At 70.3% G+C, this 54981-nt stretch carries 58 protein-coding genes and 1 pseudogene; 24 read left to right on the top strand and 35 right to left on the bottom strand.

Annotated elements, in window-relative coordinates:
- Positions 1-115: 115 nt before the first annotated feature.
- Complete coding sequence (locus DWB77_RS00290; protein WP_162952292.1) at positions 116-1921, bottom strand: zeta toxin family protein; 1806 nt, start codon at positions 1919-1921, stop codon at positions 116-118.
- 296 nt (positions 1922-2217) lie between these two features.
- On the opposite strand from DWB77_RS00290, the gene DWB77_RS00285 reads away from it, so the two are divergent.
- Both DWB77_RS00285 and DWB77_RS00280 read left to right on the top strand, forming a co-directional pair.
- A complete protein-coding gene (locus DWB77_RS00285) occupies positions 2218-2634 on the top strand; it encodes a DUF4357 domain-containing protein (RefSeq protein WP_120719352.1) in 417 nt (138 codons plus the stop codon).
- 98 nt (positions 2635-2732) lie between these two features.
- Complete coding sequence (locus DWB77_RS00280) at positions 2733-3302, top strand: Uma2 family endonuclease (RefSeq protein ID WP_120719351.1); 570 nt, start codon at positions 2733-2735, stop codon at positions 3300-3302.
- Between the two features lie 147 nt (positions 3303-3449).
- Here the strand turns inward: DWB77_RS00280 and DWB77_RS00275 are convergent, their stop codons facing one another.
- A complete protein-coding gene (locus DWB77_RS00275) occupies positions 3450-4220 on the bottom strand; it encodes a GntR family transcriptional regulator (protein ID WP_120719350.1) in 771 nt (256 codons plus the stop codon).
- Between the two features lie 245 nt (positions 4221-4465).
- Here DWB77_RS00275 and DWB77_RS37400 point away from each other — a divergent pair, with 245 nt between their 5' ends.
- Both DWB77_RS37400 and DWB77_RS37395 read left to right on the top strand, forming a co-directional pair.
- Positions 4466-4606, top strand: coding sequence for a hypothetical protein (locus tag DWB77_RS37400; RefSeq protein ID WP_162952291.1), 141 nt, complete (start codon positions 4466-4468; stop codon positions 4604-4606).
- 77 nt (positions 4607-4683) lie between these two features.
- On the top strand, positions 4684-5082 hold the full coding sequence (locus tag DWB77_RS37395; protein WP_162952290.1) for a DUF6415 family natural product biosynthesis protein: 399 nt from the start codon (positions 4684-4686) through the stop codon (positions 5080-5082).
- 158 nt (positions 5083-5240) lie between these two features.
- On the opposite strand, the gene DWB77_RS00270 is transcribed toward DWB77_RS37395, so the two are convergent.
- On the bottom strand, positions 5241-5438 hold the full coding sequence (locus tag DWB77_RS00270) for a hypothetical protein (protein WP_120719349.1): 198 nt from the start codon (positions 5436-5438) through the stop codon (positions 5241-5243).
- Between the two features lie 768 nt (positions 5439-6206).
- Here DWB77_RS00270 and DWB77_RS39500 point away from each other — a divergent pair.
- Positions 6207-6863 (top strand): annotated as a pseudogene (locus DWB77_RS39500) (hypothetical protein); the annotation flags it as partial.
- Positions 6864-7161: 298 nt separating this feature from the next.
- On the opposite strand, the gene DWB77_RS38525 reads toward DWB77_RS39500, so the two are convergent.
- The 4 genes from DWB77_RS38525 to DWB77_RS00250 all read right to left on the bottom strand — a co-directional run bounded on the left by DWB77_RS38525 (position 7162) and on the right by DWB77_RS00250 (position 9939).
- The gene (locus DWB77_RS38525) at positions 7162-7719 is read right to left on the bottom strand and encodes a hypothetical protein (RefSeq protein WP_246033317.1); all 558 of its coding nucleotides are present in this window, start codon (positions 7717-7719) and stop codon (positions 7162-7164) included.
- Between the two features lie 292 nt (positions 7720-8011).
- The gene (locus DWB77_RS00260; protein ID WP_281280081.1) at positions 8012-8548 is read right to left on the bottom strand and encodes a S1 RNA-binding domain-containing protein; all 537 of its coding nucleotides are present in this window, start codon (positions 8546-8548) and stop codon (positions 8012-8014) included.
- Between the two features lie 279 nt (positions 8549-8827).
- Positions 8828-9058 carry a DUF397 domain-containing protein gene (locus DWB77_RS00255; RefSeq protein ID WP_246033312.1) on the bottom strand — a complete coding sequence of 77 codons (231 nt, stop codon included), beginning with the start codon at positions 9056-9058 and terminating at the stop codon, positions 8828-8830.
- Entirely contained in the window at positions 9055-9939 is an 885-nt protein-coding gene (locus tag DWB77_RS00250; protein WP_246033310.1) for a helix-turn-helix domain-containing protein, read from the bottom strand. The genes DWB77_RS00255 and DWB77_RS00250 overlap by 4 nt, the downstream gene beginning before the upstream one ends.
- A 302-nt stretch (positions 9940-10241) precedes the next feature.
- Between DWB77_RS00250 and DWB77_RS00245 the strand changes: the two genes are divergently transcribed.
- From DWB77_RS00245 to DWB77_RS00190, 12 genes are all read left to right on the top strand, one after another.
- Positions 10242-10730, top strand: coding sequence for a hypothetical protein (locus DWB77_RS00245; RefSeq protein WP_216826800.1), 489 nt, complete (start codon positions 10242-10244; stop codon positions 10728-10730).
- 142 nt (positions 10731-10872) lie between these two features.
- Positions 10873-11061, top strand: a complete 189-nt coding sequence (locus tag DWB77_RS00240) for a hypothetical protein (protein WP_120719345.1) — start codon at positions 10873-10875, stop codon at positions 11059-11061.
- Entirely contained in the window at positions 11058-11711 is a 654-nt protein-coding gene (locus DWB77_RS00235; RefSeq protein ID WP_120719344.1) for a class I SAM-dependent methyltransferase, read from the top strand. Before DWB77_RS00240 ends, DWB77_RS00235 begins: the two co-directional genes overlap by 4 nt.
- 244 nt (positions 11712-11955) lie before the next feature.
- Entirely contained in the window at positions 11956-12141 is a 186-nt protein-coding gene (locus DWB77_RS00230; RefSeq protein ID WP_120719343.1) for a hypothetical protein, read from the top strand.
- 113 nt (positions 12142-12254) lie between these two features.
- Entirely contained in the window at positions 12255-12923 is a 669-nt protein-coding gene (locus tag DWB77_RS00225) for a class I SAM-dependent methyltransferase (RefSeq protein WP_120719342.1), read from the top strand.
- A gap of 367 nt (positions 12924-13290) precedes the next feature.
- A complete protein-coding gene (locus DWB77_RS00220) occupies positions 13291-14211 on the top strand; it encodes a hypothetical protein (RefSeq protein WP_120719341.1) in 921 nt (306 codons plus the stop codon).
- A gap of 5 nt (positions 14212-14216) precedes the next feature.
- On the top strand, positions 14217-14435 hold the full coding sequence (locus DWB77_RS00215) for a hypothetical protein (RefSeq protein ID WP_120719340.1): 219 nt from the start codon (positions 14217-14219) through the stop codon (positions 14433-14435).
- Between the two features lie 76 nt (positions 14436-14511).
- The gene (locus tag DWB77_RS00210; protein ID WP_120719339.1) at positions 14512-15021 is read left to right on the top strand and encodes a DUF6082 family protein; all 510 of its coding nucleotides are present in this window, start codon (positions 14512-14514) and stop codon (positions 15019-15021) included.
- A 225-nt stretch (positions 15022-15246) separates the two neighbouring features.
- Positions 15247-16257 carry a dTDP-glucose 4,6-dehydratase gene (gene rfbB / locus DWB77_RS00205; RefSeq protein WP_120719338.1) on the top strand — a complete coding sequence of 337 codons (1011 nt, stop codon included), beginning with the start codon at positions 15247-15249 and terminating at the stop codon, positions 16255-16257.
- A 4-nt stretch (positions 16258-16261) separates the two neighbouring features.
- The gene (locus DWB77_RS00200) at positions 16262-17275 is read left to right on the top strand and encodes an ATP-grasp domain-containing protein (RefSeq protein WP_120719337.1); all 1014 of its coding nucleotides are present in this window, start codon (positions 16262-16264) and stop codon (positions 17273-17275) included.
- Positions 17272-18414 carry a DegT/DnrJ/EryC1/StrS family aminotransferase gene (locus DWB77_RS00195; protein WP_120719336.1) on the top strand — a complete coding sequence of 381 codons (1143 nt, stop codon included), beginning with the start codon at positions 17272-17274 and terminating at the stop codon, positions 18412-18414. The genes DWB77_RS00200 and DWB77_RS00195 overlap by 4 nt, the downstream gene beginning before the upstream one ends.
- Positions 18411-18851, top strand: coding sequence for a low molecular weight phosphotyrosine protein phosphatase (locus tag DWB77_RS00190; RefSeq protein WP_120719335.1), 441 nt, complete (start codon positions 18411-18413; stop codon positions 18849-18851). Before DWB77_RS00195 ends, DWB77_RS00190 begins: the two co-directional genes overlap by 4 nt.
- A 21-nt stretch (positions 18852-18872) precedes the next feature.
- On the opposite strand, the gene DWB77_RS00185 is transcribed toward DWB77_RS00190, so the two are convergent.
- Together DWB77_RS00185 and DWB77_RS00180 are read right to left on the bottom strand one after the other, a co-directional pair.
- Positions 18873-20060 (bottom strand): UDP-N-acetylglucosamine--N-acetylmuramyl-(pentapeptide) pyrophosphoryl-undecaprenol N-acetylglucosamine transferase, encoded by a 1188-nt coding sequence (locus DWB77_RS00185; protein WP_246033794.1) that lies wholly within the window; start codon positions 20058-20060, stop codon positions 18873-18875.
- 518 nt (positions 20061-20578) lie between these two features.
- Entirely contained in the window at positions 20579-21310 is a 732-nt protein-coding gene (locus DWB77_RS00180) for a hypothetical protein (RefSeq protein ID WP_120719333.1), read from the bottom strand.
- 514 nt (positions 21311-21824) lie between these two features.
- On the opposite strand from DWB77_RS00180, the gene DWB77_RS00175 reads away from it, so the two are divergent.
- Positions 21825-22292, top strand: coding sequence for a hypothetical protein (locus DWB77_RS00175; protein ID WP_120719332.1), 468 nt, complete (start codon positions 21825-21827; stop codon positions 22290-22292).
- 186 nt (positions 22293-22478) lie between these two features.
- Here the strand turns inward: DWB77_RS00175 and DWB77_RS00170 are convergent, their stop codons facing one another.
- The 3 genes from DWB77_RS00170 to DWB77_RS00160 form a co-directional block, all read right to left on the bottom strand.
- Positions 22479-22832 carry a hypothetical protein gene (locus DWB77_RS00170; RefSeq protein ID WP_120719331.1) on the bottom strand — a complete coding sequence of 118 codons (354 nt, stop codon included), beginning with the start codon at positions 22830-22832 and terminating at the stop codon, positions 22479-22481.
- 33 nt (positions 22833-22865) lie between these two features.
- Positions 22866-23858 (bottom strand): phosphoadenosine phosphosulfate reductase, encoded by a 993-nt coding sequence (locus DWB77_RS00165; protein ID WP_246033309.1) that lies wholly within the window; start codon positions 23856-23858, stop codon positions 22866-22868.
- A 107-nt stretch (positions 23859-23965) separates the two neighbouring features.
- Positions 23966-24496, bottom strand: coding sequence for a hypothetical protein (locus DWB77_RS00160; protein ID WP_246033308.1), 531 nt, complete (start codon positions 24494-24496; stop codon positions 23966-23968).
- Positions 24497-25003: 507 nt separating this feature from the next.
- On the opposite strand from DWB77_RS00160, the gene DWB77_RS00155 reads away from it, so the two are divergent.
- The gene (locus DWB77_RS00155) at positions 25004-25297 is read left to right on the top strand and encodes a hypothetical protein (protein ID WP_246033307.1); all 294 of its coding nucleotides are present in this window, start codon (positions 25004-25006) and stop codon (positions 25295-25297) included.
- Between the two features lie 457 nt (positions 25298-25754).
- On the opposite strand, the gene DWB77_RS00150 is transcribed toward DWB77_RS00155, so the two are convergent.
- Positions 25755-26087: an EthD family reductase gene (locus DWB77_RS00150; RefSeq protein WP_174248499.1), complete on the bottom strand. Its 333-nt coding sequence runs from the start codon at positions 26085-26087 to the stop codon at positions 25755-25757.
- A gap of 253 nt (positions 26088-26340) precedes the next feature.
- Entirely contained in the window at positions 26341-27264 is a 924-nt protein-coding gene (locus tag DWB77_RS00145; protein WP_120719330.1) for an alpha/beta hydrolase, read from the bottom strand.
- Between the two features lie 164 nt (positions 27265-27428).
- On the opposite strand from DWB77_RS00145, the gene DWB77_RS00140 reads away from it, so the two are divergent.
- Entirely contained in the window at positions 27429-28331 is a 903-nt protein-coding gene (locus DWB77_RS00140; RefSeq protein ID WP_120719329.1) for a helix-turn-helix transcriptional regulator, read from the top strand.
- Positions 28332-28418: 87 nt separating this feature from the next.
- The gene (locus DWB77_RS00135) at positions 28419-29045 is read left to right on the top strand and encodes a TetR/AcrR family transcriptional regulator (protein ID WP_120719328.1); all 627 of its coding nucleotides are present in this window, start codon (positions 28419-28421) and stop codon (positions 29043-29045) included.
- 275 nt (positions 29046-29320) lie between these two features.
- On the opposite strand, the gene DWB77_RS00130 is transcribed toward DWB77_RS00135, so the two are convergent.
- The 3 genes from DWB77_RS00130 to DWB77_RS00120 are packed head-to-tail and all read right to left on the bottom strand — an operon-like array spanning position 29321 to position 32611.
- Complete coding sequence (locus tag DWB77_RS00130) at positions 29321-29818, bottom strand: VOC family protein (protein ID WP_120719327.1); 498 nt, start codon at positions 29816-29818, stop codon at positions 29321-29323.
- 2 nt (positions 29819-29820) lie between these two features.
- Complete coding sequence (locus DWB77_RS00125; RefSeq protein ID WP_120719326.1) at positions 29821-31098, bottom strand: amidohydrolase family protein; 1278 nt, start codon at positions 31096-31098, stop codon at positions 29821-29823.
- A 28-nt stretch (positions 31099-31126) separates the two neighbouring features.
- Entirely contained in the window at positions 31127-32611 is a 1485-nt protein-coding gene (locus tag DWB77_RS00120; RefSeq protein ID WP_120719325.1) for an FAD-dependent monooxygenase, read from the bottom strand.
- 292 nt (positions 32612-32903) lie between these two features.
- On the opposite strand from DWB77_RS00120, the gene DWB77_RS00115 reads away from it, so the two are divergent.
- Positions 32904-33698, top strand: coding sequence for an SDR family NAD(P)-dependent oxidoreductase (locus tag DWB77_RS00115; RefSeq protein WP_120719324.1), 795 nt, complete (start codon positions 32904-32906; stop codon positions 33696-33698).
- A gap of 50 nt (positions 33699-33748) precedes the next feature.
- Here DWB77_RS00115 and DWB77_RS00110 read toward each other — a convergent pair whose 3' ends face one another.
- From DWB77_RS00110 to DWB77_RS00100, 3 genes are all read right to left on the bottom strand, one after another.
- A complete protein-coding gene (locus DWB77_RS00110) occupies positions 33749-34204 on the bottom strand; it encodes a nuclear transport factor 2 family protein (RefSeq protein WP_120719323.1) in 456 nt (151 codons plus the stop codon).
- Between the two features lie 76 nt (positions 34205-34280).
- On the bottom strand, positions 34281-34637 hold the full coding sequence (locus DWB77_RS00105) for a nuclear transport factor 2 family protein (protein ID WP_120719322.1): 357 nt from the start codon (positions 34635-34637) through the stop codon (positions 34281-34283).
- Between the two features lie 35 nt (positions 34638-34672).
- Entirely contained in the window at positions 34673-36115 is a 1443-nt protein-coding gene (locus DWB77_RS00100; RefSeq protein WP_246033306.1) for an aldehyde dehydrogenase family protein, read from the bottom strand.
- A gap of 312 nt (positions 36116-36427) precedes the next feature.
- On the opposite strand from DWB77_RS00100, the gene DWB77_RS00095 reads away from it, so the two are divergent.
- Positions 36428-37276: a helix-turn-helix domain-containing protein gene (locus DWB77_RS00095; protein WP_120719321.1), complete on the top strand. Its 849-nt coding sequence runs from the start codon at positions 36428-36430 to the stop codon at positions 37274-37276.
- Positions 37277-37827: 551 nt separating this feature from the next.
- Here the strand turns inward: DWB77_RS00095 and DWB77_RS00090 are convergent.
- Genes DWB77_RS00090 through DWB77_RS00080 form a run of 3 tightly spaced genes read right to left on the bottom strand, consistent with a single transcriptional unit; the run spans position 37828 to position 42196 of the window.
- Positions 37828-38448, bottom strand: a complete 621-nt coding sequence (locus DWB77_RS00090; protein ID WP_120719320.1) for a hypothetical protein — start codon at positions 38446-38448, stop codon at positions 37828-37830.
- Entirely contained in the window at positions 38445-41042 is a 2598-nt protein-coding gene (locus tag DWB77_RS00085; RefSeq protein WP_120719319.1) for a site-specific integrase, read from the bottom strand. Before DWB77_RS00085 ends, DWB77_RS00090 begins: the two co-directional genes overlap by 4 nt.
- Positions 41039-42196, bottom strand: coding sequence for a tyrosine-type recombinase/integrase (locus DWB77_RS00080; RefSeq protein WP_162952289.1), 1158 nt, complete (start codon positions 42194-42196; stop codon positions 41039-41041). Before DWB77_RS00080 ends, DWB77_RS00085 begins: the two co-directional genes overlap by 4 nt.
- Before the next feature lie 751 nt (positions 42197-42947).
- On the opposite strand from DWB77_RS00080, the gene DWB77_RS00070 reads away from it, so the two are divergent.
- Positions 42948-44162, top strand: coding sequence for an IS110 family transposase (locus DWB77_RS00070; protein ID WP_120719316.1), 1215 nt, complete (start codon positions 42948-42950; stop codon positions 44160-44162).
- Here the strand turns inward: DWB77_RS00070 and DWB77_RS00065 are convergent.
- The 12 genes from DWB77_RS00065 to DWB77_RS00005 form a co-directional block, all read right to left on the bottom strand.
- Complete coding sequence (locus tag DWB77_RS00065; RefSeq protein WP_120719315.1) at positions 44146-44697, bottom strand: DUF6248 family natural product biosynthesis protein; 552 nt, start codon at positions 44695-44697, stop codon at positions 44146-44148. The two genes, DWB77_RS00070 and DWB77_RS00065, sit on opposite strands and share 17 nt — an antisense overlap.
- The gene (locus tag DWB77_RS00060; RefSeq protein WP_120727179.1) at positions 44694-45257 is read right to left on the bottom strand and encodes a hypothetical protein; all 564 of its coding nucleotides are present in this window, start codon (positions 45255-45257) and stop codon (positions 44694-44696) included. Before DWB77_RS00060 ends, DWB77_RS00065 begins: the two co-directional genes overlap by 4 nt.
- Before the next feature lie 143 nt (positions 45258-45400).
- Positions 45401-46633 carry a hypothetical protein gene (locus tag DWB77_RS00055; protein WP_246033305.1) on the bottom strand — a complete coding sequence of 411 codons (1233 nt, stop codon included), beginning with the start codon at positions 46631-46633 and terminating at the stop codon, positions 45401-45403.
- A 72-nt stretch (positions 46634-46705) separates the two neighbouring features.
- Entirely contained in the window at positions 46706-47251 is a 546-nt protein-coding gene (locus DWB77_RS00050) for a single-stranded DNA-binding protein (RefSeq protein WP_246033304.1), read from the bottom strand.
- Positions 47252-47739: 488 nt separating this feature from the next.
- Positions 47740-48111: a hypothetical protein gene (locus DWB77_RS00045; protein ID WP_120719313.1), complete on the bottom strand. Its 372-nt coding sequence runs from the start codon at positions 48109-48111 to the stop codon at positions 47740-47742.
- Between the two features lie 83 nt (positions 48112-48194).
- Positions 48195-48503, bottom strand: coding sequence for a hypothetical protein (locus DWB77_RS00040; protein WP_120719312.1), 309 nt, complete (start codon positions 48501-48503; stop codon positions 48195-48197).
- 104 nt (positions 48504-48607) lie between these two features.
- Positions 48608-48862, bottom strand: a complete 255-nt coding sequence (locus DWB77_RS00035; RefSeq protein WP_120719311.1) for a hypothetical protein — start codon at positions 48860-48862, stop codon at positions 48608-48610.
- Positions 48863-48929: 67 nt separating this feature from the next.
- Positions 48930-50330, bottom strand: a complete 1401-nt coding sequence (locus tag DWB77_RS00030; RefSeq protein ID WP_120719310.1) for a ParB/RepB/Spo0J family partition protein — start codon at positions 50328-50330, stop codon at positions 48930-48932.
- A gap of 823 nt (positions 50331-51153) precedes the next feature.
- Positions 51154-51462 (bottom strand): hypothetical protein, encoded by a 309-nt coding sequence (locus DWB77_RS00025; protein ID WP_120719309.1) that lies wholly within the window; start codon positions 51460-51462, stop codon positions 51154-51156.
- Positions 51463-52138: 676 nt separating this feature from the next.
- Positions 52139-53701: a DUF3560 domain-containing protein gene (locus DWB77_RS00015; RefSeq protein WP_120719307.1), complete on the bottom strand. Its 1563-nt coding sequence runs from the start codon at positions 53699-53701 to the stop codon at positions 52139-52141.
- Positions 53702-53780: 79 nt separating this feature from the next.
- Positions 53781-54104 (bottom strand): hypothetical protein, encoded by a 324-nt coding sequence (locus DWB77_RS00010; protein ID WP_216826799.1) that lies wholly within the window; start codon positions 54102-54104, stop codon positions 53781-53783.
- 347 nt (positions 54105-54451) lie between these two features.
- Entirely contained in the window at positions 54452-54796 is a 345-nt protein-coding gene (locus DWB77_RS00005; RefSeq protein ID WP_120719306.1) for a hypothetical protein, read from the bottom strand.
- Between the last annotated feature and the right edge of the window lie 185 nt (positions 54797-54981).

Raw genomic sequence — 54981 nt, 5'->3', positions numbered from 1 at the left:
CCGGAAGCGCGAAGGCGCAGGGGCGCCCGGCAGGTCACGTGCTGGCCCTCTCACATGCGTCGCCATGCGGGGAATGCTCGTGCTAGCCGGGTATGCCACGGCTCGGCGTGTCTCCTCACAACCGCTCCGGCAGCGGCACGGGCAGGTAAAGCGCCTGACCTGGGCGGGGAAGGCAGGGTGGGCGAAATACGGCGGGCATCAGCGGGTGCGCGAGTGCGAGGGTGTGGTGGAGGTCGTCGCGATGCTGCGGGAGCGCGGCACGCAGGGCGCGGTGGGTAGTGAGGAAGCAGTGCGCCTCCTTAAGGGTGTAGGGCTGCACCCGCGCCCGGGTCAGCGCCGCTGCCGCGCGGACCGGCCTGGTCAGTGCTCCGCTGGTGGTCCGCTCGTTGCGGTGGACCGCGTTGCCGTCCGGCCCGAGGACGAGCACGGAGGTAAGGGCGGGGTGAGTCTCGGCGGTCCGCGCGAGCTGGGCGACCGTGTGGCGGACCCGGTCGTGGCGAGTCCGCGAGATGTAGCGGCTCGGGACCCCTTGCCGTTGCAGCAGGGCGTGGAGGCGGGCGGTGGCCTGGCGGCTGTCGGCTGCACGCGTGCTGAGCAGGACCATATCGACCCGGAAGCCGGCCGAGACGTACAGCGCGGCCTCACCGAGCATTTCCTGAACGCTGCCCGGGTGGCTCTCCACGATCACGTGAGCGCGCAGGTTGCGGAGAGCCGTGGTGATCCTCGCCATCCACGCCTCGACATCGGAGCGGATCTCTGCTCCGTCGGTGAACGGGTGCTCGGAACACAGTTGCTCGGAGTCCGGGTGGAACGCCTCGAAATCCTGGTACGCCAGCCGGACTGGGGCCCGGCCGGGCATCGCACGCTGCACGAGGTTGGCGGTCCGGCTCACCTCTGCGCCGGGCTCGCCGACCACGATTACCGCTACCGGTGCTTCCTGGGAGGTGACGCTGTCCAGGTATGACGGTGCGATCAGCTCGTCGTAGAGCCACTGGTGTTCGGACCGCGACAACTGGTGGTAGTGGACCCCTGGGGCGTCAGCGCGGACCTGGGCGATCCTGCGGACCGGTTCGGCCAGCGCGCGGGCCCGCTCGATCGGCCCGGCCACCACCAGGCGCTGATCCCGTGTCACCTGCGGCTGGTGGACCTGCTCCTGGGCCTCGTACAGCTCCGTGCTGAACGCGGCTGTCTGCCGTGCCGACCACGGGCGCCCGCGTTCGGTCCGCACGGCCCGCACGGCGGCGCCGTTGCCTCCCGTCCACGCTCCGCTGACCACCTCGCTGCGGTACACGAAGTCGATGCCGGGCCCCACCACGGTGACCTGGTCGGCGAGCTGCTCGGCCTCGATAACCGCGAGCGTCTCCAGCAGGCCACGGGCGCATAGGTCGTGGTTCTCCCACGACACATGGCGGTGTTCCCTCAGATAGCGGCTGACTGCTCGCAGTTGGGTCAGGGCCTCGGCCGCTATGACGACCACGAGCTCGATCCGGTATCCGGATGCCCGGTAGGCGAGCGCGTCGGCACGGAACTGACCGGGATCGGCCGCGGCGCTCTCCACCACGGCGTCGAACCCATGGCGCCGTACGTACTCCTCGACTTCAGCCTGCCACCGGCGGGTGTCGGGCCGCACCCGGACCCCCGCGGTCCGGTCGTTCTCCGCGACCAGCGCGCTGTAGTGGGGGTGACGGTGCTTGTAGAGGTCGGAGCCGATCCGTACCGCGCCGCCACGCTGGCCCAGTCCGGCGTGGATCACGTCCGCGACGGCCGTCTTGCTGCTGCCCGGAGGCCCGGCGACAACGATCAGGACCGGCTGCTCCTGGCGGACCGCGCCGCGCGTCCAGTCCGGCAGGATCAGGTTGTTCAGGATGGCTCGGTGCTCGCCCTCGCCGAGCAGCACCGGCGCGACGTCGCTGTCTCTCACCAAGTCCCCCAACCACTCGAAACATCTTCCAACGTAAGCACCTGAGGAGAACTTACATCACGTCCGCGGTATTCCCGCGCGGTCGACTCGCTCGGCCCCATGGGCCATGCAATGCCCGTGCTAAATAGGGGAGATGGGGGCTGGTCGCCGCAATGGACCCGTAAACCGGCGCCGCCTGCACTGCTCTACCGCTGCATGCTGAAGTAGATGTAAGCTCTTGCTGCCTGGTGTCAGAAGCGAACAGCAGGAGGAGGGGGCCGGCCGACGGCTCCGCGTCGAACCCGGGAGGTCCGCACATGCCCACACTCAGCATCCACTTCGATCCCGCCGTGTTCGCTCACCTCGCCAAGGCCGGCGGAGACGACACCGTCCACGTCACGCTCTCCCTGGGCGGAGGGGAGCAAAACAGCTCTCCTGTGGCGCCCGTGGTTCCCCACGGACCGCTCGCCGAGCTCATGAAGGCGGGGCTGCTCGCAGAGGGCACCATCCTCGCGTTCCATCAGCGACGGGCAGGCCGCCAGGGGCGAGCCGTGGTTACCAGTGATGGCCAACTCATCGTGGATGGCCAGGCCGCCGTCTTCCCCTCCCCGTCCAAGGCCGCCGAGGCCATCACCGGCAACGTCATCAACGGCTGGACCCTGTGGCAGTTGCCGGACGGCCGTACCTTGGACGACCTGCGGCGCGACCTGGCCCAGGGCCGCCACGGCGGCTGAACCGGACACCGTCACCCGGCCGACTGCGGAATCGCCCACGACACCAGCCGCCTGGCAGGCCACACTGGTCAGTGCTACGCGATGAGGAGGTGGAAGGAATGAGCGTTGCCAGCTTCACGCACCACAACGGGCCCTGGACCGTCCCCGACGTCCTGTCTCTGCCCGAAGACCGGACCGTTCGCTACGAACTGCTCGGGGAGTCACTCGTGATGTCTCCCGCCCCTGGGCTGCGCCATCAGCGCGCCAGCTTCCGCCTCCATGTCGCCCTCGACGCCGCAGCACGGGCCGCTGGGACCCCGGTCGAGGTACTCGAAGCCATCAACGTCACGTTGCCCTCCGGTCTGGTCGTGCCGGACATCGTCGTCGCCGACGCGGGCGCGACCGCAGAGGACCAGGCCAGTATCGATGCCGACGCGGTCCAGCTGGTCATCGAGCTGGTCTCGCCCGGCAACAAGACCATGGACCGCAAACTCAAGCCCCTGCTGTATGCCGAAGCCGCGATCCCCCACTACTGGCGTCTGGAATTCGACCCGGCCCCCCGCCTGATCATCAGCGAACTGGACAGCGGCCGGTACACGGAAACCGCTATCGCGCTCCCCGGGACCGCCACCCGGATCGAGACCCCGTTCCCCTTCGAGATCGACCCCGCCGGGCTCGCCCGGCAATAGCACGAACGGCTGCAAGGCACACAGGCGGGCACTTCCCCCGATCCGTGGGCTCGGACCGCCAGTCGAACGCCCTGGTTGCGACACCTCTCGGCAGGAGCCGCTGACACGGGTGACGGTCACATCGCGCAGGCCACCCGCCGAGCGGAACTACTCGGTACGAGGCAGGACGCCGTACTCGTAGGCGACTTCCCACCGGACGTCGGGAACCACGATGTCGGCGGTTTCCACAGGGCGGCCATCAGAGTCGTAGAAGGTGCGCTCAATGACCAGGACGAGGTCGCCGAGGCTGATGCCGAGCAGGTTGGCCTGCGCCTGAGTGGCGCGGGCAGGCCGGGGGACCTCAACCGCTTCATCGACGTCGATCCCGATGGACCGCATCCGCTCGACCACTCCCTTGCCGGCCATCGGCCCCATCTCCGGCAGCAGCACCGGAGTATCGCCGGTGATCGCCATGGGTTCCCAGCTGACGGAGGTCTGCACGGGCTGGCCGTCAGCGAGGAACTCGTACGCGGTGCGCACACAGAGGTCCCCTGGGGCGATGCCGAGCCGCTGCGCGATGCCGTCCGGGGCTGGCGTACGGGCCTGTGAGTGGGCATCCCAACTTCCGCTGACGCCCAACTCGTCCATGGCGGCCTTGAACGGGCTGGTCCCACGCTGCTCCCGGTGACGGGAGCGGACCAGGCGCCGCCGCTCTCGGGGCGCCCGCACGTAAGTGCCAGAACCCGACCGGCCTTCAAGCAGCCCTTCGACGATCAGGCGCTCCTGCGCCTTCTGAAGGACGTTGGGGCCGACCTGGTAGTGGGCGGCGAGCTGGGCGCGGGAGGGCAGCTTATCGCCGACGGTCCATTCCCCACCTGTGAGCCTGCGGCGTAGATCGTCGGCGACCTTCAGATAGGGCGGCGGCTCGTCGGGGACCATCCGGGATCTCCGTAGTGCTCGGACGACAGTGGTGGGACGGCTGCTGGCCTCCGATTGACAAGTTAATGCATTAGGAACAAACTAATGCATCAGCACTACGTTAGGTAATTGATGGTGTGCCGGGGGGACTGTGGAGTCGTCGGGGGCAGCTGCGGCCACAGCGGTCGCTTCGATGCTGAAAGCCGAACTCGGCACGACCCCCCCGCACCGACGAGACCCCCGGCCTGATCCGTATAGAGGCCGACGTGCCCGACGACCTGAGCGAGACAGCCCACACCAGACTCCTCGCCGCCCTCACCAGCGCAGATGTCCGCTTCGGACACGACCTGACCGGAGGCAACAAGAAGTCGGTCTTCTGGGTAGAACTCGATCGGAGGGAGCCGTGACCCTCTCGAGCTCTCCCGCACACAGCCCGCAGCTCGGCTGGCCTGCGGATGGCATCGCGCCCGGGACACCGAGGCCGTTGGACGCCGACGACATCACCGAGACGATCGACAGCATCCTCGACCGCTGCTCGACCGTGCCTTCGCCAGAAACGAGTGCTCGCCGGCAGAAACGTCTGCGCGAGTACCTGCGCCCCCTGGCCTCCACCATGGCCGAACGTATCTCCGTCGAACTCCGCGAGGGCAACCCATCCGCTGAACTACTCGCACTCGCCCTTCTGTTCATCCAGGACAAGGCCACGGCCAGCCTGCCCAGCGACCCGGAACTCGCTCACGACGCTGTACGCGACCTCGCACGCCACTGCCGCGCACTCCTGCGCCTGACTACCGAGGACCCGACAGTCCAGCGGCAGGAGCAACCCGCGGAAAGAGCGCGACTGATACCAGCGAACCGAACGCTCCCGCGAGGGTTGTCATGAGCAGCCAGACAGACCGCACAGTTCCGCTCCGCGCGGAGAGAACCCACGATGGTCCCGTCGGCGCCTCTGATCATTACGTCCACGCACGCCTTTGCCGGGCAAAACCCCCCGGAGTCCTCGACGGCATCTGCCCTGCGGGGCTCGAGGACCTCGGCACGCTAGAACGAAAGATCCTGGAACTCCTCGTCATCGGCAGCACGGACAGGGCCATCGCAGAAGCACTCGCCGTCAGTCCTGACCAAGTGTCGTGGTGCGTCCGGAAACTGATCAAACGTGTCGGCCATCGGACCACCCGCGCCGGCCTGGTCGCCCTCGCGCTGCGCCATCGCCTGGTAGACCACCCACGTCCCCAGCATCCCGGCCACCTCCCGGACGAGAGCATGGCTCTGCTGTGGTCCCTGGCCTGCGGCCAGACCTTCAAGGCCTTCGCGGAGGGGATCGGTACATGGGAGGCAGAGAGAATCCGAACCAACCTACGCATGCGACTCTGCGGCTTGCCCAATCCCGAACGATCGGCGACGGCACCGCTGACCCCCGGCCATGCCGTGTATATGGGGTGGCCCACCCTGGCAGAAGAAGCCGGATGGGGATCAGCCTGACGGTCGTCTGCGGCGCGTACTGACCCCGGCACCGAGGCTTTACCCACTGTGGCTGTCTGGCCATCTAATCCTGGGTCAGGTTTGGTACCGCCGCGACGGTTCGGGTCGCGTACGGCAGGTCATCGTCGCGGACGGCCGACTGGGAGAATGACAGCATCGGACTGTCCATCGGCGACGACCCGCTGGACGCCCTGATGCCGATCTGGAGGGATGACTTGGACCGCCGAGGCTTCCTGTCCGGCGCCGCGTACTCGGTCGACGGCGAACTGGCCGCGCTGAACAAGATCGAGTAGGAACTCGGCACCACGATCAAAGGCGTCGACAACCCGGAAGCTCTCCGCTGACCCGACCGGGACCGTAGCCCCGGCTGCGAACAGGTGAGGCGCTCAGTACGGAGCACTCGCCCGGGTTCTATGCGCCGGTGGCGAGCCCGTGCGCCCTGCTTTCCGACGCCCTGTCGGTATCTACTCGACCCCATGACGCTCACCGCTCAGGGACACCGCTGCCCCTGCCGGGATCAACCCGGTGCGGGCGCGCAGCGCCATCCGCAGTCTGTACCGCGGCCCCGTCCTCACGGCGGCCGACCTCAGCGCGCCGCTCCTCGCACTTCCCGACGATCACCCCGTCACCACCGATCTTCCCGGCGCGTCCCCTGCCGGTGAGATCCCGGAGACCGTCGCGCGCTGGGCCGCCCTCGGCATCGTCGGCGTGAAGGTGTTCGCCTACGGCCACGACCGCGATGCCCACGCCACGGGCGCCCTCGCGCCCGGGAACCGCATGGTCCGGGCGATCGGGTTCGTGAAGGCGACCGCTCCCGGCCTCGCCGTCACCACGAAGGTTTGTGGCTGCTCGTGGACCGACCACGGCGAATGCGTGCTGCGCACCGCCGACGGGGACTTCGACCTGCCTGCGACGTACGGGCTGATGGCCGCGATGGCGGTGCAGCACGCGGACGCCGGGGCGGACGCCGTCTCGCCGACCGCCATGCTCGACGGCTCCATCCGTGCGGTCCGCACCGCGTTGGACGAAGCCGGGCACCGCGACGTCGCCGTGAACCCGAACGTGGCCGTACACACCAGCCTGTACGACCCGTTCAAAGCTCTTATGGCGACCGATCCGCGGGCCGGTCACCGGCGCGGTCTCCAGCTCGAACCCGGCCGTGCGGACCGTGACGTCCTGGTGCAGGCCGCCCGCTGGATCGGCGAGGGCGCCGACTCCCTCACGCTCCAGCCCGTGATGACGGCCTCGATCCTGCGACCCTCGGCACAGCCGTCGCAGTCTCTCTGCTCCGGCAAGGCGCCCGCGAGATCATCGACGGCATCGCCCACTGACGACACCGCAAGCTGGCCCGGGGACCTCTGGGACAATGGCAGACGTGCGGGGCCCTCCCGGCCCAGCACGGCAGCGTACGAACGGGCTCACGGCGTACGCACCGCTCAGGGCCTGGCGTCACACCTGCCGAGTCGTGGTAGCCGGCAGGTCAGCGCCAGGCGAGGTGCTGGTAGTGCACGAGGCGCGAGCGGGCCGCCTCCTGGGTCATGCCGAGGTCCGCGGCGGCCCGGGCCAGGGTTTCGGCCTGGTCGCGGTCAAGAATCCGGGCGGCTTCCGGGCCGGTCGCGGCGATGATCGCCTCCATCTCGTCGCAGGCCTTCAGCACCGTCGCGAGCGCGTCGTCGTCCTCCATCATGAGCCGGTTCAACCGCTCGTGAACCTGCTTCAGCAGCCCGGTTAGGTCATCGGGCAGCTGAACGGCCCGCTCGGCAACCTCATCCAGGTGGGCCGCCCAGTCTGTGTACGGTCCTGAAGTGTCGTACGCGTCGGGGTCGCCGTTCTCGCGGACTTCCTCCCAGTTGATGGGGTAGGTCGTCGTCCCGCGCCAGCCGCACGCGCACCGGCCTCGCATCGAGGCCGCTACCGGCCGGCGGAACTTCCCGTCGTAGTGGCGCCAGAAGGCCGATTCGTGGAAATTGCTGCCGCTGCCCAGGTCGAAAAGCGCTGGCTTCGGCTCGCTGCCATCAGCCAGCAGCACCCCCACCATGCCCTCATGCGACACAAACCCGTCCCTGCACCATCCGCTCCGCTCCCCGTACAACACAGTCCCCTTCCACCCGGAGCCGACTGCCCAGCCATGGCGGCCAAGCTTCCCGGAACCCACGATGCGCCCCCGCCCCGGCTGCCCGCAGCCAGATCGCCACACAGCACACCGCCAGTTCCAGTGCGCGCGGCTCCGCACGCTCCCGCTGGCACCGACCTGCTAGTGCTGTGACCGCATGGGTTCGCCGTGTAGGAGCTCGTTCGTCACTGCGCGGTGCGCTCTCCGGTGAGGGGAGTCAGCGGTCAAGGGTGGCCTGGCGGCGGGAGAGGACGAGCCTGCGTTGTTCCCGATCGACTTCGGTGACGATGACCGTGGTCTTGTCGCCGAGTCGGACGACATCTTCCGGTGCGTCCGCGGGCGTCCGGGCGAGCTCTCGCAAGTGGACTAGCCCCTCGATGCCGTCGGCGACCTGCACGAAGGCGCCGAACGGCACCAGCTTGGTGACCCGTCCGTGCAGTTTCTGGCCCACCGCGGTGCGGTCGGCGAACGCCTGGAAGGGGTCGGGTTGCGTCGCCCGCAGGGACAGTCTGGCCTCTGCGTTCCACGTGTCGAACTGGAGAAACTCACAGGTGATGCGCTGCCCGACCTGAACGACGTCTGAGGCTGCTTCGATGCGCCGCCATGACAGTTCGGGGCTCGTGATGAACCCGACGCCGCCGGGGAAGACCGGGTGGTCGGGGCCTTCGTCCAGGGCGACGAACACGCCGAAGGGTTCGATCGCTGCGACAGTGCCGGAAAGGAGCTCGCCGCTGTGCAGTGATTCCAGGAACACCTGAAGTTCTGGTTTCTTCAAACGGCCCGCTCATGCTGTCCAGCCTTTCACGAGGGGGCCGTGCGCCGTATGTCCGAGTGGTTCTGCGGTGGTCACGCCGCGGTGTTGAGGGGGCGCCCACCCCAGCGGATGCCCTTCTCGCTGCGGATGCCGAGGAGCTGACCTGCGTCAGGATGCGCCGGTAGGCTGACGGCGCCTTCGGGTACGTATGTACGACACTGGCCCGCTTCCCCCGCACTCGACGTGGGGGAAGCGGGCCAGTCCTCTAGGTGGCGCGGCTCAGATCCGACCGTGGGCGACGTCGCCGATGAAGCCCGCGAACACCTGCGGGTCGAGCAGCAGCGCTGGGCCGGCGGGGTTCTTCGAGTCGCGGACGGCGACGCCCGCGTACGAGGTGTCGATAAGGTCGGCTACCTCCACGCACTGGCCCGAGTTGTCACCGCTGTACGACGACTTCCGCCAGTGGGCGCCTACCAGCTCCGGCGCCGTGTAGATCTTCTTGTTGCTCACTTGTGGAGTCCTTCCAGGTACTCGCTGATGAGATCCCGTGTCTTGTCCACGGGAAGTGCTGTGTTCGCCAACTTGTCGAATAGCGTTGCGTGGTAGTCGACTGTCTCTGCGTCCTCGGTGTGCGTGCCGCCCATCGAGTTGTCCAGGCTTGCGACCGGCGACCAAGGGTGGCGGAACGACATGACGGTGATCGGGCCGTTGGAGCCGACGCCGGGCCTTGCCGTCAGGGGAACGATCTGCACCTTCGTGCTCGGTCTCTCCGCGATGTCGAGCAGCTTGCGTAGCTGATCACGCATGACCGCAGGGTTTTCGAAGCGTGCGTGCAGAGCTGATTCGGGCAGGATCGCGTGGACGTTGACCGGCGTGTCAGTGCGGCTGAGCAGTTCTTGACGTGCCAGGCGAATCGAAACTAGCTGTTCGGCGGTTTGCTCCTTGACTGGTGAGAGCGGGTCGCGGCCAATGATCTCGCGTACGTAGCCTGCGGATTGCAACAGACCAGGAATCACAACCGGGTGGTGTGTACAGATCGTCTCTGCTTCAGCTTCCAGCTCCACGAAGTCGAGGTAGGGCTGGCTCACGCGGCCGACGTATGGCGCCCACCATCCACCGCCAGGTGGCTCCTCCGCGACCTTCGCCACCTCCTCGATCGCCGAGTTGTCCTCGATGCCGTAGAAGCCGCAGATCTTGCGCACGTCCGTGGCCGAGATCTTGTACAACCCTCGCTCCACCCTGCTCAGGCGCGGACTGCTCCAGCCCATGAGCTTCGCTGCCTCACCTGATGGCATCTCCGCACGCCAGCGCCTCAGTTGGGCGCCGACCCGGCGGCGCTTGATGGTCGGCAGCGCCGTTTTTCCCGTCATGGGCGCGGACTTCTGAGTCATGGGCGCAGTCTGGCACGTCGTCGACTGGTCTGACGATGCCGTCCGGCCGAATGTTCTTTTGCGGGTCTCGACGTTCATATTGCATCACTCCCCGCAATGGGTCCATGCTGAACGAGCAACAGGCCCTGGCCGTACGCCAGTTGGTGGGATTTTTCTATGTTCACCCTGCCTCGCCTGTGGCTGCTCAAGGCCGGGCTTACCCCCTCGCCGGCTGTCTGGGCGCCGCTCCTGACACCCCCTCCACGCTGGTCAGGGGCGGTGCTCGCCAGACCACTAGACGTCCCACTGACGGAGACACCCCCATGTCACCGAGCACGGCACGACGAGCACGATCCGACTGGATGGACCGCGACCACGAGTCGCACGCCGAGATCACCGGGATACGCGGCCAGCAGCCGACGGCTGGTGAGCTGCTGTTCCGGAAGCGTCAGCGTATGAACGACATGGCCCTTGCGGGCCGGGCCTGCCGCCGGCGCCGCGTCGCCGGGTACGTCCAGGTCACGTTCGGCGAGGCCCCGGCCGACGTCGAGCAGATGCTCCGCACGGAAGCGGTGCGCCGTGGCTGGCACATGACGAGGATGTTCGTCGACCCGGCAGGCATGCTGCCGCCGATGCAGCGCAAGGACTGGCTCATGGTGCGGCGGTACGTCCACGAGGGCTTCGCCGACGGCGTGATCGTCCTGAACCGGCGGCACATCAGCCCGGACGCGGACGAATACCTGGCGCAGCTTGCGTTCCTGTGCGGTCGGCCGGCGTTCGTGGCGCTGGTTGTGCCGGAGACCGCCGCGTGAACCGGTTATGCCGGGCCAACCGGCACGTCGCGTGGCTCGACAAGCGCTGGCGTCACTGGCTCCCCCAGCCGGCATCGTCGCCGTCTGCGTCGTGATCAGCATGTCTCTCCTACTCCTGTCCACCCGTTGAGGAAGGCCCCCGATGTTCACCCCGTCGCCGCTTCCGCGCCGAGTGCCGCAGCAGGCCCTCGGCGAGCTCCTTCCGGCCCTGTCCGGGCCCGAGCTGGTCAATGTCTTCGGTGTCGCGGCCGACGCCGACCTGCGCCGCACGTCCAACTCCCGGCGCTTCGCGTACTTCGTGCAGTCCGGGCCCGAGGGGGACGCCGCGTGATCATCGAGGAGCAACGCACCGCAGCGCACTGGGACCTCGCGTACCGGCACGGCGCCGTCTTTGAGCCGGTGACCAGGAACGAAGCCGCCCTGTTCAAGAGGTCCGTGCGGACGATCCGTGAGGCAAATGACATGCGGGTCGGCTGCCGGGCCGTGGACATCGGCTGCGGCACGGGCGAGTGGACGCGGGCCCTGGCAGCCATGGGTACCGAGGTGCGCGGTTTCGACTTCTCGTCGGTGGCGCTGTCGAAGGCGCGGAACCTGTCGCTCGGCGCGCGGGCCGGGCAGCATCCGACGTACGAGCGGTGGGACGTCAACACGGACCCGATCCCGGCGTTCCTGGCGCCGAACAGTATTGACATCGTGACGTGCCGTCTGTCGCTGTCGTACCTGGACGTGGCCCGGTTCCTGACCGACGTCCGGCGGTGGCTCGCCCCGGAGGGTGTGCTGCACGTCGTGACGAAGGTCGCGGAGAAGCTGCCCGCGGCGCCCGAGACGGGCGCGCACCAGGTGCCGCACCGTGGATTGACCAAGGACCAGCTGTCGGCGCTACGGCAGCGGTGGCGGTCCCTGGACCACTACAGGCTGGACGCGGACGGCGAGACGATCGCGCTCGTCTTGCAGAACCCCGTGGACTCCAGCCTCGCGTAAAGGATTCCGCCTGCCGGCCGGTGAAGGGTTCCATGCCCGTGTCCCGGCCAGCTGGCGGTAGCAAGCCCCCCGGCACGACCCCGCTCGACCTCGTTTTCAACCGAACTGGAACCGTGGTTTCCCACCCATGAGCGTGTCGTGCCGGGCCCCCTGGCGCAGTCCGTCCGCCAGGCCCACACCTCCCCGGGCCCGAGCGAGTGGCGGACGGACTGTGCCCACTCCTTGGACCGACAGGAGCAGCACCGTGAATCAGCTCGTTTCGGGGGCCGCCGCGAAGTTGACCGGCCCGCCAGCGCTTCGCGGCCGCCGGTCGCTGGCGGACCGCGCCACCGCGCTCGCCCGCGGCGACCGGCCGCGCGTACTGCTCCGCGCGACCGCGCCGGCGGCGGCCGCACAGCCAGCCGCGTCGGCATTCCAGTCGTCCCTCTGACCGACAGCAGAGGGGCCTGCGGGCCCGGCCCCGAGGCGGCAAATCCCGCCCCGTGGAGCCCCGCTGGGTGCCGGGCCCGCACTATCCAGCACCACCAGCCGGGAGGGGAAAGCATGGACGAGGACACCCCATACGCGAGCGAGGAAGCCGCCTGGGACGCGTACGCCACGAGGGACCGCAACCAGATTTGGGCGCGCGGCCCGGAGCGGTTCCACTTCACGCAGTGGACGCTATTCCCTGCGCACGGGCCGGGCGTTGAGCTCATCCCGTGCGGACCGGGCACGAGCGTCCTCGACCTCGGGTTCGGGGCGTGCGCGAACCTGGCCCACCTCGCCTCGCTCGGCGGCCGCGCCGTCGGCGTCGACGTGTCACGCGCCCAGGTCGACGCCGCGCGTGCCGCGCACGGCGACCGCCTGGAGCTCCACCACGACACGGCCGAGCGGTTCCTCACCCGGTGCCGTGAGGAGTTCGACGCCGTGGTCTCCGTGTTCGGCGGCGTCTGGTTCTGTGACCCCGAGGTACTGCTGCCGCTGATCTGGGACCGGCTGAAGCCGGGCGGCGTGCTGGTGTTCTCGCACCGGCCGCCCGAGGACGGTGAGCACGGCCGGACTCCGCACACCGACGTGCTGCCGGCACACCGCTGGTCGTATGCGCCGGGCGAGTGGCTGGACTTCCTCGAAGCGGCGGGCTTCACCGAGGAGGAAGCGTGGACGGTGCCGCCGCCACCCACGAAGGAAGGCCTTTCGGGCACGGTCATCGTGCGCGGCAGACGCCCTTCCTGACCACCGAGACGGCCCGGGATGTCCCCCGGGCCTTGGCCGCCAGGCAGTGTGCCGCGCGCTCAGGACCCCGTAGCGGGGATGGTCCTTGAGCCCCCGTCACGGCCGCGGCCGCCGTGCCCGGCCGAGGTTCCGGGCCGGGCACGGCACCCCCTGTACGGGCCCTGGAGTGGATACCGGGGCCCTGGACCGCACGGCAGGCACGCCAGAGCTTGGGATCGGCTCCGGGCCCCTCGCCGCGCGGTCGCTGCCCCGGATTGCAGTCCCGGGCAGCGCCCGGCCCCGCTGTGTCTCGATAGCGGCGGGGCCGGGCACCCTGCACACCCCTGCGGCTTTGTGCTGAGTCCGTTGACCTCTTGAGGAGCATGTAGTGGAGAGCAAGCGCGTCGTCCTGGTGGTGGCGGCGGTGGAGGACTTGGGCGTCGACCGCGTGGAGCGGCAGCTACGGCTCCGCAGCAATGACGTCGAGGTGGTGCGCATCGACCCGGCGGACATCGGTGGCCTGGCGATGCTCAGCGCGCGCGTTATCGACGGCGATGCCTGGTTCGAGGTGACCGTGCAGGACGTGACGGCTCACTCCAATGACATCGTGTCCGTGCTGTGGCGGCCGCCGGTCACCTCGCCCGAGGACCCGGCGGGCCCGGACGGGCAGATCCAACTCGAAGCGCTGCTGCGTACGCGCGAGGACATTCTGTGGATCGGCAGCCCCGACGACCGCTACCGGGTGCAGTCCCCGGCCGTGCAGCTCATCGCCGCCGCGAAAGCAGGTCTCCCGACGCTGCCGGTCGCGATCGACCGCGACCCGTACACGCTGTCGCGCTTTTCGACCGAGTTCAAGGGCGGTGTCCGCTTCCTGTCGTGGGGCGAGCCGCACATGACCGGCACCGGTGGCGGCCTGGGCGCGACCTACGGAGACGCTCTCTCTCCCATCGTGCAGAAGTACGTGGAGTGCGTTCACCGCGTGCGCATCGTCTATGTCGACGGCACGCTGTTCGCCGCCGAAGTCCCGCTGCACGACATCGCGCCGTGGGAACGCGACCGGGGCGTGAAGCCGCCTGCGATGCTGCCGGTGGCCGTGATTCCCGAGGACATCCAGACGGCTATGGACCACCTCGCCGCGCGGCTCGGTCTGACGTACCTCGTCCTCGACCTCGGGGCCGACCCGGACGGCGCGTGGTGGTTCGAGGGCGTCGACCCTGCCGGCGACTTCTGGCAGCTGGAGCACGACACCGCGCAGCCCGTCAGCCGCTTCCTCGCCGACCATCTCGCCGAGCGGCGGCTCGCGTTGTGACGCCGGTGACGAAGCGGGTACGGCAGCGGATCGTGCGCGGCGTGTGGCCGGCGGGGACGCGGCTGTTCCTCGCGCCGACCGCCCGCGACCTTGGCCTGCCGATGCGTGACGTGAAGGAGGCCTTCATCGTGCTGTCCCGCGAGGGCCTGTTGACACCGGCGCGCAGCAGCGACGCCTTCCGGTCGTGGGTGGTCGCCGTGCGCGACCGCGCACCCGCCCCCTGAGCAAGAACTGACGCCCCGGCACTGCTGCTGGCATCAGGGCTCCTGTTCCCAACCCACTTCGCCCATAAGGAAATCCATGTCGTCTCGCTCGCCCTCCATCCCGATCTCCTTGACGGTCGCGGCGCTCGGCACCGCGCATCTGCTGCTCGCGGACCGCCACCACCGCCAGCGCCAGGAGCTGGTGGCCATGCAGGTGCACAGCGACCTCCTGGCCGACATCATCCGCGACCCCGAGACCGATCCCGCATGGAGCTCGCAGTACGAGCCGTGGGTCAAGCCCGGCGAGGACCCCAAGTTCTTCACCCTTAATCGGTGGCTGGAGTGGTACCGGCGCGGGCGCCGCGCGGGCGTGATCAGCACAAGCGACCTCAAGGTCAACCTGTCCAGCTTCATGAGGCTGGACGGCGGCACCCTGATGTGGGCCCTGACCAGGGAAAAGCGGTGGCAGCAGTCGGCTCCCACCAAGTCGGGACGCAAATTCTGGCATCTGGTCGACACCGCCTTCCGCGCAGCCGGCGGGGAGCGAACCCATGCCGAAATCATCCGCGAACAACCCACCCTGCCGCCTCTGGCACGGGGCCAGTGAGCGGGAGCACAGGGCCGTGGTTCCAGCACGTCCGGGTGCAGTTTGTGCACGCGACGTGCACTCCTCTGGCGCCGCACTCCCCTCAACGCGCCCCGGTGGTGCTCTACAGACAGGCCTGCCTGTGGCCGCCCGCGAACAAACGTGCTCGTGGCCATGAGCCAGCCCCTCTCCTGGCGGCCCCCGCGCCGCCGCTTCCCAGCTCAATCCATAGACGGGTTACGGGATATGGACGTATTGGTGACCGGCGGCGCCGGGTTCATCGGATCGCACCTTGTCAAACGCCTGCTGCGCGCCGACGACGTCACGCGAGTGACGGTGCTTGACGCCCTCACCTACGCGGGCCACATCGAGAACCTCCGCGAAGAACTGCACTCGCCGCGGCTCTCGTTCGTCAAAGGCACCATCCTTGACCAGGAGCTGGTGGACTACTACGTGCGGCGCAGCCAGGTGATCGTGCACCTGGCAGCCGAGTCTCACGTGGACCGTTCCTTCTACGAGGCCGGCACGTTCCTGATGACGAACGTTCTGGGCACGCAGATGCTCCTCGACGCGGCCCACCGCTTCGGCGTCGAGCGTTTCGTGCACGTCTCCACCGATGAGGTCTACGGCCCACTGCCCAGCGGAACCGCCTCCGAACGCGATCCACTGCGGCCCACCGTGCCCTACGCCGCGTCGAAGGCCGCGAGCGACCTGATCGCGCTCTCCTACCACCAGACCTTCGGTGTTCCGGTCTGCGTGACCCGCTCCTCCAACAACTACGGGCCCTGCCAGCACCCCGAGAAACTCATCCCGCTCTCCATCTCCCGGCTCCTGCGCGGCGAGCAGGTCACGCTGCACGGCCGAGGTGAGCACGTCCGCAACTGGCTCCACGTCGACGACAACTGCGCCGCCCTGGAGCTCGTGCTGCGCAACGGGGAACCCGGCGAGATCTACAACATCGGCGGGGGCACGGACATGACGACGCGGGAGCTCACCGGGATGCTGCTGGCCGAGTGCGGCGCCGGCTGGGATGCCGTCACTTATGTGCCCGACCGCCGCTCCAACGACATCCGCTACGCGATGGACTGGTCGAAGATCCGCGCCCTCGGCTTCGAGCCGGAACGGACGCTCAAGGAAGGCCTCGCCGACACCGTCCGCTGGTACCGCGACAACCCGGACCGCTGGGCCCCCGCCCACCGCGACCCTACAGCGCCGAAAGCTGAACTCGCTGTCGACTCCTCTCCCACGGGAGCGTGACCCCATGGCCGCGCAGAAGACCGCTCGGGCCCGCCGCATCGTCGTCACCGGCGTCGGCGCGAACCCGGGCTTCGGCCTCACCCGCAGCCTGCAACGGCTCGGGCATCAGCTCATCTGCACCGACGCCGAGCCGCTGGTCCCCGGCCTCCTGCTTCCCGACACCATCGGTCGCGTCAGCCCGCGCGCGGATCACCCCGCCTACGCCGCCCACATGATCAGGGTGTGCCGCGAAACCCGCGCCGACGCCATCGTCGTCGGCATCGAGAACGACCTCATCCCGCTGCTCGCCGCCCAGCGCACCCTGGCTCAGAACGGCGTACGCATGTGGCTGCCCACTGCCGCGTCCGTCCAGACCTGCCTCGACAAGGCCGCCTTCCACAAGGCCCTCACCAACCACGGCATCCCGACACCACGGAGCGTCCTGCCGCACCAGATCCACGAACTCGGTTCCGTGGCAGACGAGTTGGTGGTGAAGCCGCGCCGCGGGCATGGGGCGCAGGACGTCTATTTCTGTTCCACCGCCGAGCAGGCCCGGGTCCTGTGCGAGCTGGTCCCCGACGCGCTGGTCCAGGAGCGCATCCGCGGCGCGGAGTTCACCGCCGATTGCCTGGTGGACCGCGCGGGACGGGCCTCGGTGATCCTGCGCCGCCGCGACCTCGTCAAGGGTGGCCTGTCGGCGGTCGCCACCACCTTCGACGACGCCCGCGTCGAGGCGCGGGTCAGGCAGACCCTGACGGCTGTCGGGGCGGCCGGCCTGTGTTGCGTGCAGGGCTTCATCACCAGTACCGGGCCCGAGCCGGTGGTGATCACCGAGCTGAATGTGCGCGTCGCCGGCGGCTTCGCCCTGGCCGAGGCCGCGGGTGCGGATCTGGTCGGCCAGATGGTCAACGGACTTTTCCACCGTCCCGTCGACCACGACCGACTCACCTATCAGCCTGGCATCTTCCTGACCCACTACACCGAGACGCTCACCTCCGGCGACCAGTCCCTGCTGCCCCGAGCCGAGGAGACACCGTGACCGCGACCCCGCCCCGGCCGGGCGCCGGACGCAACGCCTCCCCCTACCTGTACGGCACCGAACACGTCGCTGTGGCCGAGGTGCTGGCCAGCGGCCACTACGGCCACACCAGCGTCGTCGAGGAGTTCGAAGACGGTGTCGCGCGTCTGCTCGACGTGCCGGACGCGATCGCCGTGTCCTCGGGCACCGCAGCCCTCCACCTCGCTCTCCTGGTCGCCGGCGTCACCGCGGGCCAAGAGGTCGTCGTTCCGTCCCTGACGTTCTGCGCCACGATCCAGGCGATCCTCCACGCCGGCGCCCGCCCCCGTTTCGCCGAGGTGAACCCCGACACCCTGTGCATGGACGCCCCGGCCGTCCTGGACGCTCTCACGGACACCACCGCCGCCGTGCTGCCCGTCCTGTACGGCGGGCGAGCCGTCGACCTGAGCTCATTGGACGGGCTCCTCGCCGAGCGGGGCATCACCGTCGTTGAAGACGCGGCCCACGCTTTCGGCTCCCACCAGGGACCCAAGCGGGTCGGCGCCACAGGGCGGCTGACGTGCTTCAGCTTCGGCCCCATCAAGAACCTGACCTGCGGCCAGGGCGGCGCGATCATCCCCCGCACCCGCGAAGAGGCCTACCGGCTCAGGCACCTGCGGCTGCTGGGGGTCGTCGAGTCCGCATCCCAGCGGGCCGCGTCCACCGCCTACCAGGTCACCGAGCCCGGCGCGTTCCGCTACCAGATGTCCGCGATCAACGCGGCGATCGGCTCCACTCAGCTCGCGCACTTCGCGACGGCCGAGAGCGTCCGCAGACACCTGTGGCGCACCTACCGGACCGCGCTGAGCGGCATCCCCGGCGTCGCCCTGGTGGACGTCGACGTGGACCACTGCGTGCCGCACCTCGCCGTGGTGAGGGTCCCCGACCGAGACGGGGTATGGCGGTTCATGCGCGAGCAGGGGGTCGCGGTGGGCGTGCATTACCCGCCCAACCACACTCAGCACGCGTTCAAGGCCTGGCACCGGCCGCTGCCCGTCACCGAGCGGCTCGGCGGCGAGATCATGACCCTTCCGTTCCATCAGCATCTGACCGGCGACGACATTCGCTATGTCGCCTCCACTCTCCAGCTGGCCCTCGACGCGACCGGAGTCCACCGATGACCGCATCCGTACGACCGCGACGCATCCTGACGGTGTGTCTGGGCAACTACTGCCGCAGTCCGTTCGCCGCCCTCGTCCTCGGTGTCCAGGGCGGTGACGCGCTGGAGGTCCGCTCGGCAGGCCTGATCGACAAATGGGTCGGCGGCCCGGCACACCCCAACATGGTCAAAGCGGCCAGGGCGCTCGACTACGACCTCACCGGCCACCACCCGGCCCAGGTCGACTACACCCTCATCGACTGGGCCGACGTCGTCCTTGCCATGGACCGCTCGGTCCTTGAGCGGCTCCACGACATCGGCGGCCCGCAGAACAGCGACAAGATGCGGCTATACCTCGACGACGGCCAGGACGTCCCCGACCCAATGGGCAAGCCCATGCAGGACTTCACCGAATGCGCGGCGATCATCGAGGCCGGCGCCGCGCCCCACCTGCCGTGATGCTCCCGGCGCGCCGTCGGGTCAGTTCCCGGCTGCGGCCAGCACGATATCCACGAGCCGCTCGGCGGCATCAGGTCGCCCGTGCGCGCGGGCCCGCTCTGCCATATCGGCCCGCGCTCGCGGATCGGTGAGCAGCGGGGCGACCGTCTCGCGCAGGCGCTGCATCGTCACCTCGCCGACCAGGGCCACGGCTGCCCCGGCCCGCTCCAGGTGCTGGGCGTTGTGCGCCTGCTCGTTGCCGGCCGCCGTGGCGAGCGGAATGAAGACCGCGGCCTTGCCGAGCGCGGTGAGTTCCGCGATCGTCCCGGCGCCGCTGCGCGAGATCACCACGTCGGCCAGCGCCAGCACATCGGGCAGCTCCGCGCCGACGTAGGCGGTCAAGTGATAGCGGCCCGCCAATACAGGTGACAGGTCCGCGGTTTGGCGGCGCAGGCCGTCCAGGTTGTCGGGCCCGCACTGGTGGATCACGTTGGCGTGGCCCAGCAGCCACGGCAGCAGCTCTGCGACCAGTTCGTTGATCTGCCGGGAGCCCTGCGCACCCCCGGTTACGTAGGCCGTCGGCAGGCGACGGTCGAAGCCGTGCAGCGGTAGCGCCTCGAATGCCTTCCCGGCCTGCCCCCTCAACACTTCCGGCCGCACGGGGTTCCCCGTCACCGCGGCCGCGCCCTGAACCGATTCCGGCAGCAGCGCCAGGGTGGACTCCGACGACACGGCGATCCGGGTCGCCGCCCCGGCGAGCGTGCGATTCGCCAGCCCGAGCCGGACCGTCTGCTCGTGCACCACCAGCGGCACCCGGCACAGCCGCGTCGCGGCCACACCGACCGGGACCGCGACATAGCCGCCGGTCGCCAGCACCACATCGGGGCCGAACCGCGCGATGACCTTGCGGGCCTGAAGGACCCCGAGCGGGACCCGGCTCATGTCCGCCACGTTCGCTGGCGAGACCATCTTCAGCGGATTACTCGACCGCCGAATCTTGCCCACCGCGACAGAGGCAAACTCAATACCCTCCGCGGCGGCCACCCGGGACTCCAGACTGTCGGCCTGCCCCACCCACAGAACCTCCAGCGCCCGTCCGTCCGCAGCCAACCGCGCTCGCAACGTGCGTACCGCAGTGAGTGCCGGATACGTATGTCCGCCCGTGCCGCCTCCCGTTACGAGCAGACGAAACGGCCTGCCGGCCGTAGGAGGGGAGGAGGTACCGGCCACAGAAGAACTCCAGTCCGACGTCAAGATCACCGAATCAGGCTGCGCCCCCGCACGCGAGGCCAGATCACAGAGCCTCCCACACCCCAGCCGCGCGCTGCGCCACTTCGCGCGGGCCACCATCTCCTCGGCCCCGCCACGATGTCCTCCGCGCGCCCCGCCTGACCTCACACCTCCACCACCCCGGGTCCTGATCCCCTGCGGCATGCGGATGTTGAGTCTGCCGTCCGCCCCAAAAACAACCGCCCGGCCAGCCGTGAAGTCGGTGATCCAGGGCCTTCTCGTCTCCGGCCGTATGGCAGGAGAACTCAGGGCTTGCCGCACGCACGGGCCAGCAGTCCGCATCCAAGCACGAAAGCTTGGTCATACCCGGTCGCCTTGTGTGTGGGCTCGCAGTGGCCGGTCCGCGGCGGCGTGTGCCGCCGCGGGGGAGGAGTTGGCGACTCCTCCGTGCCGGCCACCGGACGGTGTTCTGGCCCGCCTGGGCATCAACAACCCTGACCAGACACCGTGTCTGTACGTCACCCTGCGGGGGACGAAGTCCTTCTGATTCTGTTCGAGCGCTCTGTGGCCTGTTCGAGGATACGGCGCCTGGTCCAGGCTGGGCTGCTTCCGCGAGCGGCGGGCAGGATCCCGTCCGTCTCCTTGAGGAGGGGGAGATTCCCCTGCGACAGGGAACTGCTGAAACTGGCAGTGTTCTTGTACCCGAGGAGTGCGGCCGCGGCGGGGGCGGCCAAGAGCTCGTCGGCATCGCCCTCGGGAGATACGTCGGGCAGAGTCGCTTCACGGGCAAGGTCGCGCCGGTTTCCTTTCCCGCGGCGCGTAGCAGCCCACTCGGCGACGGTGGAGCGCCGCCATTGCTTACGGGTCCATGGGCGATCGGCCGTGCCGAGCTCTTCGACGACGTCGGGCTCGGGGAAGTAGCCGGGGTTGTTGCGCAGGTAGTTGGTGATCTGGTTGGCGTTCTTGTAGCCGAGGGCCTTGGCGACCTGAGTGGCGTTGAGGAGCTCGTCCGGGTCGCCGGCGATCGCCGCGCCGGCCTCCTGAAGGCGGGGCTTCTCCTTGGCTGCGAACCAGTCACTGACCGCGCCGTATTCCCACTGGCGTGCCCGGCCCTTCGTGCCGACGGTGTCCGGGAATCCCGTGGTGGCCCGGTTGTTGTACCAGAGGGTGACGCTTCCGGTGCTCACACCGAACTCTTCGCCGATCTCGGCGGTGCCCACAAGGCGGGCGCGGTTGGCGGTGGAGGGCATGCGGAGATCCGTCCCACAGGAGTTGGCGGGGCGGTCAAGCCCCCCTTGGTTCCTCCATAATGGCAGAAGATGGGGGCGTGGGTCCATCGGAGATGACGCACTTTCCGTGCGGCCGATGAAGGGCCTGCTGCCTCCACGGGAAAGCACGGCAGCTGCAATGAGCAGCGAGGCCTGGCCGGACGCTCGTCCGGCCAGGCCCCGCCGTCCACTCACGTGGGCTTCTGTGGGGGCTTCTCGGCGGGAGCAGAAAGCGATGACGCCGAGGCCCGGGCGTGCCGCTGCGTGGCGCATCCAGCCGAGGCATGGCGTGACTGGCTGCGTAGGGGAGAACCAAGAACGGATGCCGGCGGGTTCCAGGATCATCTGCTGCTGGGCCGTCTCTGGAATGTTGCCGAGTTCCAGAAACACCTCACTGGCCGTGTCGGGCACCGGGTCCAGGGAGGTGCAGCATCAGAACATGCAATCGATAGCATCCCGTCGCGACGTTGTGGTGGCCTGGCGAGGTGGGGAAGCTGTGAGCGAGGACGTCCTGTCGATCATTCCGAGTGATCCGCAGTGGCAGCCGGATCGCGATGCGGTTGATCACGTCATCGAGCTCGTCGAGGAGCTGACTCCCGGAATTGCCGACGGCGTGGACGTGGAGCTCGACGTGACGTGGCACGACGTGGTGACCGCTGTTGACAGCGGGGGCAACCTGCAAAGGATCGGTTGTCCCCTGCGCCAGGCAGCCATCGACAAGGAGTGGTGGGGCGACCTCCTTGAGGCCCACTGCGACGACGGGTTCACCACGCTTGCGATCGAGGTCCCGTGCTGTGGCGGGTCAACCACTCTGGATGTGCTGGAGTACGACTGGCCGTGCGGATTCGCCCGCTTCGAGATCGCCATCTGGAACCCCGAACGCCTCTGGTTCAGCGAGGACGGGCTGACCGCACTGGCGGACCGCTGGGGTCATCCGGTGAAGCAGATCCGGGCCCACATCTGAACGTCGGCGGACTCGTCGCGGATGAGCCTCAGCAACTGCTCATCGCGGGATCCGGTCAAAGCTCGGGGCTCGGCGACATCAAGCAGGTAGGCGGTCAAAGAGAAACTCATGGAGGGGCTACGGGAGACCTCCGGGAAGGCGATTGCCCGAGCAGCGCCGGGCTGAGGGCCGGCAGGCGAACGGCCCCTACGGGCTTCCCTCCTCGGGCAGGAGGCTCACGCCGTGGGCTGCGGCGCGTTCGGCGATGGAGCTGTAAGCAAGGGCGGTGGGAGTGTTCTCCCAGCGGGCGAAGGAGAGCGCGGAGAGAGCGTCCTCGCGGGTGGCGTCGACGGGCAGGAAGAGCTGCTGCGTGCGGCACTGTTCAAGGAGTATGGGATCAGGCAGCTCCTGGCATTGACCCGTGACTGCGGCGCGCGTCTCGGCGAGGCCTTGGTGGTAGAGCTGATGGCTGTCGCGGAGCAGCCGGAGCAGCTCGTCGGGGTCGGTCGTGGTGTACGCGAGCGCGACCAGGTCCATGAGGTGTTCGGTGGGGTAGGTCATCGGTCCGATTCTTCCGTGGCGGGGAGGCGGTGGTCAGGTGCTTGCCTGGCAGCCTTCGCATAGCGTCCGACCGGTGTGGTGGGCGGCGAGACCGACGGGCTTGCGGGGCGGCTGTGTGAGCTGGGTGCGGACTTGGCGCTCGAGGGCGGTGAAGTCGGGTCCGTTGTCGGGGCAGATGATTCCGGGTTCGGGTGTTTTGCAGGTGGCGGCGTGGCGGATCAGGTCGGTGATGCTCCAGTCGGGGCGGAGGCGGTCGCCGCGGACGGTTTCGACTACTGCGTACAGGGCGGCGAGCCGGGGCCGGCGTGCGACGGCGAGCAGCAGATCGCGCAGCCCGGCAAAGGAGCACAGGCTGCAGGAGCAGCGTGAGGTGCCCTGGAAGTCCCCGGCGCCGGGCACGGAATCGTAGGTCCAGTGCCGTAGACGGGGGTGGTCCTGGCTCCATTCACGGACTGCGGGGCGCGGCCAGTCGAGGGCGGGCAGCCATTCGTCGACGATGCGAGCACTGTTGGCCTGCACGGTACGGAAGGCGGCCATGGTGGCGCGGCGGCGGCTTTCGTCGCGGCGGTGGCCCTGGACCTTCAGGATCCGTACCGGCCGGCCGAGCTCGCGGGACATCTCGGTGACGTAGGGGGTCCAGGCCATGGAGACCACGGACTCCTTCGCGGCCTTCGTGCAGAACTTGCTGCCCATCCGGGGGAAGCGGCCGTAGGCCGCGATTTCGGTGAGCAGCGAGTGCGGCATCCGTCCGCCGGGGCCGGGCAAGGTCCGCGTGACTTGGGTGTGCTGCTCGGAGGGCAGGCCGAAGGCCGTGCTCTGCAGCGCAGCCAGCTCGGCCACGCCCGGCCAGCGTGTGCCCTGGTAGGTCACGGAAGGCCAGTCGAGGGGGCCGAGGCAGGCGTGGAAGCTGCGGACGCGCTCTGTCACCCCCGCCGCACGGGCGGCGTCCATGAGCAACCACATGGTCAGGGCACTGTCGTTGCCGCCGGACAGTTGAGGGGCGATGAGGTCGTACGAGGTCAGCACGGGCCCACTATGTGGGTCGTGGACAGAGCAGCCGGACATGGAGACTCCAACGTGGGGGTGGCAGTGGTCGGGTTGGTGGCCGAGAGGGGAGGGCAGCGCAGCCCCGGTCAGCGGACCGTCGGCTCGGGATCGGGTTGCTTGGGGTAGGGGCGAAGCACGGGGACGTCGACCTTGATGTCCTCCCGCTCACGGCGGGTTCTGCCGAGCTGAAAGACGTAGCGGTGCGCACCGCGGTGGCGGACATTGTGCGCGCCCACTGCGGCGAGGGCCTCGCGCAACCACACGGCTGGGTCGCAGCCCGGTCGCGGCCGCGGAGCACCGAGCGCGCGGAGCTGCGCCTCGGCGTACTTGTGGCCCTGCTCCCGGCGACGGATCTTCTGCGCCGTCCGCGCGTGGAAAACAGTGCCGTCTGGCAGGAGCTTCACCGTTCGTGCGGTTGCCCGCCCGGTATACAGGGCGTTCGCCGCCGCATAGATCGTCCCCACGTGCCCGGGCATGACCAGGTCTCCGGAGGCGGTCCGCCGTGGGACGGGGTCGGCGAACGAGACGATGCCCCGCACCCCATTGGCGAGCAGGGCATCGAAGCAGCGGGCCAGGAACCAGCTCTCGGTATTGCCCGGGCACTCATTCAGCAGCACGAAGCGCGAGCACTCCAGAGATTCGGTGTAGGGGCGCTTCTGCGCACCGACGGGGGCAATCCCTCCAAGTCACCTTGCGTGTGACCAATGAGTCGATGCGTTGAGTGACTGGAGCAGGTTGGCGGCAGTGACCTGCTCGGTGCCTGACCGCGATCGAGGGCGGCGCCAGTGAAGGCACCCACTAGGACCACCTGAGCGTCTAGCCAGCGGAACGATCCGCGCCTTGCCGAAGTCGACCTCAGCGCCTGATCGGAATCCCTAGTCGTGAGCCTCAACGGGGGAGACTGAGGTGCCGTATTCCTCAGTGCCCCCGAGCACGCTCCCGCCGTGTGGGTGCTGACTGCTGCCCAAAGCTGCTCGTGAGGGCAATCCTTGCTGCTACGTACCTCGTTCGGGTTCTCACGGTCGTGCCTGACCATCGGCAGCCAGCTGCTCGCCCAGACTCGTTGCTGCCAGCGCACTTCGGGGGCCGACGAGGTCCCCCTCCGGCAGTGAGAGGTCCAGCACGTGAAGATCCGATGGGCACTTGTCCCCCTTGTCTTTAGCGCCGTCGCGCTCAGCACCGCCGCGGCCACCGACGCCGCGGCCGCACCGTCGCCCTCCAGGGCGACCACCTGCGGCCAGGCGGTCCGCAACACCCAGAACGACCTCCGACAGGCCGGCGCCCCGACCAACGCCACGACCTGGCAGGGAGTGCGCAACGCCGCGCAGAACTTCCTCAACAGCCACCCCTGGAGCAGCCCTGCCACAGACACCATCAAGATCGACGTCAACGACCTGAACCGGCTTTGCGCGAACTGACACGGCTCGCGCCCAGCTGGTGACGGGCTCACTCCGGGGACTGGGACACCGGACGCGCGATGTCCCGCCGGCTTGCGCTCACCTCTTCGGGGCACCTGCGCGGTGCCGCGATGCGTGGCCCGGTCGTCCGTCGGCAGTCGCCCGGGGTGGTGGGGCCGCCGACCGCTCACGGCGGCCCCACCGGTGCTGCCCGCCCCGGCCATCAGGCAGCAGGCCGTCCGGCACGGGCAGAACGCGCCGGGCCCGAGAGCGTACCTTCACCGCCGCAGGCCGGGCTCCTTCTGGAGCGATCAGCGGGGTCGCGGGCAGGCGGCTCCGTGCAGGAGGGCTGTGGCGTGCAACAGGTCCCGGGCCCGAGTGGAGCCCGGGTGGTTGACGGTGCGGACCTGCCAGGTCCCAGTGCAGTCGGGCAGGGCGGTGCACGGCCCCGGCCCGGGCTGCCGGGTGCTGTCCGGTTTCACACGAAGGTGACGGTCTCGTCAACGCGTGTCGAGTGGATTCCGACGGAAGTCTCGCGCATGTACTGCTGGCGCAGCTCATGGGCCTTTTTGTACGCGTCGGTCGAGAGCGCCTCGGCCATCGCCTCATGCGACTCGAAGCTGATCTGCACGATGGCGTCGATCTGGTCCTCCGCACCGTCGGAGGCGAGGTCGGTCAGGTGGTACTGGACGTAGGCACGGGTCTGCGGGAGCGCCTCGTAGATCGGCCCGTATTCGTTCTTCATGAAGTGGCGGAAGTCCTCGGTCGAGACCTCGGGCTTCTTGCGGATCACGGTGAGCAGAGTGATCACGGACGGTCCTTTCGCGGCACACCTGGTGGCTCGGGCCATGTCATCACAGCCGCGATGCCAGACCCCGTTGCTCCGCATCCGCAACACCGTGCACTTCCCATTCCTGCCGAAGGTCACGGTCCACAGACTGCAAGGGCGCCGCGCTCCGTATGGCGCCCGGTGCCCTTACCCATGACCGTAAAGCACCGCACCGCGATCATCGGCGGGCCCGCCTGGCAGCGTCTCGCCGGTCGGAGGTGCCGGGTCCGCCCGTCTACGCGGTTTTGGCCAGGTGGGTCTCGAAGAAGTCGCTGAGCCTCGAGACCGCGGGGCCGACGTACTGCTCCTTGTCGTAGAGGTCGACGTGGCTGGCTCCGTCGATCCAGTGCAGTTCCTTGGGGCTGCGAGCGCGCTGGAACGCCTGAACGGCCATCCAGGACGTCACCGCTTCGCTTCCGACGATCATCAGTAGCGGGCGGGGCGCGATCAGGTCGACGAAGCCGAAGGCGTCGAAGGTGGTCATGCGGTCGACGCTGGACCAGGTGAGGGACGTCGCCGAGCGTGGGTGCCGGGCGCGGTCGGTGCGGTAGTACTCGAAGCCCTCGAAGCCGTGTCGGCCGCCCAGGGCGCGGGCCTGCTCGGCGGTGTCGGGGAAGAGCTGGAAGCTCGGGACACCTTCGCCGTGGGCTTCGGCGGTACGCGCGGCTGCGGCGGCGTCGAGCATGCCCTGGATGACGGCGGGGTCCTGCGCGCCGTCGGCGCCCAGGCGGAACTGGCGGGCGATGTCGACGGCGCTGACGGTGCCGACGGCCCTGATGCGGTGGTCGGTGGCGGCGGCGGGAAGCACGTACCCGCCGGAGGCGCAGATGCCCAGTGCCCCGATGCGGTCGGGGTCGACCTCCTCACGGGTGGTGAGGAAGGAAACCGCGGCCTTGATGTCCTCCACCCGGTGGGCCGGGTCTTCCAGGCCGCGCGGAACGCCCTCGCTCTCGCCTTGGTGGGCGGCGTCGAAGGCGAGGGCGACGAAGCCATGCTCGGCCAGGCGCCGCGCGTACAGGCCCGCGGTCTGTTCCTTCACACCGCCGCCGGGATGCCCCACCACGACGGCCGGGCGGGGGCCGTCGGCTTCGCCGTCGAGGGTGTGGAGGTGGCCGGCAAGCTTCAGGCCGGCGCTGGGGAAGGTGACATCCGTCTTCATGCTGGTGCTCTCCGGTCACACAGGGGGCGGGCTCCGGTGACCGCGTCGGGGTGCGCCGGCCACGTTCCCACCGTCGCTCCGTCCGCTCCGGGGTGCCAGGGAGGACTGTGCCTGTGCAGACCAGTACCAGGCACGCGGCCGGCGCTTCGCGGACACTGGGAGCCATGGAAAACCCCGGCACCCCTCCGGGCGGCAATGAACTGGGCGACTTCCTGCGCGCCCGCCGCGCCGCCCTCGACCCGCACCGCGCCGGCCTGCCCGACGACGGCCGCCTGCGCCGGGTCCCGGGCCTGCGCCGGGAGGAACTGGCCCAGCTCGCGCACGTGAGCATCGACTACGTCGTGCGGTTGGAGCAGGGCCGGACCCGCCGGGTCTCCCGCCCGGTCCTGGACGCCCTCGCCGACGCACTGCAACTCGCCCCGGACGAACGCGCGTACCTGTTCACCGTCGCCGACGTCACGCAGGCCGCCTCCGCCCGGCGGCCCGCCGGACGGCACGTCGACCCGAAGCTGCGCCGACTGCTCGACGGCATGCACGACATCCCCGCCATGATCCTCAACCGCCGCATGGACGTGCTGGCCTGGAACCGGGGCGCGGCAGCCCTGCTGGCCGACTTCGCCGCGCTGCCCGCCGGTGAGCGCAACCTGATCCGGCTGACCTTCCTCGACGACGCCTACCGGTCCCTGTACGCCGACTGGCCACGCGCTGCCCGCGAGTGCGTCGCGGTCCTGCGGATGGAGGCCGGACGCAACCCCGACGACCGGGCACTGGCCGCCCTGGTCGGCGAACTCACTGCCCGGGATGCGGACTTCCGCGCCTGGTGGGAAAGCCACCAGGTACGCGGTCCCAGGCAGCTCACCAAGACCTACCGCCACCCGGTCGTCGGCACGGTGACCCTCGACGTCCAGCAGTTCTCCGTCGACACACAGCCCGACCAGCAACTCGTCGCCTACACGGCCCCACCGGACTCGCCATCCGAGGAGGCACTGCGCTTCCTCCTCCAGTGGTCGGCGACCCCCACCACCGGACCGGACGACCACACCACGGACATGCACCACAGCCGGTGACGAGCTCTCTCAGGCTCCAGCGGGCCTGGACCGTCGACCCCACCGAACCCAAAACGAGAACATCCGTTTTCGTTTAGGGTGTGGGGTATGCCCCGACTGAGTGACGAGACCCGGGAGGAGCGGCGGCGCCACATCCTCACCAGTGCCTGGCGCTGCTTCTCCCGCGACGGATTCCACGCCACGTCGATGGACGACGTGATCACCGCGACCGGCATGTCCTCCAGTGCGGTGTACCGGTACTTCCGCAGCAAGGACGACCTCATCCTGGCCGCCGCTGACGAATCCCTGGCCCTGGTCCGCAACCTGTTCAGCGGGCTGTTGGAGCAACGCCCCACCCCGTCGCCGGCCCAGGTCGTGGCCGCGATGGTGGCCGAGCTGCGCGACCGCGCCCCGGAGCAGGGTGACGACCTGCGGCGCATCGCCATCCAGGCGTGGGGGGAGGCACTGCGCACGCCGGAGCTGGCGGAGCGGACCCGTTCGTTCTACCTGGACGTGCGCGGCAGTCTCACCGAGCTGGCTGGGCGGTGGCGGGAGGAGGGGCGGCTCGGGCCGCAGGCGGACACGGAGGCGGTGGCATCGGTGCTGACATCCCTGATGCCGGGGCTGCTGGTCGGCCGCTACCTGGTGGACCCGGTCTCGGTGGACCGCATGGTCGAGGGCCTGTCGGCCCTCGCCTCGGCATTCCCCCAGGGTCAGGACGGCGACGGGCTGTAGCAGTCCTGCGGATCCGCCGGCTGTCGGGCGGGGATGGGAGGTTCCGGCCGCCTGGCCAGGATGAGACCCTGGCATCTCACGCGGGTAGCACCTGGCGGCGCCCTCCTCGACCGACGGCAGCCCCACCCCTCCGCCGATCCGGGCGAGCTCGCTGATGCCGTATGGGCGTTGATGTGCACCAGGAGACGCGCCGAAGCCCTCGCCCGAGGGTCCTTTCACCGCCTGCGGCACAGCGAGCGCGGCGCGTACTGCCGCAGGCGGTCGGTCCCGCAGGGTCAGGGAACGGCGCTCACCGGCACCGGGCCCGGCGCGGCGGGCGCGAGCCAGGGCGAGTCGTACTCGACGTGCTCGGGGCCCAGGCCGTGCGGCGCGTTGGTGTAGAGGCGCAGTCGCAGCCCGTCGGGGTCGGGGACGACGAGGAGCCAGCCGGCCAGGGCGACGACCGGCGGTGAGTGCGGGACGCCGAGGGCGTCGAGGTGGGCGGTCCAGCGGTCGAGGGCGGTGCGGTCGTCGACGGCCAGGGTGAGGAAGTCGTAGCCGTTCAGGGCGGCGCAGGTCGCCGGGTCGAGGCGCAGTTCGAGGTGGGTGCCCAGGCCGGGGGTGTCGAGGATGACGGCGAACAGGGTGCCGTCGGGGTGGTGGTGGTCGAGTGCCTCGATGCGGCGGGCGCCGAGGACTGCGGTGTACCAGCGGGTGCTGCGGTCCAGGTCGGTGACCGGCAGCTTGAGGTGGTGGATGCCCGCGTAGGGCGGGGTGGTGGCGGTGGGGTTCATGGTCAGCTCCGGATCTCTGCGGCACCGGCACCGGTGGTGGCGAGGGCGGGGCGGTCGACGGGGACGCCGCGGCGCCACAGGTGGGTGACGGCGCGCAGGGCGGTGATGTCGTGGGTGGGGTCGCCCTCGACGAGGAGCAGGTCGGCGCGCAGGCCCGGGGCGATGCGGCCCCGGTCGGCGAGGGCGAAGGCGTCGGCCGGCGCGGCGGTGGCGGCGGTCAGCACCTGGGCGGGGGTGAGCCCGGCGGCCACCAGCAGGGCGAGTTCGCCGTGGTAGCTGATGCCGTGGGTGGTGGGGTGGCCCATCCCGCCGGTGCCGTCGGTGCCGGCCAGCAGGGGGACGCCGAGGCGGAACATGCGCAGAGCGGCGTCGGCGGCGTGGGCCGGGTCCATGCTGATCGGGCCGACCCGCTGCGCCGGGTCGGTGGTGCGGATGCGGTCGAGTTCGTCGAGCCATCGCGGGTCGGCGTAGGGGCGCAGCCGGGGGTCGTCGGCGAGTGCGTACTCGGCCGGGGTGGGGGTCATGCCGGTGAGGGCGGTCAGGGTGGGGACGACGAAGACGCCGTGTGCGGCGGCGGCTTCGATCAGGTCGTCGCTGCTGTGGCCGTCGGCGGGGGCGTGGGCGAGGCCGTCGATGCCGCAGTCGATGGCCTGGCGGGCGGCGGTGCGGGTGAGGGTGTGGGCGACGGTGCGCAGGCCGCGTTCGTGGGCGGCGCGCACCAGGGCGGTGACGGTCTGCGCGGACATCAGCGGCATCGGGTGGCCGATGGCGGTGCCGTCCTCGATGAAGATCTTGAGGTGGTCGGCGCCTTCGGCGACCCGGGCCGCGACGAAGGCGTCGGTGTCCTGCCATCGGGCGACGGTGGGGAAGGGTTCGAGCAGGCCGGTCTCGACCAGTTGGTGGGGGTGTCCGCCGGGGGCGGTGGCGCCGGTGGTGGCGACGCGCAGGTCGGCGAGGTCGTCCCGGCCGCCGGCGGCGGCCCGCAGGCGGCGGGCGGTGGCGGGTGCGCCGCCCATGTCGAGTTCGGTGGTGACCCCGAACAGCAGGGACTGGCGCAGCTGCCCGGCGTCGGTGGCGTGGGTGTGCGCGTCGATCAGGCCGGGGAGGAGGGTGCGGCCGGTTCCGTCGACGACGTGTGCGCCCTCGGGCAGCGGCAGGGCGTCGCCGACGGCGGTGATCAGCGGGCCCTCGATCAGCACGTCACGGGCGGGGTGGAGGCGGGTGCCGTCGAAGACGGCGGCCTGGCGGACGAGGGTGGGGCGGGAGGCGGGAGCGGACATGTCCGTGACTCCTTCGAACGGGCGGTCTTCAGGCTGCGGGCTCAAGAGGCAGGTGGCCGGCCAGACGGGCCAGGACCTCGCCGGGTGCGGCCGGTACGCCGTGCGCGGCGAGGTAGCCGTCCGGGCGGACCAGCAGGGTGGTGTCCAGCGCGGGGATGTGCCGCACCGTCAGGGGGCGGTGCTCCGGGGGCAGGCGCGGAGGGTCGGTGGTCGCGGTGGCGGGCAGGGCCAGGGTCCAGTGCAGGCCGTCCGGCGGGACGAGGGTCGGGCAGACCCGCGTGCCGGGGCGCGGGGCGCCGAGGTCGGGCCGGTCGGTGTAGCCGATGTCGAGCTGGGCGAGTTTGGCGGCGATCCAGTCGGTGATCCCCGGGGTGTCCGCGGCTGCGGCCAGCAGGGCGTTGCGCCGCGTGCAGGCCGGCGGGTCGGTCAGGGTGGCGGCCTCGGCGAACCGGGCGGTGAAGGAGACGAGTTCGCGGGCGACGGGATGCCGCTCGTGGTGGTAGCTGTCGAGCAGGGCGTCCGGCGCCGTCCCGCTCAGGACGGCGTGCAGCTTCCAGGCCAGGTTCCCGGAGTCCTGGATGCCGGTGTTCATGCCCTGCCCGCCGGCCGGGCTGTGGGTGTGGGCGGCGTCGCCCGCCAGCAGGACCGGCCCGGCGCGGAACGACTCGGCGACCCGTTCCTGCACCCGGTACGTCGAGGCCGCGGCCACCTCGGTGACCCGCGCCGCCCCTTGTGCGGGACCGCGCTCGGACAGCAGTCGCTCGACGTCCGCCGCGCTGGGGGCGGCCGATCCGGGAGCGGCGGGGGCGACCAGCCGGTGCAGGCCGTCTGCGAGCGGCGAGAGCAGCAGCATGCCCGCCTCGGACAGGAAGAACGTGGGGTCCTCGCAGGCCGCGGCCCTGGTGCCGGCCTTGAGACGGACGTCGGCGAGCGCGAACAGCTGCTCCCGCGCGGCGCCGGGGAAGGCGATGCCCGCCGCCGTGCGCACCGCGCTGTGCAGGCCGTCGCAGCCGACGAGGTAGCGGGCGGAGACGGCGCGCACCACCCCATCGGGGCCGGCGACCGTCGCACTCACGCCGGGATGGTCGGGGGTGATGCCGAGGAGACGGTGTCGGCGGTGCACGGTGCCGCCCAGCTCCTCCAGCCGCGTGAGCAGTTGCTCCTCGGTGGTCTGCTGGGAGGCGAGGAGGATGTACGGGTGGGGGGTGTCGAGTTGCTCGTAGCCGGCCCGCAGGAGCGTCCGGTCGCGGTCGTGGAGGCGAAACCCCCGCGCCTTCGTCCCGGCCCGGACGAGCGGGGCGCCGACCCCGATCCGGTCCAGGTACTCCAGGGTGCGGGGCTGCACGGCCGCCGCCCTGCTGCCGGGCCCGATCCCGGTACCCCGGTCGATCAGGACATGGTCCACGCCCAGCTGGCGCAGGCTCACCGCCAGGGCCAGGCCGGTGGGGCCTGCCCCGACGATCAGTACGGAACTCTGCGAGGGAAGGGGTTCGACATGCGGTAGGGCGGTCATGACACGCTCCTCGCCTACAGGGCGGCAGTAGCCGGGGAGCTCCCGGCAGCAGCACGCAACTAGCGAAAACGAACGTTTCCGTTTCACTTCGACGGTAGCAACCCCCAACCCATAGCGCAAACGATCGTTTCCTTTTGGAGGCGGTTCACCCGGCCGGCGCCGCCCAGCCGATGACCTTCACGGGCTGTTCCTGGGTGCGGTGTACCGAGGAAGACACGGCCTTCCCCGGTCCCCTGGCGGGTGCGCATGATCGAGTCGACCGTGCTCGACGCCTTTGACAAGGGGAACAGCCATGACAGGGAACGCCACACACCAGCCCGCGACCGCGCCCGGAGACCTCTTCCGCCTGGACGGCCGGCGGGCGGTGGTGATCGGCGCGGGCAGCGGCATCGGCGCCGCGAGCGCACGCGCCCTCGCCGCCCACGGCGCGGGCGTGGTCTGCGCCGACCGCGACCTGGCCGCCGCCACCGCCACCGCTGCCGCCACCGGCGGCGAACCGTACCTGCTGGACATCCTGGACCGCGCCGCCGTGCGGGCCGCGCCCGCCGAACTGGGCGACGTCGACGTACTCGTCTTCACCCCGGCGACGAACATCCGCAGGCGGCTGGTCGACTACGCCGACGAGGAGTTCGACCACATCGTCGACCTCAACCTGCGCGCTCCGTTCGACCTCGTGCGTGCCTTCGGCCGCCCGATGGCCGAGCGCGGCCGTGGCTCGATCATCGGGGTCTCCTCGATCCGTGCCGTCACCGTGGAACCGGCCCAGGGCATCTACTCCGCGACGAAGGCCGGCCTGGTGGCCCTGCTGAACACGGCGGCCGCCGAACTCGGCCCGCTCGGCGTGCGCGTGAACACGCTCGCCCCCGGTGTGGTCGAGTCGCCGATGACGACCTGGGCGCAGTCCGACCCCGTGCGCTACGACGCCTACGCGGCCAAGACGGTGCTGGGCCGATGGGCGCAGCCCGAGGAGATGGCGGGTGCGGTGGTGTTCCTGGCCTCGGACGCCGCGAGCTACGTGACCGCCGGCGTGCTCACCGTCGACGGCGGGTGGACGGCCGTCGACGGCCGCTTCGCTCCGCCGGAGTGAAACGGGGGCGGGCCCCGGCCGCTACGGCAGCCGGGGCTCCGCCGGGGCTGTCAGGCGTCGGAGAACATGGCCTTCGTCATCTCCTGCGCGTCGCCGATCGTGTCGATGACGACCAGCGGGTTGGAGTAGTCCCGCCAGTGGACGATCCGCCGCTCCCGGATCGTCACGATCGAGACGTAGCGCTGGTGGTAGGGCCTGCCGGTCGCGACCCCGCTGCCGTGGCCGGCGTACTCCAGGATCACCACGCCCGGGGTGGTGGTCGGGTAGACCTTGGAGTCGCTCATGCGCTCCAGGGTGATGATGCGTCCGTACCCGCGGAACGAGTCGATGATCGCCTGGCGTCCGTGCAGCGCGGGCGGTGTGCCCGGGGGCGCGTAGAGGAACTCCATGACGACGTCGTCCGCGAACAGGTCGAAGTAGTGGTCACCGTCGGTCAGCCCGGCCAGTGACTCCTCGACCAGTTCCATGAAGGGGCCCAGGGCTTTGAACTGCGCGTAGTCGACCATCGTCTCGCTCCTCGTGCCTTCCGAATCCCGGCGCGGCCACCGGCCGGCGGTCGTGCCGCTTGTCGTCCGCGCCGCGTCAGACCTGGTTGTTCCACATCCGGAACATCGCGCAGCTGCCCTGGTCGTCGAAGGTCACCGTCCAGAGGTTGGCGAAGGTGCCCAGCTCCTTGTAGACGCCGGTGCCCTTGATCGCGGCCGTGTCGCCGTTGATCACGAGGACGGACCACTCGAAGCCCCAGCCGCCCTGCTGCCACGCCTCCCGGGACCGCCAGCCCTTGACGATCTCCTCGCGGCCGATCCAGTCGGTCTCGTACGGCCACTCGTGGTACTCCGCCCCGGCGGAGAACAGGGCCGCGATGTCCTCGGGCGCGTTGCTGCGCCAGGCCCGCACATACGCCTTGACCCAGTCGTCGACCTGCTGTTCGGTCGGCATCGGCAGCCTCCTTCGTCGGTGGTTCACGGCCGGGCTCAGGCCGCGGCGGCAGGGGCGGTGCGGCGGAGGGTCACGGTCTGGGGCGCGGTGTACTCCAGCAGGCCCTCGGTTCCGCTCTCCGAGCCGAGCCCGGACTGCTTGTGGCCCGCGAAGGTGACCAGCGGGGTGAGGTGCTGGACCTCGTTGATCCACACCGTGCCGGCTCGCAGGCGCCGGCCGACCGCCAGGGCTGCCTCCGGGTCCGACGACCAGACGGAGGCGCCCAGGCCGTACTCGCTCGCGTTCGCCCGGGTGACGGCGTCCTCGATGTCGTCGAAGGAGAGCACCGGCAGGACCGGCCCGAACTGCTCCTCCTGGACGATCCGCGAGGACTCCGGGGGATCGTCGACGAGCGTCGGCCCCACGAAGTACCCCGGCCCTTCGCCGGGCCGGCCGCCGGCGGCGAAGCGGTGGCCGCGGGTGTGGGAGTCCTGGAGGAGGTCGAGGACCCGCTCGTACTGCGGGCGGTTCTGCACCGGGCCCAGCCGAACCCCCGCCTCGGTGCCGCGCCCGACCCGCACGGTGGCGGCGTAGGCGGCCAGCGCCCGCAGCAGCGGCTGGTGGACCTCGCGGTGGACGTACAGCCGCTTGATCGACAGGCACACCTGGCCGCTGTTGGCGAAGGCACCCCAGAACAGCTTCTCCGCGACGGCGGGCACGTCGACGTCCGGCAGGACGATCGCGGCATCGTTGCCGCCCAGCTCCAGGGTCACCCGGGTCAGCGTCGGCGCCGCGCCGGCCATCACCTGGCGGCCGGTCCGGGTGGAGCCGGTGTAGCTGATCATGTCGATGCCGGGGTGCGCGGTCATCCACGGCCCGAGCTCGGCGCCGCCCGAGACGACGTTCAGCACACCGGGCGGCAGCACCTCGCGCAGCAGCTCGCCGACCTTCAGCGTGACCAGCGGGGTGAACGGGGACGGCTTCCACACCACTGTGTTGCCCGCCAGCAGCGCCGGGGCGAGCTTGAACCCCGCGTTGCCCAGCGGGTAGTTCCACGGCACGATCGCGCCCACCACGCCCAGCGGTACCCGGCGGGTCACCGAGAGCCGCTCCGCGCTGTCCTCGTTCACCGTCTCCGGCAGTGACAGCGACGCCGTCCCCCGCAGCCAGTACCCGAACCCGAGGATCTCCGCGGCGGCGTCGTCCAACGGCTTTCCCTGCTCCCGGGTGAGGAGCCGCTTGAGCGGTTCGAGCTGTGCCTCGACGGCGTCGGCGACCGCCAGGACGAGCTTGCGCCGCTCCTCCAACGGCGTCGCCGACCAGCCGGGCAGGGCCGCCCTGGCCGCGGCTACCGCTTGGTCGAGCTGCTCGGGCGAGCAGACCGGCGCCCTGGCCGCGACCGTCTCGTCGGCCGGATCGAGGACCTCGTAGGACGTGTCTCCCGCCACCGCCCGGCCGGCGATGGTCATGGTGAAGTCGGTGAAAACACTGGTGTCCATGGTGGTTCTCCTGGCACGACGATCGGTGGCGTGTGCCCGCCTTCAGGGCGGACGTCCGGCCCGGTGTCCTGCGGTCGCGGACCGGCACACCATCGACTATCGGCGCCTCGCCGCCCGCGAGGAAGGCCGGGCCTGCCTAGGAGTGCCGCACCCAGGAACAGGTGCTCGAACCACACCGCGGCCGTGCGAGCCGCACCCGGGGAACCGGTGGCTTGGGCGACGGGGCACCGGCACGGGGCCGGGGACGCACCGGCTGCCGGGCCCGGTGTGCACCACCGCTCGAAGCTGGGGCAGCGGCGTACCATGCGAGGCATGAGTGGCCACGAGCTGGGCGCGTTCCTGCGGGCACGCCGCTCCCAGGTGACGCCCGCCGACGTGGGCCTGCCCACCTCCGGCTCCCGCCGGGTCGCGGGCCTGCGGCGCGAGGAGGTCGCTGTCCTGGCCGGGGTCAGCGCCGACTACTACGCCCGGCTGGAGCAGGGCCGCGAGACCAACCCCTCCGGGCAGGTGATCGACGCCATCGCGGGCGCCCTGCGCCTTGGCATCGACGCCCGCTGGCACGCCTACCGCCTGGCCGGCCTGCTGCCCGAGTCGGCGCCCACCCACCCGCACGACCAGGTGCACCCCGCCCTCCTCCAGCTCATGGACGCCTTCCCCACCGCCGTGGCCTACGTCATCAACCGCCGCCTGGACGTCCTCGCCTCCAACGCCCTCGCCGACGCCCTGCTGTCACCCTTGGCCGACCCCCACCGCATGGTGCGCTCCCTCTTCCAGGACCCAGCGGCACGCGAACTCTTCGCCGACTGGCACAGCGTCGCCCGCGACACCGTCGAAGCACTGCGCCTGGCCGCCGGACACGACCGCCACGACCCCGAGCTCGCCGCGATAGTGCGCGAACTGATCGCCGAAAGCCCGGAGTTCGCCGCGCTGTGGCGGGACCACAGCGTCAGCGGCCTGGGCCGCAAGACCAAGGTCTTCAATCACCCCGACGTCGGCTGCATCACCCTCACCTACCAGGCGTTCGACGTGCAGGCCACCGACGGCCAGTACCTCCTTGTCGGCACCGCCGAGACGGGCAGCACCGGCGCCGACTCCCTCGCACTCCTCGGCTCCCTCCACGCGGCAGGACGCCGGGATGACGCACGGCCCAGCAGCAGCTGACCAACATCGGCCCCGCCCCTTCGCGCTAGCCGCCCTGTTTCCTGGGGCAGCTGTCCGGGTCGTGCAACGGGGAGGCCCTGCTGCGGTTTCCCGGCCAGAGCTGTTCGGCCGTCAAGGGGACGCCCGTGGGTTGAGGCGAATTCAGGGAGGGTTAGCGGCGGGCGCGCTGGGCGAAACTGGATGGTCACGAGTCGGGCGACGGCTGGCGGCAATGGGGCCAGCTTGCCGCCGAAGGTGATGAACGCCTGGTCCCCATCTTGGGTGAAGTCCCGCAGAAGCAGTCGGGCGATGCGGGTCAGCTTGGCACCGAAGAGCAGCAGCGCACCGGCTGCCCGTACGTCAGCTCGACAAGGCGCCCGGTCGCCGCGTCCCACGCTCGCGCCCATTCCGGATGCGCGAGCCGTTCCGAAGAACCGTCACCGAGACGCTTCTTCGGAACCGTGACTTCTGCCCAACGGACCACAACGCTGCCTTGACCTGCGCTTTCGAGGACTCCAATCAGGCACCCAGTGTTCAGTGCGACGCGTGGCAGTGAGGACGGCGCCGCGCATTCAGTGACGTTCCGGGGGCTGAACTGCGCCGCCGATCAGCCGGGTGTTCTCGGCGATCAGGCGTTGGACGACGTTGCGCTGCGCAAGAAGATCCGCCTCTCCGCGCCGCACCGCGGCCAGGGCATCGTCCCGTTCGCGACGCAGCACCTCGATCTCGGTGTCGCGCGTCGGGTGCGGGACGAGGTCGCCGCGGGCGTTCGCGGCGAGGTCTCGGGCGCGGATGGCACGCAGCTCCGCTCGCATGGTCTCCAGCTCACGGCGCAGGTCCGCGTTCTGGGCGAGCAGCATGCGGTTCTCCACCGTCAGCGCCGCCTCCCGGCCGGCGGTGGCTGCGGCCTGCGCGCGCGGGCGGTCGGCGACGAGGTGGGCGCGAACGGCCTCCGCTTCCGCCTTCAGGTCGCGGTGTCGCTGCAGGTACTGCGGGTTGACCCGGGCCCGCCGGGTGATCTCCGCGTCCGACAGGCTCTGGTGGTTCCTGCGCATCGCGGTGAGGACGTCCAGGACGCGCTGGCGGCACTGCTCGCTGTCGGCGCGGCGGCGTTGCACGGCGGCGGCTCGGCCGGCGTCGAGGGCCGTCGTGCGGCGGGCGGGGCTGCTCTGGGGCGGAACGGAGAGCGTCATGAGGGTGCTCCGCCCAGGAGGATCGGGTCAAGGGTCGGCTGTTGCAGGCGTTGGCGGCCGGCCAGGACCGCGGCCACCGGGATGACGGTGAACAACTTGTCCTTGCTGTGGAGCCAGGACTCCACGGTGCGGCGTTCGTCCTGGGTCAGCGATCCGATGTCGGCCTCGCATTTGGCCACGAGCTCGTCGATCTGCTTGATCTCCAGGCGCAGTAGGTCGAGGTTGGTCGCGGTCAGGGGGCCGGGTGTGAGCGCACTGCCGTAGGCGGCTTCCAGCGTGGCGAGCTGTTCGGCCTTGCCGGCGCGCAGTTGGCGCAGCTCGGGCAGGTGGGTGAAGTCGGTGGTGTAGAAGGTGCAGGAGAAGCAGCGGTAGTACACCGGGCAGCCGCGGCCGTCCGCGCGGACGTTGTTCATCTCATGGCACTGACCGGCGGGAACGGGGACCGAGCCGACGCCGGCCCGGACGCGGTCGGCGAGGTCGTCCTGCGGGGAGCGGGCGCGGATGCGGCCGCCGGTGAGGTCGAACTGGAACTTGGCTGCGATGGCGCGTACAGCCTGGATGCGCCGAGGGTGGGAGACCCGGTAGTACACCTGAGTGGTGGAGGGGTCCTGGTGAGCCATGAGGACCTGGAGGATCTCCAACGGCACGCCGGCATCAGCGCGTAGTTGGGCGTAGGTGTGGCGGAAGGCGTAGGCGAACACCCGCCCGGGAGCCAGGGGCTGGTTGTGCTCGTCGAGGACGTCGGCCTGGTCGAGCCAGGTCGCCAGCCAGTAGCCGACCGAGCTGCTGTCGTAGGGCCGCTCGCCGGAGGCGTTGGCCCGGGACAGTCGCGGGGTCGGGAAGAGCAGCATCCGCCCGAAGCGGGGCCGGCCCAGGTTGGTGAACCGGTGTGGGTACGCGGCGCGCAGGTACTCCTGCTGGCGCGTGATGACCTCGGCGTCGCTGGGGTGGAGCGGGAGTTTGTGACGCCGGCGGACCTTCTGCATCCAGTACACCAGGAAGGGATAGGAGCGGCGGCGCACTGTCCCGTCGGGGTCTTCGATGTCGAGGTCGTGCCATTCGAGGCAGTCGAACTCCAGATGCCGGATCTCCCACGGGCGCCGGCCCACCCGCATGGTCAGCTCGATGTAGTTGCGGCGGGTACCGTCCGGGAGTAGTGCGAGATGCTGCTCGTCCATCAGCTGGAGGAAGACCGTCTCCGGCAGGGCGTCCTGGGAGCGGCCTTCCAGCTCGCTGTCCGTGTCGTCGCGCTCCGGCCACGGTGGGACGTCCCGCTCCAGCAGGTGCACGTCGGCCGCCTGATTCTCGGCGAGCCAGGAGCGGCCGTGTTCGAGGATGTCCCGCAGCGTGCTGACCAGCTGGCAGTGCCGCTGCGGGGAGACTAGCAACGGCCCCTTGCCCTGAAGCGCGGGCAGGAGACGCTCGGCGATCACGGGCCGTGTCGGGTCGCCGTCGCCGAGCTGGCGGTAGTCGTCGGTGTCGCGGGCCCGCTGGGCCAGCCAGCGAAGGTAGGCGAGCAGGCCCAGGCGGCCGACATCGCTGGGCCGTCGTCCCTCCCCGGTCAGGGTGCGCAGGAACATCGCGAACCACCGCGCCGCGTAGCCGACAGTGTTCAGCCGGGCCGGGGAGGCGCCGGCGGCGGCGAGGTGGAGCACGTACTGCTGGGCGAGGTGCGTGAGCCAGGGCGCCTGGACGTCGCGGAGGTCGACGGTGCCGCCCTTGTAACGGCGGTTGAGGACGGACAGCCTGATAAGGCTCCGGGTGTGCTCCGTTGTCGGGTCGGCGTCCAGCAGCGGGAGGGTCCGCTGCCAGACCCGCAGGTAGGTGGTCGTGCCGCCCTTCGGTGGCAGATCGGCGTCGACCAGGTCCTTGACCGCGTGGTCGCACAGCCAGCGCACCGCCGACTTGATCTGCCCGGGCGAGATGCGACCGCCTTGGCGCAGCTGGGCTTCGTAGCCGCGCAGGACCTGAACGACGACCGTGGGCGGCAGGTCACCGAGGGGGACCTCGTCGATGGCGGTGTAGACCGCGGCCGCAGTAAGCGCCCAGGCCCCGCGCTCGGGTCGGCCAGCCTTGGACCACTGCCGCTGATGGGGGTTGCACAGCTGGGTGCGTCGCATCACCGCGGTGCGCGGGCAGACACGGACCAGGCACGGCCCGAAGCTCGGCCGGGGGCGGACGCCACTGGCAAGGTACTGCTCGACGGTCAGACCCCGTGTCAGGCGTTCGCGCGCACAGCCCTTGCACAGCCCGCTGGCCTCCGCCGTGCGCTCGCAGCCCACCCGGCACCAGCGCTCGGCGTAGGTGCGCCGGACGGGAGGCGCGGGCGTGGCGACGCACCAGCCGTCGACGTCGGCGGGTGCTCCTGCCCGGCGCCAGCCGGCCAGGCAGCGCTGACACAGCCAGGGCGCACTCGAAGCGGGGCGATCGCAGCCGGGATGCCGGCACGAGCGCAGGGAGTGCCAGTCGACTCCCAACGGGAAGCGCAGCAGGAGCGCGGCGCGGTCCAAGCCGTGCAGGGCCAGGTAGTCCCAGTCCGGCTCGGGCCCGACGTCCAGCGGCAAGCCCGGTGGTGAGACGACGGGGGCGGTCATGTCGCTCCGTAGAGCTTGTCGTTGACCGCTTGGGCCGCCTGGGCGACCTTGGCCGCGGGAGCGTTGCGGTAGACGTCCTGGCTATGCGGGTCGTCGTGGCCGAGCAGGCGCTGGAGAACATCCCGCGCGATGTCGAGGTCGGCTGCGGTCTCGCCGACGAGATGACGCACCATATGCGGATGGACGTGCCGGATCTGCGCGTCTTGTGCCAGGCCAGCGAGGAGGCCCTGGACGCGCCGGGCACCGAGGGCCTGGCCGCCGGGCTCACCGGTGGGCCCGGGGAACGACACGAAGGCCCAGATACTGCTCTGCGCGTGGGGGATGGTGGCCCGCTCGCGCATCCAGTCAGCGTAGAGCATCGTCACCGGGTCGGGCACGGGCACGATGACGGTGCTGCGGTTCTTGTTCGCCGCGCCCCGTGGGTGGCCGTCGCGCTTCATCAGGTGAAGGTGGGGACCAAGCACGTACGGGCAGCCGGGCATGACGGTCCCCGGCGGCACGAGGTGGACATCCTCCCGGCGCAGAGAGACGAGCTGACCCACCCGCAGGGCGCACGCGCCGAGCAGGGCGACCATGCAGCGGTCCCGGGCCGTCGTGGCGGCCTCGAGAAGCGCGGCGAACTCGTCGGCAGTGGCCGCCAGCGGCCGGCCCGAACCATGGCTGGGCCGGGCGTCCACGCGCAGACGCGGCTTGAGGACGAGCCTCCCATCGCCCCGCGGCTGCGGCACGGTGACGAACAGGGCGTCGACCACGGTCTCGTCCACCTGCCCGATGTCGGCGAGGTGCAGGTACAGGCCGTGCACGGCCGCCAGTGCGGGGGCGAGGGTGGAGTCCTGTGGTGTCTTCCCCTGGTTGCGGCCACTGGTCCGCCGTGGCGTGGTTCTCAACTGCATGACGTAGTGGGGCAGTTCGACGGCCGCGGTTGACCGCGTGAGCGTGTTCTCCTCGCACCAGGCGTGAAAGCGCCTGAGGTGGCCGGCGTACGTCTTCGTCGTCGATTCCTCGCGGGCCCGGCCGAACCGCAAGTGGCGAAGGAAGTCGTCCACGTCCTCGACGACATCAAGGGTCGGCCCCGAGAGGACCGTCCAGTAGGCCAGCGTGTCGGCGACCTCCACCCTCAGGAGCTCGGTGAGAAGCCCTCCAGCAAGGATCACGTACGGAATGTACCACTGAGACTACTCAGGGTGGCCACCTTGTGGGCGCGAGTCGATCAATGCTGGATGTCGTACTTTGCCTCACAGGAGAGATTTCGTGGAACGGTACGAGTGGGTCGATCAGTGCGAGGGGTGCGCAGAAGGCCGCAGCTCCGGCAGAGGCTTGGTGAGCACAGTCCTGCTGACTGGAACACCGAACGCCGCGACACCGCTCAGACGGCACTGGCCTCCAGCGACGTCGAACAGGCCGAACTGCACCGTCGCAGCTGGATATGAGCGGGAGTAGTGGTGCGCGAGCACAAATGCCTTGGCGGGCGCCGTGGGGATGACGTCCACTCGGTAGCGCCGGGCATCGAAGCCGCCGTCCCGAACGTGTTGCCAGGAGTGCTGACCCGCGTTCCATCGCTGGCACCAAAGAGACGCGGTCGGCACCTCCGGCAGGTCCTCGAAAGGAAGGTGGTCCTGAACGAGGGGCATCACGGCGTCCCCCGTTATGTTTTTCGCGGTCCTGCAATGGGGCTGCTGGCCTCCGGGTCCGGTATGACTGTGTCCCCTCTGTCGAACGGATGACCTGGGGGGTGGTGTCGCCGGGCCTGGTAGGTGCCGCCGGAGACGCTGATGAGAGACCCGGCCACCGCCCGGTCCGGCGCAATGCCGGGCAGAGACGTGGGCGGCAGGTCTACATAACGTGGATGCGCGAGCACGGTGCCATTGCCGAGGCCGGCACGGTCAATCACCTGGGAAGGTTGCGATGTTAGACACCGAAGGCGTGGGCGTCTTCCTCGGGATGGACGTCGGCAAGACCGCCCACCACGGCCACGGGCTCACCCCGGCCGGGAAGAAGGTCTTCGACAAGCCGATGCCCAACAGCGAACCGAAACTGCGGGCCGTCTTCGACAAGCTCAAGGCCAAGTTCGGCACCGTCCTAGTGATCGTGGACCAGCCCGCCTCTATCGGCGCCCTGCCTCTGACCGTCGCCCGCGACGCGGGCTGCGAGGTCGCCTACCTGCCCGGACTCGCGATGCGGCGGATCGCCGACCTCTATCCAGGCGAGGCGAAGACCGACGCGAAGGACGCGGCGGTGATCGCGGACGCGGCCCGGACGATGCCTCACACTTTGCGTTCGCTGGAGCTGACCGACGAGATCACCGCCGAGCTCACGGTGCTGACCGGCTTCGACCAGGACCTCGCGGCCGAGGCCACCCGCACTTCGAACCGGATACGCGGTCTGCTGACCCAGTTCCACCCCAGCCTCGAGCGGGTCCTGGGCCCGCGGCTGGACCACCCCGCCGTCACCTGGCTCCTCGAGCGATACGGATCCCCGAACGCCCTGCGGAAAGCCGGCCGCCGCAGACTCGTCGAGGTGATCCGTCCCAAGGCCCCCCGCATGGCGGCCCGGCTGGTCGACGACGTCTTCGACGCCCTCGACGAACAGACCGTCGTGGTCCCGGGAACCGGCACCCTCGACGTGGTCATCCCGTCGCTGGCCCGCTCGCTCGCGGCGGTTCACGACCAGCGCCGGGCACTGGAAGCCCAGATCAGCACCCTTCTGGAGGCTCACCCTCTTCACCCGGTCCTGACCTCGATGCCCGGAGTCGGAGTCAGGACCGCCGCCGTCATCCTGGTCACCGTCGGCGACGGCACCGGTTTCCCCAGTGCCGCCCACCTCGCCTCCTACGCCGGCCTCGCTCCCACGACCAAGTCGTCAGGGACCTCGATCCACGGCGAACACGCACCACGAGGCGGAAACCGGCAGCTCAAACGCGCGATGTTCCTCTCCGCCTTCGCCTGCATGAACGCCGACCCGGCCTCCCGCGGCTACTACGACCGGCAAAGAGCCCGCGGCAAAACCCACACCCAAGCGCTCCTCCGCCTCGCCCGCCAACGCATCAGCGTCCTCTTCGCCATGCTCCGCGACGGAACCTTCTACGAATCCCGGACCCCCAGCGTCACTCTCGCCGCATGACCGCCCCAAACAGCCCCAAACCCGGCGCCACATCCTTGACGAAGGACATAGAGACACCCCCCCCATCCGGGAACAAGGAAAGCTGCCCGGTCGGGCCGGGCACCGACCGCGAAGAAGCGAGTGTGTGCCGGGTGGGCCGTGGCTCGCATACGTCGGCGGCTGCGGTCCGTTCCTGGTGCGTGCAGGGGCAGACCCAGCGGCAGGGGCGTTGACTGGGGGTGTAATGGATGACCGCGACGACGAAGCCGCCATGGTCGGTCAGGGTGCCGGCGTCCGTGTCGGTGCGGGGGCCGGTGGCGCTGATGCACCGGTCGTGGTGGCCTGAGGCGCAGGCGGTGCAGGTGCCGCGTTCGCACGAGCACCAGCGGTGGAAGCCGTGCGGGTAGGCATCCTCGATGCGGCGCAGTCCCTGGGTCCAGGCATGGGCCCGCACCCAGGCACCCTCGGTCTCGCTCATTGGCGGGGTGGTGGGGGAGGGGACGGGGTCGAGAATCCCTATGATCGCGGCGCCGAGGTGGCGCAGACGGGTGGTCATGTGTGGTCTCCGAACAGGGTCGGGGCGGCGCGGAGTTCGTCCAGCCACGTCAAAAGGCGGGGGAGGTTGGTGGAGGGTCCGAAGGCGAGGTAGGTGCCGTCACAGCTGGTGCAGCCGAAGGCCTGCGCGATGCGCAGCCTGCGGAGGGAGTTGACCCGGCCCATGTGCACCGTCAGACCCCGTCCGCGGGCCTCGGCGGCCAGGCGGTGAGCGGCAGGCCCGGTCTTCCAGGCTGTGGATCCAGCGAGGAACAGAACGTCGAAGCGGCCCCAGGGGATGAGCCCGTGCTCGCTGCCGTCCTGGGCGGCGAAGGCAGCGGGAACGCCGAGTGAGCGGATCGGCTCGAGCCAGGGCAACGACTCGGCCAGCGTGCCCTTGGCGTCCATGGGGACGTCGGGAGCCACGGCCCACAGACAGCGGGCACGGCCATAGCGGTCCACGGTCGCGCGCAGCCAGGAAAACCACTGCTCGGCCCCGGGCCACCCCTTGCCGAACTTCCCGTTGTCGCAGGCGTACAGCGCGCCGTCGGGGACGACGTTGCCCTGGGCCGGGGTGGTCATGCAGGCCAGCAGGCCGGCCCGCATCGCCGCCCGGGCCTCAGGTCCCGAAGGAGTCGCGAGGTACCGCACTGCGCTGGCCCGTGGTGAGAGCGGAGGCTGGGAATCGGGTGGGCATGGGGACGTTCCTTCCAGGGGCGGTGGGTTCAGGTGAGAGGGAGTTGGGCGGCTGCACCGGTGAGCAGGGCGTGCCATTCCCGCTCGAAGCCCTTGTCCTGTTTGTCGATGACGCGGGCGGGGGCGGTGGTGAAAAGGTCCTCGGCCATCGGCCAGGTGGTGCCGCGGGGGCGTGCCCAGGCGCGGGCACGTCCGTAGGCGGGGTCGTGTTCGACCGCGACGCGGTGGCGCTGGGAGATCGTGGCCAGTCGGTGGGCCAGTTGCTGGGGGCGGCCGAGGTCGATGCGCTCGGTGGAGCGCATCACCGGGCGCCGGCGGCCGTCGTGGGACAGCAGGAACAGCCGGCGTACCCGGTAGAGGGCCCAGGGCATGTCCAGTTCGCGTTCGAAGGCGTCCAGGCAGACCCGGTCACGGGGCTGGTCCGGGTCGAGGAGTTCGAGCAGACTCCGGCGGCCGTAGAGCCTGGCGTTGGGGTTGAGACTCATGGCTGTGTACTCCAGGCGGAGCACTTCGCCCGCGAGCGACGGGTGGGCGCGCATGCGCTCCAGGTGGGCGGGGAGCGCGCCCATGGAGGCGGGGAAGCAGCAGAACGTGCAGTACGACTTGGGCCAGTGGACGCCGAACCGTTCCAGCAGGTAGTCCTCGCACCGCTGCCGGCCCCAGCCCCAGTCGATGAGCGGGAACTCCCCGGTACGCCCGGGCATTTTGGAGGTGGCCTGGTCGCCGAAGCGGCGGCCTTCCTCGTCGGCGTTGAAACCCATGATCTGCCGGAAGGGACGGCCGCCGAACTGCTGCCCCAGCCACCAGTCGCCGACGTCCCCCTTCGCCCACAGGCTGCACTTGCGGGTGCCGGCCTGCTGGGGGACCGTGCCCACGGACTCAAGGTCGTCCCACAAGGTCCAGGGCCCGCGGGCAAAGAGCCGCTCGGGGGTGGGGGAGTCGTCCAGGACGGTGAAGCCGTCCTGGCGCAGGTGGCCGTTGCGGGCCAGTTGGACGAACCGCACGCGGTGCTCGCGCAGCAGGGGCAGCATGAACTTCTCGACCAGGAGCCGGGTTTCGGGCCACTCGCTGCCGGTCGCCATGTAGAGGACGACGGTGCGCTCCAGGTCGATGCCGTGCGTGGCAGGGGCGGTGAGCATCCGGGCGATGTAGGCGGTCGAATCGACGCCCAGCCCCCAGTTGATGACGACGTCGACATCGGCGTTGTCCTCGGGGGCATGGCCGAACAAGGGCAGCTGGGGGCCCGGCGCGGTGCAGGACATGATGAGTCTCCGGGGCGAACGGGCGGGGGAGGGCAGGACTGCGCAGCAGCCGCCGTACGGCTGGTGGTGCAGTCAGCAGCGCTGGTCGGCGTGCGCGGTGGTGCCGCCGGGGGTGAAGGCGGGCCAGCCCTGGGTGCGTTCGGCTGTCCACCAGGGCGGCCGGGAGTCTGTCGGTGTGGGGCGGGCGGATACGCGGGCGGCGGGCTGGGAAGCGGTGGTGGCAGCTGCGGGTGCGGCGGGCTTTGGCGCGCTGACGGGGGCGGCGGCTTGGGGGCCGGGCAGGCTCTGCTCGGTGTAGGCGATGCGCTGGCTCAGGCTGATGCCGAGGTCGTTGACGCTGAGCCACAAGGTGTTGTCGCGGACATCAGTGACGCGGCCGTGGACGAGGACGGTGACGCCGTCGGTGAGGGACTCGGCAGCGTTGCGTGCCAGGTCCCGCCACACGGTGCACACGTAGGAGACCGGTTTTGCGTCGCGCCAGGCCTTGGCGCGGGGGTCCCACTCGCGGGAGTGGGCGGTGAGTCGGAAGCGGGCGATGACGGTGCCCGTCTCGGTGATGCGGCATTCGACGTCACCGGTCACGGTCCCGCTGATGGGCATGACGAGTTCAGATGGCATGAAACCCCTCCTCTGTCTTCAATAATAGTTGAAGAAAGGGGTGGGTCAACCCCCCCCGTATAAGCCCGGCGTCGGGTGGAGCGGCACACCGCATCGGGAGCGGAGCCGCCACGGAGGCCGCCGAGAGCCAGTACGCGTCGGTGCGCCGGGAGAGGCCCAGATGGCACGGCCGGTACCGCCACGACAGGCCAGCCGCAGTGAAGGCCTTCCCGGGACGCGCCGGGGCCTGGGCAGCGGGCTGATGCCGGTTCGCGGTGCTTGACCCATCCGCTCGTGGTGGGGGCTACGGGACGAAGGCGCAGCGGGGCAGTGGGTTGGACTCAGGGGGTGGCGGGTGCGGTGCGGGACCGGGGTGCAGTGGCGCACGGGTCGGCGCAGCCGGCGCTTCGGCTCAGGGCCGCCGCCGTCCATGGTCGGGTCCTTCTTGGGGATGCCACAGGGGCGGGGCCCGAGCGGGGACGGCGGCGAGCCGTCCCCGCGAACAGGGTCTACGCGTCGAGGAGTTCGACGCACCCGGCGGGGATGCCCTTGCCGGGGAGCAGGAAGCGGGTGGTGTCGTCGGGGACGGTGTAGGTGGTGCGGGGGTCGCGCCGCAGGGCGATGGTGGACTCCTCGTCAAGGAGGAAGTGCCAGCGGGTGACGGTCTTGTTGGGTTCCTGGACGGTCCCGGTCAGCCCGGCCAGGAAGGCGGGCCGGATGTCGGTGATCCTGGCGCGGCGGCCGGAGGTGATGACGGGCCGGGCCGCGCGGTCGAGGGTGAGGATCTGCTGGGCGCAGGCTTCCTGGACGGCCGCGATGTCGGCGCGGCCGGGCAGCGTGCGGATGTAGGCGCAGACGTCGGTGAGCGTGGTCTCGGACATGGTGATCTCCCGGTGGGTGAAGGGGCACCCGGCCCGGGTGGACCGGGTACGGACGGGGCACCGGCCGTGCCGGTGCGGGGCCCTCAGGCCGTGGTGGGGGCGGTGCGGCGGGTCGGGGTGAAGCCCTTGGCCACGCTGCGCAGGCGGCGCTTGGTGTCGTCGCCGCCGCCGTTCTTCCACCAGCGCCAGGCGTAGTAGGCGGTGAGTGCGGCGTCCGTGGCGGCGTACAGCGCCTTGCCCTGGGCGATGTTGGCGATGCTCCGGATGAGCATGGCGGTGGTGAGCAGGGCGTAGAAGTGGCGCGCGGAGAGGCGGCCGGTGAGCGCGCCCGCGAGCGCGCACAGGCCGAGAGCTACGGGGATGCAGATCGAGAACAGGGCGAAGACGTCCATGGGGTGGGTGGCCTTCCTGAGAATGTGCCGTGGGCGCTGCCGAGGCAGCGCGGAGCGGGTGCGCGGGCTAACTGGCCCGCGCACCGGTGCCGTGCGGTGTGGGGTCAGTCCCAGTTCTCGGGGGCGGGCCGGTGGAGGCGCTCGAACTCGGCGGTCTCTTCGGCGGTGGCCGGGCGCCAGCGGGCGGTGATGTCGTCGAGGCTGATCGCGAACGAGGTGGGCTGGTACTCGCGGAATCCGTCGGTGCAGGTGTAGGAGACGCCGTCCGGGCCGAGACCGGAGAGCCGGACGATGACGGTTGCGCCGGAACGGATGTCCCGGGCGACGGAGGTTCCGACGTGCTGGGCAGTGATCTTCACAGTGGTGCTCTTTCGGTGCGGGGCCCTGGGTGCGGCGTGCTGGTACACGCTGCACCCAGGGGCACGGTCAGGCGGCTTGACCGGCGGTGTCGGTCCGGGGGCGGTGTGCGGCGACGGCCTGCGCCTCGACCTCGGACAGGGCGTAGGCGTTGTCCTGTCGGCCGAGTGTTTCCAGGAGGATCAGCCAGGCTGCGGCGCTGGGGCGCAGGGACGTCCATGCCTTGTCGGGGCGGAGATCGCCTTCGAATGCGGCGGCCACGATCGCGAACACCAGGGCGGTGTCGCGGGCCTTGGGCACGTTCAGCGGCGCCGGGTCGCCGGGCTTGGCTCCGAGGATCAGTCCGAGAATCTCGGGGTCGCGGGGGTCGGAGCAGCGGGTCACGAAGTGCTTGAGGGCGAAGGTGCGGGCGGCGTCGGGCAACGTCTTGGCGCGGCAGAGCTTGGTGAGGAAGGCGTACCTGGGCTCGCGGGCGGCCTTCCATGCCCGGGTGCTGGCAATGGAGTTGCTGCGCCTGGCCGCTTCCTCCGGGGAGAGGGGGTTCTTCGGCTTGCGGGCCTCGGGGCGCACCTTGTGGCCGTGGGCGGCGGGGTCGGCGCAGTGCCACACCGGCTGATGTGCCGCGTCCAGGCGGGCGCTGTGGTCGGGGCAGCCGGAGTGGTTGGCCTCGGTGAGCGGGTTGCCCAGCGGGGTGGTCAGCTCCGACAGGGGCCGGGAGAGGTCCTTCTCCCCGAACGGCGCGAGGTTGCGGTTCGGAAGGAGCGGGATCTTCGCCTTCTTCAGCGCAGCGAGCGCCGTTGCGCGCGCCTGCTTGTCGGCGAGTTCGGCCTGGAGCAGGGCCATCTCCTGGTCCCAGTGCCCCCGGCCGCCCTCACCCGTCTCCTGGTCCCGGCTCAGCGCGCTCTGGAGGCGCCGTTCCGCACCCGGCACGTCCGCCACTTCGGCGAGCTGCGCCGTCTGCTCCAGATCCATCCCACCGGCTGACGCACGCCGCAGTGTCGCATCGTCCAGCTTCTGGGCACGGCGGGCGTGCTTGACCGCTCCCCGCCGTACCCGCAGCGCCTTCGCGGCCCGGGTCTGCTCGGCCTCGCTCATGTCCACGAGCGCGAGCTCCACGGACTTCACCTTGTCCCGCTCGGCCATGCCCTCGCGGTGGTCGTTCTCGATCAGGCTCAGCAGCCGGGTCCACCCGTCGCGCCCCACAAGGTCCGCACGGACATAGGCAGGAACCTTGAGTACTTCGCGCTGCTCCTCGGCGGCGGTGGCGTTGGCGGCCTGCTGGGCCTGGGCCCGGCGCCAGCCCTTGAACGCCCCGTACGTGCCGCCGGGGAGCGGCCGGACGCTGATCGCGTCCTGGATCCCGACGGCCTTGACGGAGTCGATCAGGGTGTCGTCCGGGGCGGTGTCGGTCTCGCGGGCGTTGCAGCTGTCGCGAACGATGCGGTCCGCATCGAGGTGGACCACCACCATCTCGCAGAGGTCGGGAGTTACTTCTGTGTGCTGTGCGCTGGTGGGGGCTTGGTGGCGGTAGCCATGGAGTCCTCCTCGGACTGGCGGTTGAACGCGGAGAGGGGCGGTGCCCCCTTCCGGTATGACTCAATAATAGTGGAAGATGTGGGGGTGTGAACCCACCCCTACATCCGCTCAACCCCGGGGCTCCGTATGGGAATTGCCGGAGGAAGCGCTGCCCGGTGGCTCTGACGGAACACGGGCCCCGTCACGCACGGCGTCCTGAGATGCCGCGCAGCGGGCAAGTGACTCCGCGACCATGCGCCGCGTCGCGGCCTTCGCGGTCCAGGCCGGATCACCCGAGCAGAGCGCACCGAGGAACCTGGCCCCCAAACCCCATGCCGCGTCGCGCTGCTCCATCCGGTTGGGGATCACCGAGAAACCTGCCGTCACCTGGGGCCTGCGGGGACCTCTGCTGGCAGTCCTGCGGCCAGACCGTGCCCCCCGGGGGCCCACGACCATTGCGGAGCCCCTGGCACGGCAGTGGTGGAGTTGGAACCGAGGCTCCCCAGGGCGCCGAGCGCCACAAACCAGCGACCCGCCGGGGCGTGGGCGACAGTCGGTGCTGCGGTTCCCGAAGAATTCCAGCGCCACCGAATTCTCCTGTGCTCGCATCCGTGACTTGGTCCCGGCCAGTGCGACCATCAGGCCGGCGTAGTGGCCGGACCTCTCCAGCGCCGCGAAGACGCCCTGCTTGCTCACTGTCTCCCCTTTCGACAGTTGTTGGTGATGGGGGGTCAGCGCTTGCCGCTCTGCGGTGGAGCGGCCCGGCAGGTCAAGGAATTCAGGCATCGCGATCCGCCCTTCCGTGTTCAGCGAGCGAGAGCGGGCTGTGGGGCCTGAGCAGCCGTTCGCTGGCGTCGGTGTCGTTCTCGTTGTGGAAGGGTGCGGGGCGCGCGGTGGCGTGGAGCAACAAGCAGGGCATGGTGGTCTCCGCCGGGTCATCGTCAGTGCGCAGGTCCTCGGGGTAGTTGTCGAAGACGGCTCCGGCCGTGTCGAGGCAGCGCAGGATGCGCCGTAGGTCGAAGGGGTCCCGGGGGCAGAGGTCCCTCCATGCGGCGCTGAGCGCAGTGCCATGCCCGACCGGCGGCATGAGGTGGTCTTCGAAGTCGTGGAGGATGGCGCCCCCCGCATCGCGGACGGAGTGAGGGAACAGGCGTGTGGCGCGGTCGTGTTCGGGAGCGAGATAGAGGACGAGGTAGGCGGCCCAGCGAACTGGTGGCGCAGGGTGTCGGCGATGAGGCGGGCCACGCCGCGGGCCGCTGCGCGCTGGGCGGCAGCGGCTTCCTCCCATTCCTCGATCGTCGTGTAGGGGCTGCTTGCGGAAGGCACAATGGGTCTCCTGCGGCTGGTAGTCGTGCGAGGGCTCACGAGCAGCGCTTTCCCTCAGGCAATGCGTGAGGGCTGGGGCGTCAGTTTCGGCGGGCTGCGGCGTGGGCGGTGCAGGCCAGGACGCGGCGTGCGGTGCCGTCGGGCCTGGGAATTACGGCGACTTCGACCGTCCCGCTCTCCCCGCAGTCCACGCAGCGCCCGTCGGGTGTGACCGTACGGGCGTCGCGGGCGCGGGCGGGGCGAGATGGCGCTTGCTGTGCCGTCTCATGGCTCTTCCTTTCAGACGGGGGCGGGGGGAGGGACCGGGACGGCGCGGACGCCGGCACCGGACACCGTGAGCTTCTGCGGCGGTGCTGGCCTCACAGCCGGTGGTCCGTGACGCGGGGCTAGGCACGTTCGGCCACCGGCGGCGCACTGCCGGGAGGGTGGATGACCGGTCAGGCTGTCGGTCGGCCCTCGCCGTCCGGCACGCCCTGCGCGGCGTGCGCCCGGATGAGAAGCAGTGCTTCAGCCCAAGAGGGAGCGGCACCGAGCGACGTGCTGCGGCGCCGACGGGCAAGAAAGTGGTCCGGGCCCTCGGGGACCCAGCTGATCTCGTAGCCGGATCCGTCCGCGAGGAAAAGGGACCAGCGGTCGGCCCGCCAGTGATGCAGCCGTTCTCCCGCACCGACGCTGGGCTCATCGCCGGGCTGGATGAAACGCCGAACCGGGGCACGGCGGGCGATGTGTGCCCACTCGCCGGTGATCTTGTGGTCGGCCCAGTCGCCGCTGACCTGATAGCCCTCTGCCGCGATCAGGCCTTCCACGAGGGCAGTGGGTACATCAGCGGCCGTCGTGGGGGATCCGTCCAGGGCCCTGGACCAGTGCTTGCCACCGCATCCGCAGACCAGGCGGACAGCGGGCCCGGCCAGTTGGAAGAACGTGATCTGCACATACACGGCGCCGTCCGCGCAGGTCGTCACCGGCGTGTCTGCGCGGGAAACACCCGCAGCACGCTGGCGTGTGCTCCGGCGCGGTTTGGGACTGCGGGCCGCTCCCGCCTGGGCCTCGGGGGCATCCGGAGTCCGCGAGTGCGGGCAGGCTGCTTGGGTGATCTCGTCGAATCCGTGGCGGCTCACCCAGGAATAGCCGCTATCGACGGAGACGGTCTTGACGTTGATCCTCACGATGCGGCGCCACTCTCCATGAATCTGAACCCGGTCACCCACATGCAGGGTGTCCCGGCTCCACTGCCCGAAGCCGCCCGCAGCACGCGCCTGCTCCAGTACGGACCGGTCCCCGGCAAGCTGGATCTCGGCTACGGCACGCTCCGCCCGGAGCTGCTCGGCGCGCAGGCCGCCAGCTGGCGGCGCGTCCTGATGCCCCGTCAACGCACGCTCGATGGTGCGCAATTCGCGTTCCAGGCGAGCGATACGCCGCGCGGTGACCTGCAACGTCGCTCGCCGTTCCTGCTGGTTCAGAGAGGCTTGCACCCGGTCGGCCTGCCGCTCGGCCTCACGCCCGGCGGCACCGGCCTTGAGGAAGGCGTCGGCCGCCCGGGCCTGTGCCTTGCGGTGCCAGCGACCGCGCTTACCGGAAAAAATCGGCTGCCCCATGGGGATGCCGTCGACCAGCTCATCGGAGCGACGCAGCAGAGCAGCAGACTCCTGAGCCAGTCGTTCGGCGCGCCCACCGATCGCGGCGCGCCGCTCGTCCAGGCGGCGCGGGCGGCGGCCTGCACGATGTCGTAGGGGCGGGGGGTGTCGTCCACGGTGAGTTCGGTGTCGAAGCCGGCCGCGCGCAGGTCGGTGGCGGCCCGGTGCAGGGCGCAGCGCCGGGCGGCGCGGTCGATGGTGCCCGGGATGCCGTACATGCCGATGGAGGGCATCCAGCGGAAGCCGTACCGCTTGAGTACGTCGCCGGAGCCGTCGCCCTTCGAGGTGCCGTCGGCGAGCGTGCCTTCCGCATGGGTGTGCGTGATCGTGATCAAGGGGTCCTCCAGGAGTCGTGCGGACAGCCACGCGTAGTTGTCAGCCGGTGTGTGTGGGGGCGGGCTGATCGGCCACCGGGTTGCCTGCGGAGTGACTGGGGGGTGGCTTTTCAGGAGAGGCCGAGCAGGGCGGGCACGGGGTGTGCGGGGCCGGGGGGCAGCCTCCTCTGCCACTTCAGTGACGGGCGGGCGGCGTGACCCGAGCAGAACCAGGAGCGGATGCGGCCCTCACTTGCGCGGTCGACCTCGACGTCATGCGTGGTGCTGCACGGCTCGCAGGTGACGCGTTCGGTGCGCGGCAGCCACAGGGGGGTGAAGCGGGCGTTGGCGGGCATGGTCCACCCCTGGCAACGGATGATGTCGTTGTCGTACGGGCGGTAGCTGACGGAGAGCCGGATCATCCCCGGCAGGTCGCACGGCTCGGTGCCGGTCACGGTGACAGTGCTCCCGCCGACGCTGATGAGGTCGCCCTCGACCAGCTCTCCGGCCTCGACGGTGTCGATGGGGCGGTCAGGATGACAGTGCCTGCGGGCAGGTTGGTAAGTCGCATCGGACGGCTCCTTGTTCGGAAGTGGTGGTGCCGGGGCGGGCTTGGGACGGCGGCCGGGTCAGCGTCAAGCAGGGTTCTCGGTCCGCTTCTGCGCGTCCGCGCGGGCGTCGTCGGCGGTGTAGCCGGACCCGCACCCGGGGCGGCAGTAGGCACCGGCCGGGGCCTGGCAGTCCTCGCACGGCTCGTCGAAGTCCCCGGGAAGGAAAACCCGGCCTGGGTACTGTTTCGGCGTCACCGCTGCGCCGCCCGTGAACTCCGCCAGATCTCCGAATCGGCGTACAGGACGCCGAGGTTCGCGCGGACGGCTGCTCGGGTTTCCGGCGAGACGGTGCACCAGCCGAGGGCGGTGGCGGCGGCCTCGACGTCCTGGGCGCGGCATGATGCGGGCTTTCCCGCGCGGAACAGGTACAGGGTGATCGCTGCGGCCTTGCGGGCCCGGTTGTAGGTCACTGCTTCCTCGGCTGTGGCTTCGGGCAGGAAGTCCCGTGCGATCGGGGGCAGGGCCAGCCACCGGCTGGACGTGCGGACCAGAATTGAGCGCGGGCGGATGAGGGGACGCAGGAGGGTGCGCAGCATGTCGTCTCCAGGGGGGCATGGTGTACCGGATGGCATCGCGTGGCGGGGGAGCGGCGAGGGGCTCGGAGGGGAGTCGGCCCCTCGCCACATCTCCAATAATAGTGGAACATGCATGGGTGTGAACCCCCCTGGAACCGTGCGGAACCGCTCAGGCTCCGGGCTACTGGCTCCACTCAGTGCGACCG

It is taken from the genome of Streptomyces hundungensis (genome assembly GCF_003627815.1).
Classification (GTDB): Bacteria; Actinomycetota; Actinomycetes; order Streptomycetales; family Streptomycetaceae; genus Streptomyces; species Streptomyces hundungensis_A.
The sequence above is the reverse complement of the archived record's forward strand: the minus strand, read 5'-3'. Positions and strand labels throughout refer to the sequence as shown.

Excerpts from the sequence above, each read along its gene's own strand:
- DWB77_RS00065 (WP_120719315.1), bottom strand. The coding sequence starts at position 44,697 with ATGACCACCCGTCTGCGCCACCTCGGCGCCGCGATCATAGGGATTCTC.
- DWB77_RS00005 (WP_120719306.1), bottom strand. The coding sequence starts at position 54,796 with ATGCTGCGCACCCTCCTGCGTCCCCTCATCCGCCCGCGCTCAATTCTG.
- DWB77_RS00280 (WP_120719351.1), top strand. The coding sequence starts at position 2,733 with ATGAGCGTTGCCAGCTTCACGCACCACAACGGGCCCTGGACCGTCCCC.
- DWB77_RS00045 (WP_120719313.1), bottom strand. The coding sequence starts at position 48,111 with ATGTCCGAGACCACGCTCACCGACGTCTGCGCCTACATCCGCACGCTG.
- DWB77_RS00210 (WP_120719339.1), top strand. The coding sequence starts at position 14,512 with ATGTCGTCTCGCTCGCCCTCCATCCCGATCTCCTTGACGGTCGCGGCG.
- DWB77_RS00170 (WP_120719331.1), bottom strand. The coding sequence starts at position 22,832 with ATGACCTACCCCACCGAACACCTCATGGACCTGGTCGCGCTCGCGTAC.
- DWB77_RS00140 (WP_120719329.1), top strand. The coding sequence starts at position 27,429 with ATGGAAAACCCCGGCACCCCTCCGGGCGGCAATGAACTGGGCGACTTC.
- DWB77_RS00125 (WP_120719326.1), bottom strand. The coding sequence starts at position 31,098 with ATGTCCGCTCCCGCCTCCCGCCCCACCCTCGTCCGCCAGGCCGCCGTC.
- DWB77_RS00135 (WP_120719328.1), top strand. The coding sequence starts at position 28,419 with ATGCCCCGACTGAGTGACGAGACCCGGGAGGAGCGGCGGCGCCACATC.
- DWB77_RS00145 (WP_120719330.1), bottom strand. The coding sequence starts at position 27,264 with ATGAAGACGGATGTCACCTTCCCCAGCGCCGGCCTGAAGCTTGCCGGC.
- DWB77_RS00085 (WP_120719319.1), bottom strand. The coding sequence starts at position 41,042 with ATGACCGCCCCCGTCGTCTCACCACCGGGCTTGCCGCTGGACGTCGGG.
- DWB77_RS00240 (WP_120719345.1), top strand. The coding sequence starts at position 10,873 with ATGTTCACCCCGTCGCCGCTTCCGCGCCGAGTGCCGCAGCAGGCCCTC.
- DWB77_RS00270 (WP_120719349.1), bottom strand. The coding sequence starts at position 5,438 with ATGCTGGGGACGTGGGTGGTCTACCAGGCGATGGCGCAGCGCGAGGGC.
- DWB77_RS00100 (WP_246033306.1), bottom strand. The coding sequence starts at position 36,115 with ATGGACACCAGTGTTTTCACCGACTTCACCATGACCATCGCCGGCCGG.
- DWB77_RS00090 (WP_120719320.1), bottom strand. The coding sequence starts at position 38,448 with ATGACGCTCTCCGTTCCGCCCCAGAGCAGCCCCGCCCGCCGCACGACG.
- DWB77_RS00190 (WP_120719335.1), top strand. The coding sequence starts at position 18,411 with ATGACCGCATCCGTACGACCGCGACGCATCCTGACGGTGTGTCTGGGC.
- DWB77_RS00115 (WP_120719324.1), top strand. The coding sequence starts at position 32,904 with ATGACAGGGAACGCCACACACCAGCCCGCGACCGCGCCCGGAGACCTC.
- DWB77_RS00275 (WP_120719350.1), bottom strand. The coding sequence starts at position 4,220 with ATGGTCCCCGACGAGCCGCCGCCCTATCTGAAGGTCGCCGACGATCTA.
- DWB77_RS00200 (WP_120719337.1), top strand. The coding sequence starts at position 16,262 with ATGGCCGCGCAGAAGACCGCTCGGGCCCGCCGCATCGTCGTCACCGGC.
- DWB77_RS00285 (WP_120719352.1), top strand. The coding sequence starts at position 2,218 with ATGCCCACACTCAGCATCCACTTCGATCCCGCCGTGTTCGCTCACCTC.
- DWB77_RS00040 (WP_120719312.1), bottom strand. The coding sequence starts at position 48,503 with ATGGACGTCTTCGCCCTGTTCTCGATCTGCATCCCCGTAGCTCTCGGC.
- DWB77_RS00130 (WP_120719327.1), bottom strand. The coding sequence starts at position 29,818 with ATGAACCCCACCGCCACCACCCCGCCCTACGCGGGCATCCACCACCTC.
- DWB77_RS00120 (WP_120719325.1), bottom strand. The coding sequence starts at position 32,611 with ATGACCGCCCTACCGCATGTCGAACCCCTTCCCTCGCAGAGTTCCGTA.
- DWB77_RS00060 (WP_120727179.1), bottom strand. The coding sequence starts at position 45,257 with ATGACCACCCCGGCCCAGGGCAACGTCGTCCCCGACGGCGCGCTGTAC.
- DWB77_RS00055 (WP_246033305.1), bottom strand. The coding sequence starts at position 46,633 with ATGTCCTGCACCGCGCCGGGCCCCCAGCTGCCCTTGTTCGGCCATGCC.
- DWB77_RS00180 (WP_120719333.1), bottom strand. The coding sequence starts at position 21,310 with ATGCCCTCCACCGCCAACCGCGCCCGCCTTGTGGGCACCGCCGAGATC.
- DWB77_RS00245 (WP_216826800.1), top strand. The coding sequence starts at position 10,242 with ATGTCACCGAGCACGGCACGACGAGCACGATCCGACTGGATGGACCGC.
- DWB77_RS00105 (WP_120719322.1), bottom strand. The coding sequence starts at position 34,637 with ATGCCGACCGAACAGCAGGTCGACGACTGGGTCAAGGCGTATGTGCGG.
- DWB77_RS38525 (WP_246033317.1), bottom strand. The coding sequence starts at position 7,719 with ATGGTGGGGGTGCTGCTGGCTGATGGCAGCGAGCCGAAGCCAGCGCTT.
- DWB77_RS00095 (WP_120719321.1), top strand. The coding sequence starts at position 36,428 with ATGAGTGGCCACGAGCTGGGCGCGTTCCTGCGGGCACGCCGCTCCCAG.
- rfbB (WP_120719338.1), top strand. The coding sequence starts at position 15,247 with ATGGACGTATTGGTGACCGGCGGCGCCGGGTTCATCGGATCGCACCTT.
- DWB77_RS00030 (WP_120719310.1), bottom strand. The coding sequence starts at position 50,330 with ATGGTGGTGGTCCACCTCGATGCGGACCGCATCGTTCGCGACAGCTGC.
- DWB77_RS00025 (WP_120719309.1), bottom strand. The coding sequence starts at position 51,462 with ATGCCGCCGGTCGGGCATGGCACTGCGCTCAGCGCCGCATGGAGGGAC.
- DWB77_RS00070 (WP_120719316.1), top strand. The coding sequence starts at position 42,948 with ATGTTAGACACCGAAGGCGTGGGCGTCTTCCTCGGGATGGACGTCGGC.
- DWB77_RS00110 (WP_120719323.1), bottom strand. The coding sequence starts at position 34,204 with ATGGTCGACTACGCGCAGTTCAAAGCCCTGGGCCCCTTCATGGAACTG.
- DWB77_RS00225 (WP_120719342.1), top strand. The coding sequence starts at position 12,255 with ATGGACGAGGACACCCCATACGCGAGCGAGGAAGCCGCCTGGGACGCG.
- DWB77_RS00050 (WP_246033304.1), bottom strand. The coding sequence starts at position 47,251 with ATGCCATCTGAACTCGTCATGCCCATCAGCGGGACCGTGACCGGTGAC.
- DWB77_RS00250 (WP_246033310.1), bottom strand. The coding sequence starts at position 9,939 with ATGACTCAGAAGTCCGCGCCCATGACGGGAAAAACGGCGCTGCCGACC.